Source organism: Streptomyces sp. B15 (genome assembly GCF_018070605.1).
Taxonomy (GTDB): domain Bacteria; phylum Actinomycetota; class Actinomycetes; order Streptomycetales; family Streptomycetaceae; genus Streptomyces; species Streptomyces smyrnaeus.
On the sequence record NZ_JAGPXJ010000041.1, the window covers coordinates 1 to 55,194 of the forward strand.

The 55,194-nt window shown below is 69.7% G+C and carries 53 protein-coding genes, 1 tRNA gene, 1 other RNA gene and 1 pseudogene (1 of these 56 only partly in view); 35 read left to right on the top strand and 21 right to left on the bottom strand.

The annotated features are described in order from the left end of the window. Positions 1-465 (bottom strand): NAD(P)-binding domain-containing protein (locus KBY19_RS19235; protein WP_210966274.1); only part of this gene is annotated, 465 nt, incomplete at its 3' end. Between the two features lie 165 nt (positions 466-630). On the opposite strand from KBY19_RS19235, the gene KBY19_RS19240 reads away from it, so the two are divergent. Then, positions 631-2,073 carry an NAD(P)-binding domain-containing protein gene (locus KBY19_RS19240; RefSeq protein ID WP_210966275.1) on the top strand — a complete coding sequence of 481 codons (1,443 nt, stop codon included), beginning with the start codon at positions 631-633 and terminating at the stop codon, positions 2,071-2,073. A gap of 132 nt (positions 2,074-2,205) precedes the next feature. Here the strand turns inward: KBY19_RS19240 and KBY19_RS19245 are convergent, their stop codons facing one another. Next, positions 2,206-3,234: a sodium:calcium antiporter gene (locus tag KBY19_RS19245; RefSeq protein WP_210966310.1), complete on the bottom strand. Its 1,029-nt coding sequence runs from the start codon at positions 3,232-3,234 to the stop codon at positions 2,206-2,208. A 580-nt stretch (positions 3,235-3,814) separates the two neighbouring features. Here KBY19_RS19245 and KBY19_RS19250 point away from each other — a divergent pair. After that, positions 3,815-4,744, top strand: a complete 930-nt coding sequence (locus tag KBY19_RS19250) for an ion transporter (protein WP_210966276.1) — start codon at positions 3,815-3,817, stop codon at positions 4,742-4,744. Between the two features lie 42 nt (positions 4,745-4,786). On the opposite strand, the gene KBY19_RS19255 is transcribed toward KBY19_RS19250, so the two are convergent. Continuing rightward, on the bottom strand, positions 4,787-5,725 hold the full coding sequence (locus KBY19_RS19255) for a M56 family metallopeptidase (RefSeq protein ID WP_210966277.1): 939 nt from the start codon (positions 5,723-5,725) through the stop codon (positions 4,787-4,789). 3 nt (positions 5,726-5,728) lie between these two features. Next, entirely contained in the window at positions 5,729-6,181 is a 453-nt protein-coding gene (locus KBY19_RS19260; protein WP_210966278.1) for a BlaI/MecI/CopY family transcriptional regulator, read from the bottom strand. A 148-nt stretch (positions 6,182-6,329) separates the two neighbouring features. On the opposite strand from KBY19_RS19260, the gene KBY19_RS19265 reads away from it, so the two are divergent. Beyond that, on the top strand, positions 6,330-7,115 hold the full coding sequence (locus tag KBY19_RS19265) for a hypothetical protein (RefSeq protein WP_210966279.1): 786 nt from the start codon (positions 6,330-6,332) through the stop codon (positions 7,113-7,115). 128 nt (positions 7,116-7,243) lie between these two features. On the opposite strand, the pseudogene KBY19_RS19270 reads toward KBY19_RS19265, so the two are convergent. From KBY19_RS19270 to KBY19_RS19280, 3 genes and pseudogenes are all read right to left on the bottom strand, one after another. After that, a pseudogene (locus KBY19_RS19270) lies at positions 7,244-7,962 on the bottom strand (LCP family protein); the annotation flags it as partial. Positions 7,963-8,318: 356 nt separating this feature from the next. Next, complete coding sequence (locus KBY19_RS19275) at positions 8,319-8,774, bottom strand: tellurite resistance TerB family protein (RefSeq protein WP_209209560.1); 456 nt, start codon at positions 8,772-8,774, stop codon at positions 8,319-8,321. 290 nt (positions 8,775-9,064) lie between these two features. Further along, positions 9,065-10,063 carry a sporulation protein gene (locus KBY19_RS19280; protein ID WP_210966280.1) on the bottom strand — a complete coding sequence of 333 codons (999 nt, stop codon included), beginning with the start codon at positions 10,061-10,063 and terminating at the stop codon, positions 9,065-9,067. Between the two features lie 174 nt (positions 10,064-10,237). Between KBY19_RS19280 and KBY19_RS19285 the strand changes: the two genes are divergently transcribed. Continuing rightward, a complete protein-coding gene (locus KBY19_RS19285; protein WP_209209562.1) occupies positions 10,238-10,483 on the top strand; it encodes a twin-arginine translocase TatA/TatE family subunit in 246 nt (81 codons plus the stop codon). A 37-nt stretch (positions 10,484-10,520) separates the two neighbouring features. Here KBY19_RS19285 and KBY19_RS19290 read toward each other — a convergent pair whose 3' ends face one another. The 5 genes from KBY19_RS19290 to KBY19_RS19310 all read right to left on the bottom strand — a co-directional run bounded on the left by KBY19_RS19290 (position 10,521) and on the right by KBY19_RS19310 (position 15,351). Continuing rightward, entirely contained in the window at positions 10,521-11,540 is a 1,020-nt protein-coding gene (locus KBY19_RS19290; RefSeq protein WP_210966281.1) for a hemolysin family protein, read from the bottom strand. After that, positions 11,537-12,889 (bottom strand): hemolysin family protein, encoded by a 1,353-nt coding sequence (locus KBY19_RS19295; protein WP_210966282.1) that lies wholly within the window; start codon positions 12,887-12,889, stop codon positions 11,537-11,539. The genes KBY19_RS19290 and KBY19_RS19295 overlap by 4 nt, the downstream gene beginning before the upstream one ends. Positions 12,890-13,091: 202 nt before the next feature. Beyond that, positions 13,092-13,673: a TerD family protein gene (locus KBY19_RS19300; RefSeq protein ID WP_210966283.1), complete on the bottom strand. Its 582-nt coding sequence runs from the start codon at positions 13,671-13,673 to the stop codon at positions 13,092-13,094. 96 nt (positions 13,674-13,769) lie between these two features. Continuing rightward, positions 13,770-14,345 (bottom strand): TerD family protein, encoded by a 576-nt coding sequence (locus KBY19_RS19305; RefSeq protein ID WP_210966284.1) that lies wholly within the window; start codon positions 14,343-14,345, stop codon positions 13,770-13,772. 166 nt (positions 14,346-14,511) lie between these two features. Further along, entirely contained in the window at positions 14,512-15,351 is an 840-nt protein-coding gene (locus KBY19_RS19310) for an acyltransferase family protein (RefSeq protein WP_247691174.1), read from the bottom strand. A gap of 20 nt (positions 15,352-15,371) precedes the next feature. Here KBY19_RS19310 and KBY19_RS19315 point away from each other — a divergent pair, with 20 nt between their 5' ends. After that, positions 15,372-15,638: an RICIN domain-containing protein gene (locus KBY19_RS19315; RefSeq protein WP_210966285.1), complete on the top strand. Its 267-nt coding sequence runs from the start codon at positions 15,372-15,374 to the stop codon at positions 15,636-15,638. Between the two features lie 69 nt (positions 15,639-15,707). Here KBY19_RS19315 and KBY19_RS19320 read toward each other — a convergent pair whose 3' ends face one another. Further along, complete coding sequence (locus tag KBY19_RS19320; RefSeq protein ID WP_180289930.1) at positions 15,708-16,139, bottom strand: DUF4913 domain-containing protein; 432 nt, start codon at positions 16,137-16,139, stop codon at positions 15,708-15,710. Between the two features lie 207 nt (positions 16,140-16,346). On the opposite strand from KBY19_RS19320, the gene KBY19_RS19325 reads away from it, so the two are divergent. The 4 genes from KBY19_RS19325 to KBY19_RS37795 all read left to right on the top strand — a co-directional run bounded on the left by KBY19_RS19325 (position 16,347) and on the right by KBY19_RS37795 (position 21,925). Further along, positions 16,347-17,393 (top strand): hypothetical protein, encoded by a 1,047-nt coding sequence (locus KBY19_RS19325; RefSeq protein ID WP_210966286.1) that lies wholly within the window; start codon positions 16,347-16,349, stop codon positions 17,391-17,393. A 1,309-nt stretch (positions 17,394-18,702) separates the two neighbouring features. Further along, entirely contained in the window at positions 18,703-18,861 is a 159-nt protein-coding gene (locus KBY19_RS19330) for a hypothetical protein (protein ID WP_185017745.1), read from the top strand. Between the two features lie 1,415 nt (positions 18,862-20,276). Next, entirely contained in the window at positions 20,277-21,434 is a 1,158-nt protein-coding gene (locus KBY19_RS36630) for an ImmA/IrrE family metallo-endopeptidase (RefSeq protein WP_210966287.1), read from the top strand. Beyond that, complete coding sequence (locus KBY19_RS37795) at positions 21,434-21,925, top strand: DUF4411 family protein (RefSeq protein WP_210966288.1); 492 nt, start codon at positions 21,434-21,436, stop codon at positions 21,923-21,925. The genes KBY19_RS36630 and KBY19_RS37795 overlap by 1 nt, the downstream gene beginning before the upstream one ends. A 36-nt stretch (positions 21,926-21,961) precedes the next feature. Here the strand turns inward: KBY19_RS37795 and KBY19_RS19345 are convergent, their stop codons facing one another. Genes KBY19_RS19345 through KBY19_RS19355 form a run of 3 tightly spaced genes read right to left on the bottom strand, consistent with a single transcriptional unit; the run spans position 21,962 to position 23,848 of the window. Continuing rightward, entirely contained in the window at positions 21,962-22,660 is a 699-nt protein-coding gene (locus KBY19_RS19345) for a YdcF family protein (protein ID WP_210966289.1), read from the bottom strand. Then, entirely contained in the window at positions 22,657-23,046 is a 390-nt protein-coding gene (locus KBY19_RS19350; protein WP_210966290.1) for a hypothetical protein, read from the bottom strand. Before KBY19_RS19350 ends, KBY19_RS19345 begins: the two co-directional genes overlap by 4 nt. Further along, the gene (locus KBY19_RS19355; RefSeq protein WP_210966291.1) at positions 23,036-23,848 is read right to left on the bottom strand and encodes a GntR family transcriptional regulator; all 813 of its coding nucleotides are present in this window, start codon (positions 23,846-23,848) and stop codon (positions 23,036-23,038) included. The genes KBY19_RS19350 and KBY19_RS19355 overlap by 11 nt, the downstream gene beginning before the upstream one ends. 418 nt (positions 23,849-24,266) lie before the next feature. On the opposite strand from KBY19_RS19355, the gene KBY19_RS19360 reads away from it, so the two are divergent. From KBY19_RS19360 to KBY19_RS19415, 12 genes are all read left to right on the top strand, one after another. Beyond that, positions 24,267-24,725 carry a pRL2-23 gene (locus KBY19_RS19360; protein WP_210966292.1) on the top strand — a complete coding sequence of 153 codons (459 nt, stop codon included), beginning with the start codon at positions 24,267-24,269 and terminating at the stop codon, positions 24,723-24,725. Between the two features lie 131 nt (positions 24,726-24,856). Further along, the gene (locus tag KBY19_RS19365; RefSeq protein ID WP_210966293.1) at positions 24,857-25,123 is read left to right on the top strand and encodes a DUF6284 family protein; all 267 of its coding nucleotides are present in this window, start codon (positions 24,857-24,859) and stop codon (positions 25,121-25,123) included. Then, on the top strand, positions 25,120-25,566 hold the full coding sequence (locus KBY19_RS19370) for a Pycsar system effector family protein (protein ID WP_210966294.1): 447 nt from the start codon (positions 25,120-25,122) through the stop codon (positions 25,564-25,566). The genes KBY19_RS19365 and KBY19_RS19370 overlap by 4 nt, the downstream gene beginning before the upstream one ends. 337 nt (positions 25,567-25,903) lie before the next feature. Beyond that, positions 25,904-27,844 carry an FtsK/SpoIIIE domain-containing protein gene (locus tag KBY19_RS37545; RefSeq protein WP_307843559.1) on the top strand — a complete coding sequence of 647 codons (1,941 nt, stop codon included), beginning with the start codon at positions 25,904-25,906 and terminating at the stop codon, positions 27,842-27,844. Further along, positions 27,844-28,302, top strand: a complete 459-nt coding sequence (locus KBY19_RS19380) for a hypothetical protein (RefSeq protein WP_210966295.1) — start codon at positions 27,844-27,846, stop codon at positions 28,300-28,302. The genes KBY19_RS37545 and KBY19_RS19380 overlap by 1 nt, the downstream gene beginning before the upstream one ends. After that, on the top strand, positions 28,299-29,339 hold the full coding sequence (locus KBY19_RS19385; protein WP_282107094.1) for a protein spdB: 1,041 nt from the start codon (positions 28,299-28,301) through the stop codon (positions 29,337-29,339). The genes KBY19_RS19380 and KBY19_RS19385 overlap by 4 nt, the downstream gene beginning before the upstream one ends. Continuing rightward, a complete protein-coding gene (locus KBY19_RS19390; RefSeq protein ID WP_210966296.1) occupies positions 29,339-29,539 on the top strand; it encodes a hypothetical protein in 201 nt (66 codons plus the stop codon). The genes KBY19_RS19385 and KBY19_RS19390 overlap by 1 nt, the downstream gene beginning before the upstream one ends. Before the next feature lie 374 nt (positions 29,540-29,913). Continuing rightward, complete coding sequence (locus KBY19_RS19395) at positions 29,914-30,528, top strand: hypothetical protein (protein WP_247691175.1); 615 nt, start codon at positions 29,914-29,916, stop codon at positions 30,526-30,528. After that, positions 30,525-31,361: a bifunctional DNA primase/polymerase gene (locus tag KBY19_RS19400; protein WP_210966298.1), complete on the top strand. Its 837-nt coding sequence runs from the start codon at positions 30,525-30,527 to the stop codon at positions 31,359-31,361. Before KBY19_RS19395 ends, KBY19_RS19400 begins: the two co-directional genes overlap by 4 nt. Positions 31,362-31,363: 2 nt before the next feature. Further along, positions 31,364-32,833 carry an ATP-binding protein gene (locus KBY19_RS19405; RefSeq protein ID WP_210966299.1) on the top strand — a complete coding sequence of 490 codons (1,470 nt, stop codon included), beginning with the start codon at positions 31,364-31,366 and terminating at the stop codon, positions 32,831-32,833. 477 nt (positions 32,834-33,310) lie between these two features. Next, positions 33,311-33,562 (top strand): helix-turn-helix domain-containing protein, encoded by a 252-nt coding sequence (locus KBY19_RS19410; RefSeq protein WP_210966300.1) that lies wholly within the window; start codon positions 33,311-33,313, stop codon positions 33,560-33,562. A gap of 9 nt (positions 33,563-33,571) precedes the next feature. Beyond that, positions 33,572-34,828: a tyrosine-type recombinase/integrase gene (locus KBY19_RS19415; RefSeq protein ID WP_210966301.1), complete on the top strand. Its 1,257-nt coding sequence runs from the start codon at positions 33,572-33,574 to the stop codon at positions 34,826-34,828. Between the two features lie 81 nt (positions 34,829-34,909). On the opposite strand, the gene KBY19_RS19420 is transcribed toward KBY19_RS19415, so the two are convergent. Continuing rightward, positions 34,910-34,994 (bottom strand) — tRNA-Ser (locus tag KBY19_RS19420). 119 nt (positions 34,995-35,113) lie between these two features. Here KBY19_RS19420 and ffs point away from each other — a divergent pair. From ffs to KBY19_RS19445, 5 genes are all read left to right on the top strand, one after another. Next, positions 35,114-35,210, top strand: an RNA gene (ffs, locus tag KBY19_RS19425) — signal recognition particle sRNA small type. Positions 35,211-35,406: 196 nt separating this feature from the next. After that, positions 35,407-37,788: a DNA polymerase III subunit gamma and tau gene (locus tag KBY19_RS19430; RefSeq protein ID WP_210966302.1), complete on the top strand. Its 2,382-nt coding sequence runs from the start codon at positions 35,407-35,409 to the stop codon at positions 37,786-37,788. Between the two features lie 239 nt (positions 37,789-38,027). Beyond that, a complete protein-coding gene (locus KBY19_RS19435) occupies positions 38,028-38,363 on the top strand; it encodes a YbaB/EbfC family nucleoid-associated protein (protein WP_099883169.1) in 336 nt (111 codons plus the stop codon). A 204-nt stretch (positions 38,364-38,567) separates the two neighbouring features. Then, complete coding sequence (gene recR, locus KBY19_RS19440) at positions 38,568-39,167, top strand: recombination mediator RecR (protein WP_099883170.1); 600 nt, start codon at positions 38,568-38,570, stop codon at positions 39,165-39,167. 99 nt (positions 39,168-39,266) lie between these two features. After that, on the top strand, positions 39,267-39,929 hold the full coding sequence (locus KBY19_RS19445; RefSeq protein ID WP_099883171.1) for a DUF5063 domain-containing protein: 663 nt from the start codon (positions 39,267-39,269) through the stop codon (positions 39,927-39,929). A gap of 47 nt (positions 39,930-39,976) precedes the next feature. On the opposite strand, the gene KBY19_RS19450 is transcribed toward KBY19_RS19445, so the two are convergent. Beyond that, a complete protein-coding gene (locus tag KBY19_RS19450) occupies positions 39,977-40,771 on the bottom strand; it encodes a VWA domain-containing protein (protein WP_099883172.1) in 795 nt (264 codons plus the stop codon). 322 nt (positions 40,772-41,093) lie between these two features. Here KBY19_RS19450 and KBY19_RS19455 point away from each other — a divergent pair, with 322 nt between their 5' ends. The 4 genes from KBY19_RS19455 to KBY19_RS19470 all read left to right on the top strand — a co-directional run bounded on the left by KBY19_RS19455 (position 41,094) and on the right by KBY19_RS19470 (position 45,742). After that, the gene (locus KBY19_RS19455; protein ID WP_099883173.1) at positions 41,094-42,374 is read left to right on the top strand and encodes an aspartate kinase; all 1,281 of its coding nucleotides are present in this window, start codon (positions 41,094-41,096) and stop codon (positions 42,372-42,374) included. Between the two features lie 509 nt (positions 42,375-42,883). Beyond that, complete coding sequence (locus KBY19_RS19460) at positions 42,884-43,459, top strand: SigE family RNA polymerase sigma factor (RefSeq protein ID WP_180289713.1); 576 nt, start codon at positions 42,884-42,886, stop codon at positions 43,457-43,459. After that, complete coding sequence (locus KBY19_RS19465; RefSeq protein ID WP_210966303.1) at positions 43,456-44,778, top strand: hypothetical protein; 1,323 nt, start codon at positions 43,456-43,458, stop codon at positions 44,776-44,778. Before KBY19_RS19460 ends, KBY19_RS19465 begins: the two co-directional genes overlap by 4 nt. 91 nt (positions 44,779-44,869) lie before the next feature. After that, a complete protein-coding gene (locus tag KBY19_RS19470; protein ID WP_099883175.1) occupies positions 44,870-45,742 on the top strand; it encodes an SURF1 family protein in 873 nt (290 codons plus the stop codon). Here KBY19_RS19470 and KBY19_RS19475 read toward each other — a convergent pair. Next, on the bottom strand, positions 45,633-47,507 hold the full coding sequence (locus tag KBY19_RS19475; protein ID WP_185017748.1) for a prolyl oligopeptidase family serine peptidase: 1,875 nt from the start codon (positions 47,505-47,507) through the stop codon (positions 45,633-45,635). The genes KBY19_RS19470 and KBY19_RS19475 overlap by 110 nt on opposite strands. 103 nt (positions 47,508-47,610) lie before the next feature. Between KBY19_RS19475 and cbiE the strand changes: the two genes are divergently transcribed. Further along, the gene (cbiE, locus tag KBY19_RS19480) at positions 47,611-48,885 is read left to right on the top strand and encodes a precorrin-6y C5,15-methyltransferase (decarboxylating) subunit CbiE (RefSeq protein WP_210966304.1); all 1,275 of its coding nucleotides are present in this window, start codon (positions 47,611-47,613) and stop codon (positions 48,883-48,885) included. Continuing rightward, positions 48,882-49,631, top strand: a complete 750-nt coding sequence (gene cobM / locus KBY19_RS19485; protein ID WP_099883177.1) for a precorrin-4 C(11)-methyltransferase — start codon at positions 48,882-48,884, stop codon at positions 49,629-49,631. Before cbiE ends, cobM begins: the two co-directional genes overlap by 4 nt. Positions 49,632-49,757: 126 nt before the next feature. Here cobM and KBY19_RS19490 read toward each other — a convergent pair whose 3' ends face one another. Continuing rightward, a complete protein-coding gene (locus tag KBY19_RS19490; protein WP_099883178.1) occupies positions 49,758-50,906 on the bottom strand; it encodes a cobalt-precorrin-5B (C(1))-methyltransferase in 1,149 nt (382 codons plus the stop codon). A 17-nt stretch (positions 50,907-50,923) separates the two neighbouring features. On the opposite strand from KBY19_RS19490, the gene KBY19_RS19495 reads away from it, so the two are divergent. Beyond that, a complete protein-coding gene (locus tag KBY19_RS19495) occupies positions 50,924-51,703 on the top strand; it encodes a cobalt-precorrin-6A reductase (protein WP_210966305.1) in 780 nt (259 codons plus the stop codon). Positions 51,704-51,956: 253 nt separating this feature from the next. Further along, on the top strand, positions 51,957-53,828 hold the full coding sequence (locus KBY19_RS19500; protein ID WP_307843560.1) for a serine/threonine-protein kinase: 1,872 nt from the start codon (positions 51,957-51,959) through the stop codon (positions 53,826-53,828). Positions 53,829-53,835: 7 nt separating this feature from the next. Here the strand turns inward: KBY19_RS19500 and KBY19_RS19505 are convergent, their stop codons facing one another. Further along, positions 53,836-54,225 (bottom strand): hypothetical protein, encoded by a 390-nt coding sequence (locus KBY19_RS19505; protein ID WP_210966307.1) that lies wholly within the window; start codon positions 54,223-54,225, stop codon positions 53,836-53,838. A 367-nt stretch (positions 54,226-54,592) separates the two neighbouring features. Between KBY19_RS19505 and KBY19_RS19510 the strand changes: the two genes are divergently transcribed. Beyond that, positions 54,593-55,194 carry the 5' portion of a helix-turn-helix transcriptional regulator gene (locus KBY19_RS19510; RefSeq protein WP_099883182.1) on the top strand. 283 nt of this gene lie beyond the right edge of the window, so the window shows 602 of its 885 coding nt (coding positions 1-602); it begins with the start codon at positions 54,593-54,595; the stop codon falls past the right edge of the window.

Genomic DNA, 55,194 nt, shown 5'->3' on the forward strand with positions numbered 1-55,194 from the left:
GTCGGCAACGTGCAGCAGTTCACCGGTGAAGCTGTCCTGGCCGGGAAGCCGGGGCCGGTGCGGATTGCCGAACGAGCCGCTGGCCGCGACGACGCCGGCCGCACGGAGCACGTCGTCCTGCCCGGTGCGCACCAGGAAGCCGCCGTCGCCGCTCACCGTGACGCTCTCCACGCGGGTGCCGAGCCGGATCTCGGCATCCAGCCCGGCGGCGACCCTCGTCAGGTAGTCGGTCACCTCGTCCCGGTGGGGGTAGTGGTCCCCCTCCCCGGGGAACGGCGTGCCGGGTATCGCGCTGAAGCGGGCCGGCGAGAAGAGCGTGAGGCTGTCGTAGTACCGGGGCCAGGCTCCGGCCGCCCGGTCGGATGCCTCCAGTACGAGAGGTCTGACCCCCTCCGCGAGCAGTGCCTGGGCTGCGGCCAGTCCGGACTGGCCTCCGCCGATCACCGCAACGTCTACATGCTCCATGAACGAACCCCCTGGATTCGACGAACGTCTATGTTGACGCACATCGAATCAGTTGCCATGCTGGCAGCACAAGACATAGACACGCATCGAAACAGGGGGCCGGGGTGGCCGCCGCCCCGCCTCCGTGTCGCCCCCACTCGCCCACACCCTGGAGGAATCCCCGTCATGACCAGCCAGCAGCTTCCTGTCGTGGTGATCGGAGCCGGCCCGGTCGGCCTGGCCGCCGCCGCGCACCTGATCGAGCAGGGCATCGAACCCCTCGTCCTGGAGGCCGGCCCGGTCGCCGGGGCGGCCGTACGCGAGTGGTCCCACGTCAGGCTGTTCTCACCCTGGGGCGAGGTGACCGACCCTGCGGCCGAGAAGCTGCTGGCCCCTACCGGCTGGACCAAGCCCGACGCGGCCGCCTATCCCTCGGGCGGTGACTGGGCGGAGCAGTACCTCCAGCCGCTCGCCGACGCCCTCGGGGAGCGAGTCCGCCTCGCCGCCACGGTCACCGGCGTCTCCCGCGCCGGACGCGACCGCGTCGTGGACGCCGACCGGGAGGCACAGCCCTACGTCGTCCACCTCCGGTACGCCGACGGACGCGAGGAACGCGTCACGGCCCGCGCGGTGATCGACGCCTCCGGCACCTGGAGCACCCCCGGTCCCGCAGGCGGCAGCGGCCTGCCCGCGCTCGGCGAGAAGACAGCGGCCGACCGCATCACCTACCGCGTCCCCGACCTCAACGACCCCGCCGTACGGGCCCGTTACGCGGGCAAGCGCACTGCCGTCATCGGCTCGGGCGCCTCCGCCTTCACGGCCCTCGCCTACCTGGCCGACCTCGCCAGGACGAACGAAGGCGTCGGCACCAAGGCGGTGTGGATCCTGCGCCGGGGCATCTCCGGCTCCACCTTCGGCGGCGGCGAAGCCGACCAACTCCCCGCCCGCGGCGCCCTCGGCCTCGCGGCGAGGGCCGCCGTTGACGGTGGTCACGCCGACGCGGTCACCGGGTTCCGCACCGACGCGATCGAGCAGGACGCCGACGGACGCCCGGTGCTGGTCTCCGAGAACGGGTGCCGCCTCGAACCGGTGGACGAGGTGATCGTGCTCACCGGCTTCCGCCCGGACCTGTCCTTCCTCTCCGAGCTCCGCCTCGGCCTGGACGAGCGCCTCCAGGCACCGGTCGCACTCGCCCCGCTGATCGACCCCAACGTCCACTCCTGTGGCACCGTCTACCCGCACGGCCACCGTGAGTTGTCCCACCCCGAGCAGGGCGTCTACCTGGTCGGCATGAAGTCCTACGGCCGCGCCCCCACCTTCCTGGCGAGGACCGGTTACGAGCAGGTCCGCTCCGTGGCCGCCGCCATCGCCGGCGACCTCGAATCGGCGGACCGCGTCGAACTCACCCTGCCGGAAACCGGCGTGTGCGGCGGCGCCGGACTCTTCGACACCGCCGAATCCGATCCGACCACCGAGGGCGGCTGCTGCGCCCCGACCCCCGAGCCGACCCAACTGGGCGCCCTGGCCCCTGCCCCGGCGCCCGCCCCTGCGCCCGCCCCGGCGCCCGCCCCGGCCCCGTCACGGGCGGCCGTCGCGGAAGCACCGTCAGGCGGATGCTGCAATTCATGACCGACGCCGGAACGTGGGAACCTTGGGGCTCTGCGTCCGGAAGGCCGGACGTGGGTGGCTGAAGACCCAACATGAGCCCAGTAGGAGAGCGCCCCGCTCAGTCAGCTTAGCCGCAACATCATTGGGAGGAATTCAAAAGGCAAGGGTCACAGTCGCAGAGGCATAAATGCCGATCAGCAAAATGCCGTCGAAGCCAAGTCGCCACCAGCCTCGTTGTTGCCGAACGAGTAGACCGCCGAGGAGAACGGTGGTCATCAGCAAGGCGCCTGCGGTGAGGAAGAGTTCGTCGGGGTTGGCGGCATGGTAGAGCGAACCGCCGCGGTAGATGACGTCACCGATGACCAGGTTGAGGGCGTCCAGGCAATTGCCGCCGATGACCGCTGCCACGGCAAGTGTGAGGGCGCCCCGGCGTACGGCGGCGATGGCTGTGACCGTTTCGGGCAGGGCGTTGACGACGCCCATCAGGACAGCACCGATGAACCCCTCCGTGAGCCCGGTACTGGTCACGAAGGTCTCGGCAGCACGCGCGATGGCCCAGCCGCCGCCGACGACGAGCAGGGCGATGACGGCGAACTCACCCCATAGGGTGCCGGTGCGGCGAGCGTCGGCGGCAGCGCTCTCGTCCGGCACGTCCGGGGCGGTGTCCTTGGTCCGCACAGCGACCCACATGGGTCGTGAAAGGGTGCTGATCAGCCGCAGCCCGCCGCCGTAGAAGGCGACCAGGACCACAGATGCCGGGTGTACGTTGAAAAGTGTGACGTCAGGGCTGAAAGCAGCCATGAGAGCGATGCCCAGCAGCCCGATCAGCAAGCAACCGAAGAGCAGGTTGGGTAGTGAGGCTGCGGCGTGTTCGAGATTCACCTTTCGGTATGTCGCATCGGCTGCGGCGATGGCAAGGGTCTGCGCCGCGATACCGCCGACTGCGTTGCTGTACGCGAGTTGTGGATGATTGTCGGCCGCGGTGACGCCGGTCATCACAATCCCGGACAGTGACGTCACCAGCCCGAAGAAGACCGCTCCGAAGATTGCCTCACCCTGCCCGGTCCGGTCGGCCAGTATGTCTCCGAGTGTTGCGAGCCGGATGCTGCCCAGCACGGTGAGTGTTCCTGTGACGAGGAAGAGCGCGATGCTCCAGCTCAGCGGCCACTGGGCCGTCACGATGTAGGACACCTCACGCTCCTCGCAGACAGATCTGATGCCATGTCGCTGTCCTGGTTACCCACCCTGCTCTTCAGGGATCGACCCACCACGAACGTGCTGGGAACTGTCACCTCTTTGGCTCTCGGGAAAGCGGGCCACCGAGGCTGTCGCCTGATGAGCTTCCACAAATTGCGGGGCTGGTTGATGGCGGCGGGAGTCGTGCCGAGCGACTGCAACGATGTCCGGCGCACGGCCGACAAGGTGGAGGGGTTGCTCTCGACGGACGCGACCTCAGCCGTATTCGGTCGGCACTCGTGTCGCGCACGCAGCTCCCGGCCAAGTGCGTGCTGTGAGTATGCGCCGGTGCGGTGTTCGACATGTCCGGCTCGGCGCCGCTTCGGCTGTGTCCAGGGGAAGTCGCGTCGGTGCTTGTTGACGGTGGCAGCTCTGGGGAGGCGGTTGTGCGGTGGTGGAGGGGCCCTGAGGAGGCCAAGCTCTCTTCTACACTGATGTAGACCGATTTGCTTCGTGCGGCTCGCCGGGGTCAGGACATCGGCTGAGGCGGAGCGGGACGAGTCTGCTGGGAGTTCAGAACAGAGTCATGGCGAGTCCGAGCGCTGTCCGCTGTAGCCGGCGAGCCCGTTGGGCAGCTCGTTGTCGCGCGCTCACGGAAGACCGTCGTTTCTCAGTGGCGGTCTTTGTGTTGATCGCAGCGAATGCGGTGGTGCTCGGCGCTGAGACGTATGCCGGAGTGGTGGACCGCTGGCACGGAGCGTTACGGGCGGTCGAGCACGGATTCCTCGCCCTCTTTACCGTGGAGATCCTGCTGCGTGCCGGGGCGCACATGGATCGGCCCAAGGGTTTCTTCCGGGATCCGTGGAATCTCTTCGATCTTGCGGTGGTGCTGTGCGGCTATCTCCCGATCGTGCGGGAGAACGCGACCATCCTCCGGCTGTTGCGACTGTCCCGTGTGTTGCGGGCCGCTCGTTTTCTGCCGCAGCTTCGCATCGTGCTGGTGGCGGTTGCCCGGAGCCTCCCCGGAACTGTGAGCTTCCTGTTGGTCGGTGCGTTGCTGCTGTACCTGTACGCGATGCTGGGCTGGGTCTTCTTCGCCGATGACGACCCCGAGCACTTCGGCTCACTCGGACGAGCTGTCCTCACGCTCTTCTTGCTGATGACGCTGGATGGGCTGGGAGACGCCGTTCGCGGCGGGCTGGAGGTGTCGCGCTGGTCGCTCGGCTATTACGCCTCGTTCGTTCTGCTGGGCTCGTTCGTCTTGGTCAATGTACTGGTCGGAGTGGTGATCAAGTCTCTTGACGAGGCGAGCGAGATGGAGGCCGAGGAGGGCGAAGCGCCCTCGGCGTCACCAACAGGTGGCCACCGCGTGGACATACCGCGGGCCGACGGGGCGGCCATGGCGGAGGTGGCGCGGTTGCGGGCGGATATCGCGGAGATGCGGCGTTCGCTGGACTCTTTGGAGAGCGGTCTGGCCCGGCTTTCGGCAACGGGAGGCAGCCAGGAGCGGGTGTAGAGCTGCAGGCGTTGCCCTGACGCTGGGCACGAACTGTGAAGGTCAGAGCGGTGTGGCTGCCTTGAGGATCAACGCCAGGGTGATGGCGGCGTTTGCGGACGACAGGGCGGAGGCTGCGGCGCCGGCCGCTGCCAGCCAGGTGGCGAACGCGGAGGCGGTGACGGGAGGTCGCCACAAGCGGGCGGTGGGCGCGGGGGCGAGCAGGGCCTGAACGCGGCGAGGCACCTGGCCTGCGGCCGCGAAGGTGAGAACACCACTCAGCGGGCCTGATGCTGCGATGAGTGCGGCCTTGCCCACAGCGCGGGCTGTCAGGCGCCGGTCGCCGACGTACTGTGCCGCCTCTTCGTCGGCCCATCGTTCGACGCCGAATTCGACCGCGGTTCGCAGCGGCCGCAGGAACGGGTGGGCGTTGGCGGACAGCTGCGCGAGCAGCAGGATGCGATGGTGACGGGCGGCCAGGTGCGCCCGCTCGTGAGCGAAGAGCGCGCGTCGTTCGGCGGGCTGCAGGGCGTCGAGCATGCCGGTGGATACGACGATCCGTTTCCGGCTGCGTCGGGTGCCGGGCAGAGCGAAGGCGTAGGGAGCCTTGTCGGGAAGGACCGCGACGGAGGAGTTCCGCACCCCCTCGAGCGCCAGTAAAGCCCTTCGGTGGACGCGCCGGTGGCGGACGAGGGTGCCGCCACACATGGCGAGGAGGGCGGCGAGCGCGGGAATGGAGGCTTGGCCCAGGACCTCGTCGTAGGGGACGGCCTGCCGTACTTCCGGGTCCGACCAGGCATCGGGCAGCGGGTTGCCGGGCAACTGCGCGGTGCCGACGACGACCAGGAGCACGAGGCACAAGGTGCTGCACGCCGCGAGGACCGCGCCGACCGCGGCCAGCAGGAGGGTCGCCGTACGCGGGTGCAGACGTCGCTCCGCGAGCCGGGCCACCGGCCAGGACGTCAGGGGCAGCACGAGGGGGAGGAGGACGAACAGGCCCACGGCTCAGTCGCGCTTCCTTCGGGCGCCGTCCGATCCAGGGCCGGTGCCGCTTCGCTGGGCGCCGTCCGCCGCAGACCTGTTATGGCTTTGGGTCAACAGGTCCCGCAGCAGTTGCTCGTCCTCGCCGGTCAGCCCGGAGACGAAGCGGGTCAGGACGGTTCCCCGGTCGTTCTCCTTGTCGAGGAGCTGGCGCATACGGTTCGCTGCGAGACCCGCCGCATCGGCGGAGGGTGTCCATGCGAAGGAGCGTCCGGCCTTCTCCCGCGTCACCGCGCCCTTGGCGAGCAGGCGGGAGAGGATGGTGATCACGGTGGTGTAGGCGAGGTCGCCACCCAGCCGGTCCCGCACCCATGCGGCGGTCACCGGTTCCTCCGCTTCGTGCAGCGCCGTGAGCACCATGGCTTCGAGCTGCCCCTGCCCGCGCCGTCGCCCCGGTTCCTGCCCTGCTCTGTCCATGGCTCCTCCCTCACTGGCCGGTGACCTACGTTAGCCAATCCGCCGCGTGAGCCGACCTCCATGCAGCCGTGGTTGTCATGCGACACCTCCAGTATCTTCTACATATTTGTAGAAGTTCGCTGTCGGTGTGCGCCTGGAGGGAAGAGTAGTGGGAGCTTTGCCGGTCGGTGACGGGAACGATCCGTCCTTCCGATCCTTCTCACCGCAAGATCTGCGGGAGGTCGAAGAACTGGTCGAGGAGGCCCTGCGCACCGAGCCGTTCCATGACGCTCTCCGCAACTCCCCGGCTGGGACGGCGGAGCGTCTGCGGCAGGCAGCGCGTGACTCCGCCGCCGACCTGGTGCATGTGGTCGCTGAGGAGTACCAGGCACTGAAGCGGGCCCGGGCGATGGTTCGCTCCGACGGGGAACCGTCCCAGCCGGCGTCGGGGCCGGCTCGTGAGCACGGCGGAGGACTGCTTGCTGCCTTCGCGGTCCTCGTTCCCTTGGTCTCCGGTGCGGCAGCTGCGATTTTCCTGCTGCTCGGATACCTGCTGATGCTCTTCGACTCCCAGCAGGATGTCGGCACATCTCTGGTGCTGACCGGCTGGTCGGGCGCCGGCATCGCAGCGGTTACGGGGGCTCTCGGTCTCGGCAGAGTCGTCGTCGCCGCGCGCAGCCATTCTCGGCCCAGCTCCCGGGACGGTTCGCGGCCGGACCAGATAGGGGAGCGCAGGGTGGAGGAGGCGCACGCCGCCTGGCGGACGGCGCTCTTGGAGCGCGCCGTGCTGCCCTGTCTCCGTTCTCGTCTGCTTGAGGAAGGCGGTGAGCACCCGGACCGATCGAACGCGCGGACGGCAGCTCCGCGCTCGTCACCCGGCTTCAGCCCTGGTTACGAAGCGCCTGATTTCGGCAGTTCTGAGTTCGGGGATTCGGCGGGTCCAAGTGCGGAGTGAACCGGTGGAGTCGTCCGGGAGGCGTGTCCGAGGGACTTGCTCTCGGCTGCGTGAGTGTGCGCGGAGCAGACGGGCAGGTGACCAGAGGGTCATTCCCTGCGCCGGCAGCGGCTCAAGCGCACGAGGGCTCACCCATAGGAGAGGTCGTCGCAGGGGTTGTCCGCTGCTGAGCGTCCCTTGTCCTTCTGCTCCTTGCCACCCGCTCCACCGTCGTCCATGGCGCGGTGAGGCTTGTAGTCGGCTCCCAGGGTCACGCGCAGGCCCTGACCTGTGCCCGGCTCTGTTGTCACGTCGGGGAAGAGTTTGGCCAGTTCGGCCGCTCGGGAACGCTCTCCCGGCCCATAGGTGATGACGGTTCCGGTGTGGTTCTGGGTGGCGGCATTCCCGCTGCCGGTCACCGAGAAGTGGTGCTCACGCAGCACATCGGCTGCGGCTGCAGGGAGCCGACGAAAGCCTGCTGGCGCTTGATGCGGCCTATATCGGATCCGTCCCCTATGCCGTGCCGGATACGTACGTAATCCAGCGCCCGCCGGCCGGAGACCGTCTGCTCGCCGGCGTGGAAGAGGAGCTTGCCGCGGGAGCGCCGGTTGGGGTTCAGGCCGTTCTGGTAGACGTCCTTGGGCACACAGACCGGCACGCCGCCGACGGCTTCGGTCACCGCCGAGAAGCCTTTGAAGTCGACGACGACGGTGTGGTCCACCCGCAGCCCGGTCAGGTTCTCGACCGTGTTCTGCGTGCAAGCGGGGTTGCCCTCCTTGGTCTGTCCGACCGAGAAGGCCGCGTTGAACATCGCGTTGTGCCGGGTGCGGGTCCAGTTGCCGTCGGGCAGTTTGCAGGGCGGAACCAAGCAGCACCTGACGTCCGAAGCACCAGGAGGGAAAGCAGTACGACGCCTGCTATCCGGCTCTTTTTGCGCACAGTGTGCTGTCGGTGAACCGCTTTCCCCTTCCCGTCGGGGGCGTCCCCGCTCCGCATGCTGTGTTTCGGCATGTGGGCTCCTGGCCGTGCGTGACCGGCGGTGGGAAGAGGCGGAAGCAAGGCAGAAGGCGGTACGCGGCCTGGCGCGCACCGCCCATCGGTCTCCTGCCGGCCGCCGCGATCGCCTTCGCCTTCCCGAGAGGCAGGGGAGCGGCGGTGGCAGCCGGGGCCGCTGTGTGTGTCCTTGCTGTGTGCGTCCTTGAGGTCAGGGGCGCGTCCTTGCGGTCAGAGGTCGAATTCGTGGGGCGGCAACCCGAGCGCGTAGCACGCTTCGCGGACGACGGCCTGTTCGTCCTTGTCGAAGTCGCCGTCGGCGCCGCCGATGACGATGCCGATCTGGATGACGGCGCGCGCCTCGGCAGCCTTCTTCTTGGCCTTGCCGACCTCCTGCATCACGCTGACCTTGCCGAAGTCGAAGTCGGCGGTCAGCTTGTCGCAGTTGGCCTCGAACCGGGCCTGCAGATCTTCCGCGGGGAAGTTCTGCAGTACCTCGTTGGTCGCGATGAGTTGGGCGACCTTGCGCCTCTCGTCCGGGTCGATGCTGCCGTCGGCCGCGGCGACCAGGGCGCACATCGCCATGCTCGCGTCCCGGAAGGCTCCGCTCTTGAGGTCGTTCTTCTTCGCCTCCAGCTGGCTCTGCATCGTCTGCGCCGATTCCTTGATGCGGTCCCAGAGGGCCATACGAACTCCGTTCTCCCTTGTCGGCCCCGGTCGCCTACAGGCACCGGGGAAGGGAACTCTACAGGCTGTAGAAATTACCAGACCGGGTTCGCGTTCTTCTTCCGAGGCATCGGGGTCCAGGGGCGGTCGAACCGTGCTCAGGGTGCCGAATGCAGAGGGGGACGGTGGGGCGGACGCATCGCGACGGTGGCCGGAAGGCAGAGCGCCTCGCCGACCACCGCTCACCCATCGACCGCCTCCGGTTGCGGGGGCGCCCTCCCGTGCAGGGGTGCGCCGAGTCCCGCCGGTGCTCAGTCCTCTTCTTCCTCCTCGTCATCGTCGTCGAAGACCTCGTCGATGACCTCGGCGGCCACAAAACCCCCGGCCGCGCCGACGGCGACACCGGCCGCCGCGCCGGCGACGACAGCACCGGTGCTCGGACCGGAGCGGTGGTGGCTGCCATGGGAGTCGTCGTGGTGGTGGAATCCATGGCCCTGGTGGGGCGGGTACGGGCCGGCGTGGTCTGCGGCGTAGCCGCCATGGTGCTCGACCATCCGCCGTACCCAGGAGTCGACTTCGGTGTTCCAGTCGAGGTGCTCGACGCGCTCGTGGCTGACGGTGAAGCGGTTGACGGTGTCGTGTCCCTCGGAGAAGAGGCCGCCGCGCTTGTCGGCCTCAAGGACGACCTCCATGTCGCCCGGGGTGGCGAGGAAGGTCACTTCCACCTCGTTGACGGCGTGTGCGTACTGGGGGGCCGGGGAGAGTTCGATCTCCTGGTAGAAGGGCAGCGTCTGTCCTGTGCCGTGGATGTGGCCGAGCTCCAGGTCTGCGGACTTGAAGCCGAATCCGAGCTGCCCCAGGGCTTCCAGTACGGCTTCCTGCGCGGGAAGCGGTGTCACGCGTAGGGAGTCCAGATCGCCCTTGTCCTTGGCTCCCGCCACGGCCAGCTCCGTACGGACGCCGAGAATCACGCCGAGGGCCTGGCCGTGCAGCTCCGTGATCGGTGTCTCCCACGGAAGAGTGACCGTGAACGGCACGCTGCGACGCTCGCCTTCGGTGAGGCGGAATCCGCCGCCGACGGTGAGGCGGTCGAAGGCGATCACGCCTTCGTGCTCCTCGCCACCGTGTTCCGCCTCGACCCGGGCGACGAGTTCGAGAGTGATCTGCTCGATCTCGCAGTCGGCGGAGCCTCCTTCGAGGTGCACCTGGCCGGAGAGCGGGCCGCCCGGCCGTACTGGTCCGTCGTCCAGGACCGTGTCCACCGAGGGGCCGCCCACCCCGAGAGCCCCGAGAAGCCGTTTGAACACCATCGCGGGCGTTCTCCTTCGTATGCCGTGCCAGCGTTTGTGTGCGTGCAGTCCCGCCCCTGTCACGAGGCGTACTTGCCGCAGGCCCTACGCTACGCCAGGCTTCTACAGCGTTGTAGTTTTCAAGTCGCCACCGCTGTCGACGTTTTGCGTCGCCCGGCCCAGGGAGTGGATCACATGTTCGGGTTGAGTGAACTGGCCCTGCTGCTCATCGTCGTTCTGGTGGTGGTCGGGGCGAAGAAGCTGCCGGAACTCGCCCGCTCGGCGGGCAAGGCGGCACGCATCCTCAAGAGCGAGAAGAAGGCGTTGAAGGACGACACACGGCAGCACGACGCGGCTGGAGACCGGGAGCGGCATGGGGCCGCACGCGTCGTCCCCGGCGAGGCCGTCGAGCGTGACACGACCCCACACGAGCGGCCCTGACACCCGACCGTCAACTTGTCCGGAAGACCTCGGCTGCTCAGGAGGCCGCGGGGTGCAGAAGACGGGCGAGTAGATCATCGAGGCTGACCATTCCGGTGAGCCGGCCGGACTCGTCCCGTACGAGGGCCAACGACGCACGCTTGTGCCGTAGTCGCTCGACGGCGTCGGCGACTGTGTCGCTTTCGGAGAGCTCAGGAATGGGCCTGGCCAGGTCGCGTGCCAGGGGCGGACGGTCGCCCGCCCGAGCGACCAGGGCGTCACGAGCGTGGAGGGAGCCCAGAACGGTCTCGCCGTCGCGGACGAGCAGACGTGTGCGGTCGCTGTCGGCTGCTGCTCGCAGGATGCCCTCCAGTCCTGCGTCGGCTGGTACGGAAGCGATGCGTGCGGCGGGAACCTGGAGGCCGGCGACCGGGCTCTGAGGCTCGGTCAGTGACCGGGTGATCAGCCCGGAATCCGTCCTGTTGATGAGCCCCAGCCGCTCGGACTCGGCCACGAGGTGGGCGAGTTGCTCCCGGTTGTGCACGGAGGCCAGCTCTTCGCGCGGCGTCACCCGGCACATGCGCACGAGGCCGTTGCTCATCTTGTTGAACAGCCAGATGAGGGGCCGCACCACTGTGACCAGGCCGCGGAAAGTGGGAGTGAGCAGCATCGCGGACCGCTCGGGATGGGCGATGGCCCAGGACTTGGGAGCCATCTCACCCGCCACCATGTGCAGAAAGACCACCACGGCCATGGCGATGGCGAAGGAGACGCCGTAGCTGATGCCACCGGGCAGCCCCAGCTTGTGCAGCAGGGGGTCGAGTGCGTGGGAGATGGCCGGTTTGGAGACCGAGCCCAGGCCCAGCGTGCACACGGTGATGCCCAGCTGCGCACCGGCGAGCATCAGCGAGAGCTCGCGCATGCCTGCCAGGGCAGCTTTGGCACCACGCCGGCCTTCGGATACGGCCTTCTCGACACGGTGCCGCTTGGCGGCGACGAGGGCGAACTCAGCGGCGACGAAGAAGCCGCTGCCGATCAGCAGCAGGAGCGTGACGAGCACGGCCACGGGGAAGCTCATGCGGAGTCCTCCTTGCCGGGGCGTGCGTCCGCCGGCGGTCGGCCCACGGTTCGTTCCAGCCGGACACGTTCCGGGACGTGCCGGTCGAGGGCCTTGACGTCGATGACCGCGAGGCTCTTGTCCGGCAACTCCAGGGTGATACGGTCACCGATGGTGGGGAACCGGCCGAGGCGGTCGATGACCAGCCCGGCGAGGGTGGAGTAGTCGCTGTCTTCCGGAAGCTCGACTCCTGTGGCATCAGCGACCTCGTCAAGGCGCAGGCCACCGTCGACCAGCCACCCGCCCGCGTCCGCGACAACGGAGGCTCTGACGGTGTCGCTCTCGTCGGCGATGTCGCCGACCAGTTCCTCCGCGATGTCCTCGTAGGTGACCAGCCCCGCTACGCCGCCGTGTTCGTCCAGCACGACAGCGAACTCGTCTCCCCGCTTGCGCATCTGGCCGACAGCCGCAGGGAGGGCCAGGGAGTCGGGAAGAAGCTGCGGGGAACGTGCCAGCGCACCGGCGGTTGTGTGCTCCAGTTGGTCGGCCGACAGCCGCATCAGCTCGCGGACCCCCACAACTCCGACGATGTCGTCGGGGTGGTCGCCGAGCACCGGATAGTTGGAGTGTCCGTGCTGGGCGATCAATGCCACCACTTCGGAAGTGTCGGCGTCCCGGCGTACGAATACGGCATCCGCCCGCGGTACGAGAACCTCGCTCAGGGACCGCTCCGAGAACTCCAGCGCGTGGTCCAGCAGCTCCGCCGTCTGTGCGGGCAGCTCTCCGTGCTGGTGCGACTCACCGATGAGGTGCCCGAGCTCCTCCAGAGTGGCGCCGTGGTGCAGCTCTTCGACCGGCTGAATCCCGACTCTGCGTAGCAGCGCGTTCGCCGCGCTGTCGAAGACACGTACGAGGGGACCGACAATCCTCAGGTAACTCAGCGTGGAGGCCGCCAGCGACTTGGCCAGCCGCTCGGGCACTGCAATGGCGAGGTTCTTCGGCGCCAGCTCACCCAGCACCATCTGCAGCACGGTGGCCAGAACGAAGGCGAGTACAACAGAGATACCCGTCACCGCTTCACCGGACAGGCCGAGGCCCTGCAGCGTGGGCTTGAGCAGTGCCGATACCGAGGGTTCGGCCAGGAAACCGACGACGAGACCGGTCACGGTGATGCCGAGCTGTGCCCCGGAGAGCATGAACGACAGGCGCTCCAGCACCTTCAGCGCCCTGGCAGCCCGCTTGTCGCCTGCCTGAGCCTCGCGAGAAAGAGTGAGCCGGTCAGCCGAGACGTAGGCGAACTCCTGCGCGACGAAATAACCGGTGCCGGCCGTCAGGACGAAGACGGCCAGCAGGCCCAGTGCAGCGTTCACCGGCCACCGTCCGGCCGGGCGGGATGGTCACGTGCGGGGAGGCGGAGAGACCGGGGTCTGTGTCCTGGATGGTCCGTCGGTGTGGCGGACAACGGGCTGGCTCCTCTGAGAAAAGGGATGTCCGGGGAACGACCGTGTCGGACACCGGGTTCCCAGGCGGCTCAAACGCGGGGCCGGCCGCGACTCACCAGCTCTGTGGACGTCACAGGTGACGGGCGATGGCGGGCAGCAGGTCCTGGAAGGTGCGTCCTTGTGCCGGCTCGCCGATGGCGGCCATCTGCCACCCTTCGCCCGACCGATGGACCTTCGCCATGATCTGCGCTGTGTGCGGCCCGCCTCCTGTGAGGGTGTAGCGCGCGAGCTCCTGGCCGGAGCTCTCGTCGATGAGGCGGCAGTAGGCGTTCTGCACTTCCTCGAAGGTCTGACCGGTGAAGGAGTTCACCGTGAAGATGATCTGGTCCACCCGGGACGGGACACGTTCGAGTGCCACACCGATGGACTCGTCGTCGCCCACGCCGGTGCCGCCGACCAGATTGTCACCGCTGTGCCGGACCGAGCCGTCGTCGCTGACCAGATGCTGGAAGAACACGACGTCGACCGGCTCACCGGCCGCGAACAGTACGGCAGAGGCGTCGAGATCGATCTCGCGGGCCCCGGTGAGCTTGGCAAGGAATCCTTTGCGCGGTGCGGCCTGCCAGCCCAGCCCCATTCGAACGTTGGCGAGCGAGCCGCCGCCGGACTTGGTCAGGCTGATCTGCTGGCCTTTGGACAGGTTCACGGACATCTCAGGGTCCTCGGTTCGAGTCGCAGTGGGTCACGGATCGGGGGAGCGCCCCGCGGCACAACCGCCGCCTCGGGGCAGCGGTCCGGTGCGGCGGTATCAGACGTTGACGCCGAAGTCGGCCGCGATCCCGGCCAGTCCGGACGCGTAGCCCTGGCCGACGGCGCGGAATTTCCACTCGGCGCCGTGCCGGTACAGCTCGCCGAAGACCATCGCCGTCTCCGTCGCGGCGTCCTCGGTCAGGTCGTAGCGGGCGATCTCCTGGTTGTCCGCCTGGTTGACGACCCGGATGAAGGCGTTGCGCACCTGCCCGAAGTTCTGCGAGCGCGCCTCGGCGTCGTGGATGGAGACGGGGAAGACGATCTTGGCGATCTCGGCGGGAACGGCAGCCAGGTTCACCTTGACGACTTCGTCGTCGCCCTCCCCCTCGCCGGTGAGGTTGTCTCCGGTGTGCTCGACGGAACCGTCCGGGCTCTTGAGGTTGTTGTAGAAGACGAAGTGCTGGTCGGAGACGACCTTGCCCGCCTCGTCGCACAGCAGGGCCGAGGCGTCGAGGTCGTAGTCGGTGCCTGTGGTGCTCCGCACGTCCCAGCCCAGGCCGACCAGAACCGCGCTCAGCCCCGGTGCCTCCTTGCTGAGCGAGACGTTGCCACCCTTGGCCAGGGAAACTCCCACGTTCTTCTCCATTCCGTGCCGATGGCGGATCCGGCGGCCTCGGCTTGAGGCCCCGACAAAAAAACTACAGCACTGTAGAAAGAGGTGTCCGGGCGATCGGGCAACCACGTTCCGAAGAGCGGGGGCACTTCAGTCGTCGGCATGCCGTGGACGGCGAGCGAACTGCTCAGCGCCCCGAGTGGTCCCGCTTCGGCCGCTTGCCGTGAGCCGCTCCTCCTGCCTGTCGGCCGTCCCGGAAGAACCAGGGCATGTCCGGTTCCATCAGGGGCCGGAACAGCTTGCGTACAGGAGGCGTGCACAGGAGCGTCATCATCGCTGCGACGAGCACCGTCAGGGCGACACGGCTCGCCGGGTGACCGACCCAGTCCAGGCTGTACCAGTCCAGCTCGCGGGAGAGCTTGATCGGATACACATGCAGCAGGTAGGCGTACAGCGTGCCCGCGCCCAGGGCGGTGAACCACATGTGCCGGCGAGGAACCCAGGCCAGGAAGCACGCGGTCAGCACCAGACCGCAGCCGAAGACGGCCAGCACCATCGTCGCGTCGACCCAGGCAGGAACCCCCATCTCCTCCGCGGACTTCTCCCGCAGGAACCAGTCGGAAGACATCCGGGGCACCGCCCAGTACGCCAGCAGCAGCGCACAGGCCGCCACCGGCACCGCGAGACGACGGGCCGTACGACGCTGTACGAGTTCGAAGTGCTCCGGCCGCAGTTGCAGCCCCAGGACGAAGAAGGGCAGGAACTGGGCGATGCGCATCAGGTCCAGGTCGTTGCCGATGCTCGGCGTGACACTCGCACCCACGGCGATCGCCAGGGCCACAGGCATCGGCCAGCGCAGGTTCTCCCACACCGGCGTGGTCAGTCGCCACACGAACAACGCGACGAGGAACCAGAGCGCGAACCCTGGCTCCTGGTAGTGGAACTCCCGCTGCGGGTCGTCGAGCCACCGCATGAACAGCGTGTAGACCGTCTGGAACGCCAGATACGGCACAAGGACGCCCGTCACGCGTCAAGACCGCGAAGGGCGTGGACATCCCAGGCAAGGGGAAGCGGAACGATACCGTCCACCAGGCGCCCTGCGACTCCACGAAGGACGACAACCAGCGCTGGCTGCTGGACCGTAAAGAGAAGGGCGGCGGGCCGGGCGGCTCGGACCTCTACCTGATCCGCAACCTCGAGAGCGGAAACCTCTGCCTCAACGCGCAGGCCGACGGCAAGGACCCGCACGCCGTGCTGACGATCATCGGCTGTGACGACGAGAACGACCACCAGGGGCGTTGCCGGAAGGCATGAACCCGCGTCACCACCGGCGCCCGGCCGCACGGAGCAGCCGACGCTTGCCCTGACGAACCGGACGGCCGCTCAGGCGCCGACGGCCACGAAGGGCGACTCCACCTGCGGGACCTCCTTCGGCCGGTGGTTGCCTGGCTTGCATCCGGCGAAGGGCCCCATGGGGTCGCGCAGGGTGGCCATCACGGGGCCCAGGAAGTCGCGGTGCCACGCGGCCGGGCCCGTCATGTCCTGCGCCGGGTTGGAAAGTTCCGCCCAGGCCAGCCACAGGCCGTGGAGCTGTGCGACCGCCTCCGGGTGCTCCCACCAGCGCGAGCACCAGAGCGCTGTGGAGGTGATCTCCCTGCCGTAGACGGGCAGCAGCACGTTGTGCGTCCACTCCACCAGCTGGAAGAGTGCGTCCTCGTAGTCGCGCCCGCCCAGATAGAGGATGAACTCGGGCTGGGGGGCGGGCGGTGCGCCCTCTTCCGTACCGGAGTTCTCTTCGGGCTCGGGATCGATCATCGTCTGTTCTCCTGCCGCTGTCGTCATGGAAGTCTCCACGCCACCACCACGTGCGCGCGGGGGGCCCGGTTCACTATCGGCCCCGCCCCCGGGCAGGGACACAGGGCCGCCACGCAGCCCTGTTCGGGCCCTCCGCCGGTCACCGCCCAGCCGCCGCGGCTTCCGCCGTACCGCTGTCCACGCCGCACCCGACCGAAGGACGCGACCATGTCCGAACCCACCGACCAGCTCGACCCCTACGAGCTGGCCCATGAGCTCGCCGTGGCCGACCAGCTCGCGGCCCAGCAGATCAGCGCCGACCGCGACGGGGCGCGCGCTATGGCCGCACGGGACCAGGCGGCGGCCAGGCGGCAGGGCCGCCCCGCCCCGCCGCGGGCCAGTACCGAACGCCGGCGCAGCGGCGCCGCGAGCCGGATGGTCCGCGCCGTGCGCGAGCTGCGGGTCATGCTGCGCGGCGCCGACGGCGAGGAGCACCGTCCCGGGCCGCCCGAGCAGGGGCACGAGCAGCAGCCGGGCCAGCACCTCGGGCAGCAGTACGACCCACGCTACGAACAGCAGGCGGCCCAGCAGCGGTACGCGCAACAGGCTGCGCACCAGCCCGACCGGCGGTCCGCATTCGAGCGGTACCAGCAACTCGGCGCGTTCGAGAAGCAACTGGTCGAGGTGGCCGCGCTTCAGATGATCACCCAGAACCCGCGGTACGCCGCGGCGTACGACCGCGGGGAGCTGCCCGTGATGGGGGCGATCGCGGGCGAGGCCCAGGCCCGGCACCTGAAGGCGGTCGAGGAGGCGGCGCGGCGCGCCGCCCCGGCGCAGGGCGCGCAGTCGGGCCTGGGACGGGAGACCGACCCCACCCTGTTCCGGGATGCCGCACCCGTACAGGCCCGTAACGCCGCACCTGCTCAGGCCCCTGGCGCCGCGCCCGTCCAGGGCCAGGAGGCCCGGAGCGCCGAAGCGTCGTCGGAGCGCTTCCGGCGACCCGCCCTGGCCGTCCGTGCCGACGAGGCGACGTTGAAGCGCGGCTCGGAGAGCGAGCCGAACGCGCGCCGCACCTCGTTGGCGAGCACGGACGCGCTCGTGGCCGGCCGACCCGGCACGCCGGGTTTCGACCAGAACGCCGTCTCGGCCGCCGCACGGGAGTCACGCGCGGCAGGACCGACGCCCAACGGCAACCCCCCACGCGGCCGGCCCCCGAAGCAGCCCTGGGAGGCGGCGGCCTCGCAGAAGCGGGCCCGGTCCATAGGGAAGAAGTGACAGCGTGCCGGCTCCGGCACCGGGCAGCACCGTGAACCACCGGGGTCCAACCCCCGTAGTAAGGAGGTGAACCTCTACAGAGGACGGAGAGCACACCATGACAACCCCTCCGGACCGACGCAGCCGGCGCCGTCGTGAGCCCGATCCCGAACGTGGTGAATCCCGATCGCCCTCACCCCCACCCGAGGAATACCAGTCGGAACCGTGGTACAACACCGTGTACAACGTGGCGCACCAAATCCGCGGATCCGAGCTTCTGACCTCCGCGATCGACCGTGCGGGACGGACGGGGCAGTGGGTGGTCGACAGGACGCCCGCCGTCGTGGACACGGCCGTCGACTCCCTGGAATCCGCCGGGCTGGCCCTGCAGGCCGTCGGCACCGCCCGAGACGATGCGGACCAGGGTTGGACTTCCACCTACAACTGGGGCGTCGCTTTCACTGGCGCCTCCGGAGCGCGGACGGTCTTCCTGGAGGGCCGCAGGGCGCTGCGGCCTCACCCCAACGATCCGCCGGACGTCTTCGCCGCCGCACTCGGTGCCGCAAGGGCCACCGGTGCTGGAATGTACGGCTTCGGCGCCGACCCTGCGACCAGGACGGCCGGTGCCGCGCTGCAAGGCGTGGCAATGGCCGGCGAGTACGCCAGGAATCGTTACACCGCCAATCAGGCCCGTGCGGCGGAGGCCGAGCGCGCGCGTCGCGCGGCGGAGCCGGCGCCGCAGATCGAACGCCCGAGCTTCGGTGATCCGTTCAACGCTTCTTACGAGCTGCCTGTGCGGGGACGCGCCAGCGGATCCGAGCGGGGCCGGGGCTCTGAGGACAGCGAGTTGCGCAGGCGGACTTCCAGCCGTGCGCCGGAGGAGCGGCGTTCCCGGCGGGAGTCAAGCCGGGCTCCCGAGGGCGAGCGGCGTTCCCGGCGGGAGTCAAGCCGGGCTCCTGAGGGCGAGCGGCGCAGGCGGGATTCGAGTGCGGCTCCGCAGGAGCGGCCCCGCGCGGTGCGGCCTCCCCGTGCGGAGCGCGACCGCCGTCCGCCGCCGAGTTGGAACGGTACTCTTCCGCAGTCTGCGGCTCCCCGGTCGATGAGTGGTTCCAGCAGTTCGTCCGAGGAACGTCGTTCCGGGCGTGAGTCCAGTCGTGCGCCGGGGGGTGAGCGGCGTTCCGGGCGTGAGTCCAGTCGTGCGCCGGAGGAGCGGCGTTCCCGGCGTGAGTCCAGCCGTGCGCCGGAGGGCGAGCGGCGTGAGCGGCGTTCCAGCCGGGCTCCCGAGGCGCGGCTGGCCCGCCCCGAGCCGGTCGCGAACCCGACCATGAGCATGCCCGTCCGCTCGCGGCAACCCGTCGGCGAGGGGCCGCCGCGGACCAGCGACAACCGCCCGGCCCTGCGCCGCTCCAACACGAGCGGTATGTCGGCCTACAACAACCAGGAAAACACCACGCGCAGGCGTGGCGGCGGCCAGGGCGGTGGCAGGTAGCGAGCGCCCCGCGGAGGTGGCCCGTTGCCTCCGCGCCGCCTGCCGGTACTCGGCGTTCGCCGGATGAGTGCCGCTGAGATCAGCTGACCCGGGCCGCTGGCCGCCTCCTCCAGAGGAGGCGGCCAGCGGCCCGGACGGCGTTCCGTGTCCGGCCCGTCGGCCCGAGTCGGACGCGTCCGTCCGGCGGAGAGAACCGTTCCTGTTGTGAACCGGCCGGTGACCTGCCCGTGGTGCTGGTGAGACTCTCAACCGGGAGGTCGCAGCAAGACGGAGAGCACACCATGACAACTCCACCGGAGCCGCGCGGGCGGACCACATCGACGTGGAGCTTGGGGTCTCTCGCTCGCCCTCACCGCCGCCGACCGACTTCGTGTCGGACCAGTGGAGGTGGAGGAACGCGGCGGCCGGCCTGTGGCACGAGGTCCGCGGCGCCGCGCTGTGAAGCAGCGCTGCCGGGATCGGGAACTGGCGGAGAACTCGCCCGTCACCGTGGACTCGGCCGTCGGACGCGCTGGAGAACGCGTCGCGCTGAGTCGGCCCCGCAGTTCGAGGTGGAGCCCGAACTCCCCCGCAGTCTGATGTCGGCGGAGCACCTGATGCGCAGGGCCGTAACACAGGTGAACGCCGCTTCTGAGGTGAGCAGCCCCCCGGCCGCCGTCACCAGGCCGCCCGTCGGGGCTCCGGGGCTGACGAACCCGACCATGCGCACGCCCGTACCGCTGCCGGTGCCCGCGCACGCTCCCGGGGACGAGGAGGCGGACCAGGCCCGGAGTGACGGACCCGGCCGTAAGTACTCCTCGGTCTGGCTTGCACCACGGCACCGTCCCGCTTGGTCTCCCGCTTGTCGCAGCGTCACGGCTGCTTGGGGCTGGGGATCGTGTTCGGGCTTACCCGGCAACTGCAACCACGAACTACGTAGGGCCCCACCGCCGAGGCGGTGGGGCCCTACGTTCAGCCCGGTGAGGCTGGGCGGAGGATACGAGATTCGAACTCGTGAGGGGTTGCCCCCAACACGCTTTCCAACTCTGCATGGTGGGGTCCATGCCTGTTCAGCCCGGTCCATGGGCCGGAAGTGAGGAGGCGCTCACGTACTGCTGAACGCCCCTGAACGACCACGGATGAGACTGCGGATGAGACTGCACGCGTCGTCGTCCCCTCCTCGACTGAACGTGTCGGAGCTCCGACGGGGATGCTGCCGTTGCAGCCCTTCGAGATGTTCCAGCCTGGCGTGCGGGAGTGTGCGGTACCAGGAATGTGACTCCCTGACGGGTGCCTTGGGCGGAAGAAGTTCGCGGAAGAGCGACTGTGTGGTACGCCCTCTGGGCGATCGTCTTCCCCTCCAGTAGAATGCGTGAGCTGATGGTTACAGATGGTAGTAACCCAGGCAGTGTTGCAGTGGGGGGAGGGGACGTCGAGTGTCTGTTCGAGTTCGAGTTGAACCGGAAGTATTGCTCTGGGCGGTAGAGCGCGCAGGATGGTCCGAAGACGTCATCGCTCGGCGCGCTCCGCGACTTGAGCAATGGCTTGCAGGGGGGACGCGTCCCACACTCAAGCAACTGGAAAAATTCGCTCACGCCACCCACACCCCAGTCGGCTTGCTATTTCTTTCAGAGCCGCCGACTGAGGAAGTGCCGATCCCCGACATGCGAACTATGGGGAACCATGCTGTTGAGCGTCCGTCGGCCGACCTCCTTGACACTATCTATGCCTGTCAGTCACGACAGGAATGGTATGAGGAATATGCGGCGACGAACGGTCTTCCCGAAGTCGATTTCGCAGGGACCGCTACAACGTCTTCTGACCCTGCAGGTGTAGCTTCTGAGATCCGGCGCAGGCTAAATTTTGAAGTCACGGACCGGGCCCCCTTCTCGTCCTGGGAAGACACATTGCGTCAATTGATTGACCGGATCGAGAGCATCGGGGTTCTGGTAATGGTCAACGGCATCGTCGGTTCCGATACGCATCGGAGATTAAAGCCAGAAGAATTTAGAGGCTTCGCCCTCGCTGATCGGACTGCCCCACTCATTTTTGTTAATGGGGCTGACACCAAAGCAGCTCAGATTTTTACGATGGCGCACGAATTGGCGCACATTTGGCTTGGAGAGAGCGCTCTTTCCGACGCAGCGATGGCTCGCGTTACTGGCAACGAAGCTGAGTTGTGGTGCAACCGGGTCGCTGCAGAGGTTCTGGTTCCCTTGGGGGCAATTCGGTCCGAATACCGAGGGGAAGCCTCCGTTGCTGAGCTTGAGCGTCTGGCGCGGATTTACCGCATAAGTACGCTGGTGGTCCTCAAGAGGTTGTACGACGCGCGGTATTTCAACTGGGATGAGTTTACGCAACTGTACGCGGTTGAGCATCAACGCATTGCGGAGATATTGCGTTCGCGGCGTAGGGCGGCCAGCGGAGGGAACTACTACTATACGCAGCCCATTCGGTTGAGTCGAAAATTTGCTCGCGCGGTAATTTCCGATACTTTCGAAGGGGGTACTGCTTTTCGTGATGCGTATAGGCTTCTAGGGACCAAGAAGCACGAGACATTCGAAAATCTCGCGTCAGAAATCGGGGTCGCTTGATGTTCCTAGTCGATTCCAATGTTCTCATAGAAGCGAAGAATCGGTATTACGCCTTCGATATCGCCCCTGGCTTCTGGTCTTGGCTGGACTATGCTTACTCCAATCTAATTGCCTGCAGTATTGAGCAAGTGCGGGAGGAGCTTACGTATAGTAGAGATGAATTGGCTAAGTGGTGTCAGGGGAACCCGGGGTTTTTTCGCCCTGTTGATGCAGCGGCCGTAGCACATTTCGGAGAGCTGACGAGGTGGGTGAATTCGCGTAGTTACACGCAGGGTGCGATAGCCGAATTCGTCAGCGATGCCGCCGATTTTTATCTCATTGCATATGCGAGAGCGCACAACCATACGGTTGTCACCCACGAGAAGCCGCGCCCTGAAGCGCGCAACCGAGTTTTGATACCAGATGCTTGTGTAGCTCTGGGAGTCGCGTACACGGACACTTTTTCTATGCTGCGAGATTCGAGGGCTAGGTTTAGTTTGACGCCTGCATAGATCTTCTGTAGCGGTAATCTGCTCCTTGTGGTGGCGTCAGTTGTCACCCGGCCTGCGGGCTGGCTTTTGCGTTGACTCGGGAGCTCTGCGCCGCACAAGGCGGCTGGTGAAGCCCTCCGCGCGCAACCGGTCGTACGCGGACATCACCTCTGCCGACACCTCCTGAGCCACCATGAATCCCTGCTCCGGGTAGATCAGCAACCGCTGGAGTGCGCCGACCAGCATGTCAATCACCAGGCGCGCATCCCCGATTGAGTCAACGTAATCCGAGAACGTCATGGGAGTGGATGCGCTCACGATCTCAACGCCTGGCCACAGTTTGCGGGCCGTGGCGTACGCGCGTCGTTCCTCGTAAGGCTTGCTGATCAGTAGCACCGACGAGACGTCGATGCCCTTCTCTTCGAGCAGGGCTCGGCTGAAGTGAATGTTCTCGCCGGTGTTGCGCGCGTTCGTCTCGACGAGTACGGCAGAGTCAGGGACGCCGAGTTCAAGGGCCCGCTCCCGGTAGTGCACAGCCTCTCCGCGCGGCATGCGTTCGCGAGTCGTGAGGCTGGTCGAGCCTGTGAAGACGATGAGAGATGCCATGCCGCGCTGGTAGAGATCGACCGTGGTGTCAGCGACGCCCAAGTCGTGGCTGCCCAGGCCGACCGCGACCGAGCACGGCCGCGGCTCGTGGTGCATCTGGTGGTAGTCCCAGATGGTCTGGGCGTCTTCCCACGCCTGTGCCGAGATCACTTGCCCTTCCCGTCTCCCGCGTGGCGCAGTGCCTCGGTGGCCTCGTCGTCCGGGAGCTCCCGGGCCCACGTCATGAACGTTGCTTGGACCTGTGCGAGGTCGGTCGTGCCGAGAGCTCCCGCGAGCTGTTCCCACGTCGCTCCGTGCCGCAGCCCTTCGAAGACCAGGCGCTGCTCTTGGTCGTCAAGGACGCGGCGGATCACGGTGCCGAGGGCGAGTGCGGCGACCACGTCCGTGGTGCCGGCGCCGCTGGTGTCCTGTCCGGTGGCACGCGAGGCGTGCCGTTCCCACCGGTCCGCCAGGAGCCACAGGTCACTGGTGGGGACGTCGCTGGGTGTCGTGATGACCGCTGTGTCGATCGGCTGCGGCTTTCCTTCACTTGGCACGTGGGCCTCCTTCGTCGGTTTTCTGGTCGCGGGCGGAGTCGGGCACCTTGAAGTCGTACGCCCAGGCGAAGCGGGAAGCGGCATGGACCCCGATGGCGAACTCCACCACCGTGCCGTCCGCCGTGTACGTGGTCCGGTGCAGCTCGACGACGGGTTCGCCGCTCGGGAGCTGGAGGAGCTTCATCTCCTCCAGAGTCGGAGTGCGGGCGAACAGCTCTTCCCGCATGTGATCGATCTCGTACCCCGCGTCGTAGAGCACCCGGTAGCCCCCGCCGCGCCCAGCCGGGCCTGGCGTCGGGTCCACGATGCGCGTCCCCTCGACGTGTTCCGGCCGGTAGTAGCTGGTCAGGCTGTGTGTCGGCTGTTCGCCTTCCTTCACGAGTCGCGCCCGCGCGTACACCTCGGACCCCGGCGGTAGGCCGTGGGCTTCCGCGACGGCCGGCGGCGCCTCGACGAGGCTGACCGTCTGCGTCTGCTCGCCACGGCGGTACGCGCGCCCGGATGCGACCCGGTCCGCGATGAACGCGACCTCATCCCCATCACGCCACTTGGCCTTGTCGTACCGCTCGATGCTCAGCCGCTTGAGCGGAGTCTGCGGCCGGACGATGGTGCCGTGCCCGCGCGACGAGGTCACCAGCCCTTCAGCCTCTAGCGCCTTGTAGGCAGCGTGAACCGTCGCCTTGGAGCCTTCGCCAGCCTCAACAAGGTCCCTGATGTGCGGTAGCTGCTGACCTGGGGTCCATTCGCCGTTCCTGATCCGCTCGGCTAGTCGGTCCGCCAGCTCTCGCCACTTGGGCGCCATGCAGAACTCCTCTCGACCAGACCCAGTGAAACATAGTCCTAGGACTGTTGACAGTCCTAGGACTGCTGGTGCATGGTCGTGTCAGTCGCGGCGCAGTCCTAGGACTGTAAAGCGGTCGCCCTTGGTGGCCTTCTTCGGGCTGCCTGGCGCCGTGCGCGATCAGGGGCCCGGGACAGAGCGGGCCGAGGGACCCCGGGCCCTTGTCATCCGGGAGGGCTTAGGCCGAAAGGCCACGTCTCCATATGCCTGGAACGGGAGCTCGTGTTCCCGAAGGAGACATCTGCACGACCAGACCAATCCGCAGCGCTTCGTGTGCTTCGGCCGGTTGCCTCCCCTGCCCGTCTCGTACGGGCGGGGCTGAGGGGAGCCGGAAGCTCAGAGCCGCTTCATCTGCCCGCACGACAGAGGAGTTACTGCCATGTGGACCAGCCTTATCGCCGTGATCGGCACCCTGGCCGGCGCGCTGCTGTCGGGTCTTCTGCAGCACCGTGCCGTGCACGCCGAACGCTCAGACGCCCGGGCCGAGGCGCTGTGGCGTGACCAGCTGGATGCCGTCACCGCGCTTGCGGTGGCTGTCTCGGATCACCGCCGCACGATGTGGGAGTCCCGCCAGGCCATGCTCACCGGCGCCGATGCGGCCCGGATAGAGGAGCTGCGCCAGGCCGCGCACGAGACCCGCAGCGCCATTACCGCCCCGGCGGTGCGTATTCAGCTCGTCATCCGCGACCGGGACACCCGGGCCGCGGCGGACGAGGCGGCGCTGGCGACCTACCGCATGCGCGATGCCGCTGACATGAGCGAGTTGACCGCCCTGCGCTCCGGGGCGCTGGTCGCGCACGACGCGTTCGTCGCCACCGCTGGTGCCGCTCTGGCCTGACGGTTGCCCGATCTGCCCGCGCTGCGGGCGGTGAGGGGAGCCGGATAGTCCGGACTTCAACGGCGCGGCCCCGGTGCTGGAACACCGGGGCCGCTTTCAGGGCCGTTTCACTGTGAAGGGAGCACGACCCAATGGACCACATCGTGACTGTTCAGGAGGCTGTTACGGCCTTCGCGTCCTGGCGTGAGCCGACCGAGGCCGAGCTGGACGCCATCACGGCCGAGATGCCGGCCATCACGGCCGACCTGGACTGGCTGGAGGCGGTCATCATCACGTTGGACCGCACCCCGACCGAGCTGGATGCCCGCCGCATCCGCCGGGCCCGGCGCCGGGCGCTGGACGCGCGCCGTGACCTGGCCAACCGGACCGCCGAGAGCTTCGCGGGAGGTGCGGCATGAGCGCCGTGAAGGACGCGAAGAGCGAGGTCAAGGCGGAGATCGCCCGCACCGACAGCAAGGCTTCTCTGCTGCTGGCCTTCAACGGCGTGGCGCTGGCCGGCGTGTGGTCGGTGGGTGCGCAGGCGGGGGTGCCGGTGGCGGCCCGGATCGTCGGTGCCGGGGCGCTGGGCCTGCTGCTCGCTTCGGTAACCCTGCTGCTCCTCGTGGTCCGTCCCCGCATCAGCCCGACCGCGGCGAAGGTCGGGTTCCCGCACTGGGCCAAGCTCACGGCCGAGGAACTGACCGTCGAACTGGCTGCGGACCGCACTGCGGACCACGTGGTGGCGCTCTCGCGGATCGTGGTGGTCAAGATGCGTGCTTTGCAGCGCGCGGTGAACCTCGCCCTGGCGACCGGCGCCCCGCTGGCCGCGGCCGCCCTGATGACGGCGCGAGGCGCGCTGTGAACCGAGCAGCCCCGACCAGCCGGACGCCGCAGACGGCTTCCTGAGCGTCTGGCACTTCTTCCGTGTGGGGCGAAGCCCCCGAAGGGCTGTCAGGCCGCGAGAGGCCCCGGAACAGCCCCGCGTGAGGGCATTTTGCGGCCTCGCGCGCACACGCGCGCGCGTAGAGCCCCCATCCCCGAATTCGGCTCAACCTGCAACTTCGCAGGTCAGAGGCGGTTGCAGGGGGTCAACCGTCTGCCGGGGTGCAACCGGTGGGCGCAACCAGTCATGCAGGGACGGGCCGGAGCCCCGCGCCAACGAAGTCTCCGGCCCTGATCCACGAACTTGGAGGAACCTCGTGGACTACACAGCAGCATGGGACAGGATCGGCGCCGCCACCAAAGCGGCCCGTCGATTCTCGACTGAGCGAATTAACCAGGCATCGGCGCTCGCGGATGCGGCGGCCCCGCTGTGCGCCCCGTTCGCGGCCCGCTGGGACACCGAGGCCGACCGGCGCCGCCAACTGCGCACCGAAGAGAACCTAAAGGCGCTTCTCAAGGCGCAGAAGGAACACAACTCGGCTCGGGTGCAGGCGTCATCGGCCCGGTCGCAGCGCGCGCTGGCGCGCAAGAACGAGAAAAACCCGCTCTCGTCGGCACGCCGGTCGGCCAAGCGGGCGGACAAGGCGGCGGCCAAGCACGCCCGGCACGCCAAGCAGGGCCTGGCGGCGGCCCGGAAGAACTACCCCGCCACGCTCACGTCCGTCGCGGCCAAGGCGCACGTCGCGCACGCCTCGGCGGCGGGGCTGTCCTCGTACGTGCTGTCCACACAGCAGGACTGGACGGTGTGGCCGACCTCGGTCTCGGCGGTGCTCATCGCGGCGAACGTCGGCGGTCTGCTGCTCGGGCGCAGGAAGGTCACCGCCTCGGTCACCGAGGAGGTGAGCGCGGAAGAGCGGCAGTTGATGGAGCGTCTTGACCCCTCGTACTGGGTCGAGCACGCCGACGCGCGCGGCCTGGGCGGGACGGTCACCACCCCGCCGGCTATCACCACGGCCGGGATCGAGTGCGAGATCCGGCTGGACGGGCAGTGGACGGTCAAGAAGCTGCGGACGGCTGCCGACTCGGTCCGCGCCCTGCTGGGCGCCCGCACCGAGCTGCCGATGCTGGTGGCTGCCGCTTCGCGGGGCGGTTGGGCGGTGATCCGGCTGCGGACCCGGTCGGCCGCGCCGGACGGTGCGATCCCCTTCCACCCCGGAGACGCGCTCGGGGTGGACATGGTCACCGGTGAAGAGGTCGATGTCCCGCTCGGGCTGCGGATGCTCATCGCGGGCATGTCCGGGGCGGGCAAGTCCACCGCTTCGCGTCCGCTGCTGTTCAAGGCGTCCGACGGGCCCGAGAACGTGCTGGTCATCATCGACCTGAAGAAGGTCGAGGGGCGTCTGTGGGACCACCGGGCTCGCGTCGCCCACGACCCTGCCGCCGTGGTCGAGCTGGTTGACGAGCTGGTGGCGGAGCTCGAAGAGCGCCTGGACGTGCTGCCCAAGGGACAGGCCACCCTCGTCCCCACCGCCGAGCGGCCCCGGATCACGCTCGTCGTGGACGAGGGCGCCGAGGTCATGAGTTCCTGCACGGCGGTTGAGACCGTGACCGGCTACACCGACAAGGGCAAGGCGATCGTTGAGAAGCGCGATGCCCTGGAAGGGCTCGACAGCATCGCGCGCATGGGGCGTGCGGCGTGCATCGACCTGTGGTGGATGACGCAGTCCCCGACCTACGGCGACGGCGTCCCCAGGCAGATCGCCAAGCAGCTCGGCACCCGCCTCGGACTGGCGGTCGAGTCCCCTACCGAGGCCCGCGTCGTGTTCGGGGAGTCGGCGCAGGACAAGGGATGGCGGGCCGATGAACTGCCCATGCCCGGCGTCGCGATGCTGCGGGACGGACAGCGCTCGCCCGACCCGGTCAAGGTGCGCTTCATGACCGACCAAGAGGTCGTCAACCTCCCCGACACCGCGATCTGGCAGCGCCCCGAGACCCCGGCGCCCCGCCCCTCGCTCAGCTTGGTCAAGGACGACGAGGTGCCGGCCCCCCGCTCCGAGGACCCCCAGCCCGCCGAGGCGACCAACCGTGACCGGGTGCTGAACGCCGTGCGTACCGGGGCCCGGTCCGCGGCTGCCGTGGTCACCGAAACCGGGATCAACAAGGGCACCGTCAGCAGGGAAATCAAGGCCCTGGTCACGGCCGGTGCCCTGGTCAAGGCCGACGACGGAACCCTCACCGCCCGAGAGGCGGCAGCCTGATGCACCAGCCCATGACGCCCCAGCAGGCGGAGAGCGAAGCCCGCAGGATCATCACCGAAGCGTTCGACGCTCCCGCCTGCACGTCCTACCGCGACACCTCCCCCGCAGAGCCGACCGGGGCCCAGCCAGTGGCGCAGCCCGAGACCCGCACCGTCCCGACCTGGGCGGTGGGCACGGCCGTCGCCTCAATCGGGCTGGGTGCCGGAGCGGTCGGCCTCGGCTGCGCGGTCTGGCTCGCCGCACAGGGCCTTGCCGCCATCACCCTGGCCGGTGTCCTCGCCGCGCTGGCGCCGTTCGTCGGTGTCGCCCTGGTCGTGCTCGCCGTCGGCGCCGTCCTCAACCGGGCCAAGCGCGGCAGTACGCCCCACGTCTACACCGGCACGGTCGTGAAGAACACCCAGGTCACGACACAGACGCGCGGGATGCTCTCCCGCTCCCGCACGGAGGTGCACTCATGAGGATCAACCTCAAGCGGCTGGCCACCGTGGCCCCGGCCGTCGCTATGACAGCCGTCTCCATGGTCCTGACTCTGGCCGTGGTCATGATGTGGCTCGCAGGGTCGATGCCCTGGCCCGTCGCCCTGGTCGTCGGCCTCGGCCTCGACGGCGGCTGGCTGGCCACCCTCGCCTACGAACGCCGCCTCGCGGCCCAGGGCGACCACTCCACACCCGTAACCGTCATCGGCTGGATCTTCGGCGCGGCGGCTACCAGCGTCCTGGTCGCCCACGCACTCGGGGAGACCGCCCAAGCGGCGTGGCTGGCCGTCGCCTGGCTGCCCCTCGCGGCCAAGGCGCTGTGGCTGGTGCACGGGCTGTGGGAGCGCACCGCACTCACCCCGGCAGCGCTCGACGCCATCCGCGACATTCAGCAGGACGCCCGCGACGAGGCCGCCGTCGCCCGGGCCCGGCTCCGCGCCGAGGCGGGCACCGAAGAGACCCGACTGACCGCCGTCACCGCCGCCGGGGCACGCGTCGCCGGAGCCCAGGCCGAAGCCGCCAAGGGCCTTGCCGGAGCGTGGAATCTGCTGGAGACGGCCCGCCAGAACGACGGCTGCGCCAAGGCACTCAACAGCGTGACCGAACGCACCACACCGCAGGCGGGACCGAGCTGGGAACTGCCGGTGTGGGGCCCGATGGAGCCGGTGACCCTGGAACGCGCCCAGGGAGACACCGAGGTGACACCCACCGCCCCGGACCCGCTGGAATCGGAGACGGCGTCACCCCAGCTCACGGGAGGGGAACAGCCGGTGTCCACCCCACAGGACGCCGCCGCCGAGGTGGACAGTGAAGAGGACACCGACGCCGGTCGCCTCTCGGCATTCGAGGCGAAGAACCGCATCCGTGTCGCCTGGGTGACGGGCAAATCCATCACCGAGGCAGCCGAAGCATCCACCCGCTCCCGCTCCTACGTCCACAAGGTGTACACCCAGCTCGACGCCGAACGCGGCCCCCAGCCCATCGCAGGACAGACCACCCTCCACATGGAGGCCGTGTGATGGCACTCGCCTACCTGCTGTGCGTCGCCATCAGTCTCGGCATCCTCGCGGCAGCCCTGCGACCCTGCCGCGCCCCGGCCCCGCAACCGGCGCCCCCGGCGGCGGCACCTGCCGCGCTGCCCTCGGCCGCCGAGGCGGACGTACGCATCATCCTCGCGGCCGCCGCACAGCTCGCAGCCCGCCTCACTCGCGCTGCCTGACCCGAACTGACCAGACACACCACGGCGGCGGCCCCCATTCCGCCAAGAACCCGGGGCCGCCGCCAATCCAGCACAACCCAATGAACTGGAGGCCACCCAGCATGACCCAACCCACCCACATCCGGCGAGCGCGCATCAGGCCGCGCCCGGGAGCTCCCGCATGGCCCCCCGCCTCCCGGGGCGGGATGCGTTTCTACCTGACCACGCACAAGAAGCACTGGCTGCGTGAGACCGCAGTGCCGTTGTTCTTGAAGTCGGAGCACCTGCGCAACTGCGTTAAGCCGCTTCGGGCTGGCGGTGCGTATGCGGTGGATTCCGGGGGTTTCAGTGAGCTTCAGCGGCATGGCCGCTGGACACGGACCCCGCGCCAGTATGTGGAGGATCTGCGTCGCATCTGGGAGCACGTGGGCCCTTACGAGTGGGCCGCCGGGCAGGACTGGATGTGCGAAGACCTCATCATCCACGGCGGCACAGCAGGACCCCTCACCTTCGTCGGCACGCACCTGAGCGTCGCGGAGCACCAGGCCCGCACCGTGCGCAACTTCCTGGACCTGCGATCCCTGGCCCCCGAACTGCGGATCATCCCCACCCTTCAGGGCGGCAGCGTTCCGGAGTACCACGCGTGCGCGGAGCTGTATGAGAGCTACGGCGTCAACCTGCGCCGTGAACCGGTCGTGGGCCTGGGGTCGGTGTGCCGTCTGCAGTCCACCCGGCAGGGCGCGGAGATCGTGACCGCGATGGCCGCACGTGGCTACCGGCTGCACGGCTTCGGCTTCAAGACCCTCGGCCTGGAACGCGTCGGCCACCTGCTCGCTTCCGCCGACTCGATGGCCTGGAGCACCCACGCCCGCAACCGGCCCCCGATGCCCGGCCACCCGCACAAGAACTGCGCCAACTGCATCGACTACGCCCTGAACTGGCGCACACGGATGCTCGCCAAGCTCCCCACCTGGCACCAGCCCACCCTCGAAAGGAGGACCGCCGCATGAACCCGGAACTCCTGAACGCCGCCCTGACCGCCGCCGGACACGGGCTGCCCGTCCTGCCGCTACGCAGGGGCAAGGTGCCCTTCGCAAACTGCCCGGCATGCGCACAGAACGCGTGCGGCGGTCGGCCGAACATGAAGACGCCCGGTCCCTGCGCCTGCCCGGCGCCCTGCCATGGCTGGGCCGCTGCCACCACCGACCCCCACACCATCGACTCACCTGCGTGGGCGCGGGCGTGGCGTGACGCGGCGGCGGTGGCCTACCACCCCGGCGGCGCCGGACTCACCGTCCTCGATCTCGACCACGCCGACGCGGTCGCCTGGGCCCGGGCCACGCTGCCGGTCACCCGGACCGTGGCCACCACGCGCGGAGAGCACTGGATCTACCGAGGCACCCTGCGGTCGGTGAACAACGTCCGGGATGGCGTGGACCTCAAGTCCACGATGTCCTACGCCCGGTGGCTCGGGCCCGGCACCGGCACCATGACCGCGCTGCCGGACGTGGTGCGCGGGCTGGTGGTGAAGGAACCCGCCCCGGTGCGCCCGGGGCCGCTCGCTGCCACCGTGCCCGCTCAGGGTGGGGAGTGCCGGCACCGCACGCCGGTCTTCCTTGAGCGCGGGATCGCCATGGCCGAGCAGCGCATCACGGAAGCGCGCAGCGCCATTCACGCGACCACGTACCGCACGTTTCTCGCGGTGCTCTCGACGCATGGCCGGTGCGGCTGCCTCACCGAGACGCACGTCAACCGGCTGTTCGCCGCCGCGCAGACCAAGGGCGAGACCGCCCGGCACTGCACCGAGGCGTGGAACAACGCCCGCACCGCCCTGGGGATGTGACCATGACCGACGAAGAGAAGACCCCGGCACGCGAGGTCATCACCGACTACGCGCAGGCCCACTTCCGCTACTTCCGCACCGCCGACGGGACCGTGTACGCGCAGAAGAACGGCCACCCCGTCGCCCGCCCCATCCGCTCCCAGGGCACCACCGGCAGCCACCGTCAGGAACTCATGGTCGGACTCTTCCGCGACGGATGCGGCGTGTTCAACGGGACTGCCCTGAAGGAGGCGCTGGATCTGATCGAAGCACTCGCGATGACCGAGGACGTTCAGCCCGTCCATATCCGCGTAGCGCCGGGATACGACGGCGCGACCTGGCTGGACCTGGGCCGCGCCGACGGGCAGTCCGTCCGCATCCATCCCACCGGCTGGGAGATCACCACGCCCGACCCGCGTGAGGTGTGCTGGCGCCGCACCCAGCTCACCGGAGAGCTGCCCCTGCCGACCAAGGACACCGACGGCAAGGGCATCGACCTCCTGTTGAGGCTGTGCAACTTCGCCGGGGCCGAGACCGAATGTCTGGCCATCGCGTGGCTGGTCGGCTGTCTCGGGCCGTCCGTGCCGGTGCCCGCGCCGTTCCTCACCGGGCCGCAGGGCGCGGGGAAGTCCACAGGGGGGCGGATGCTGGTACGGATCATCGAGGGCATGAGCGGTGACCTGCGCCGGGCGCCTAAGGACGAGGAGAACTTGATCGCGGCCGTGGCCGCAGGGTGGGTCACGGCGCTGGACAACCTCTCGTACATGACCCCCGACCTGTCGGACGCGATGTGCTGCATCGTCACCGGAGCGGAAAACGTCAAGCGCGCGCTGTTCACCGACGGGGACGTCTTCCGTGCCCGCTACCGCCGTCCCATGCTGCTGACAGGCATCGATGTCGGCGTTATTCGGCCCGACCTCGCGGACCGGCTCTTGCCGCTGCGGCTGGAACGGCCCAAGGTCCGGCGCACCGAGGCAGAGTTGTGGGCGGAGTACGAGGAGGCGCTGCCGGTGATTCTGGGGTCGCTGCTCGACCTCACGGTGAAGGTCCGGGCGGCCGAAGCCGAGACTCCCACCGACCTGCGCATGGCGGATTTCGCGCACCTGTGCGCCCAGCTCGACGCTGCGACCGGCTTCGGATCGCTGGCCGCCTACCGGAGGAGTCTGGACGACCTCAACGACGACGTGATCGAAGGGGATCTGCTCGCGCAGACCGTTCTCCAGCACGCCGAGAGCATGGAGGCAGGCGCGGATCAGCGGATGACCTCCACTGAGTGGCTGCACTGCCTCAGCCGCCTCTACAGCGGCGAAGAACTGCGTTCGCTGCCCAAGGGGTGGCCGACCACGGGCAAGGTCCTCTCCGACCGCCTCAAGCGCCTCCAGCCCACCCTCTCAGCCCGAGGCGTGCTCATCGACTCCGGCCGCACCAAAGAGGGCCGCTACCTCGAAATGACCCGCCAACCGACCCCGGCCGAGCAGCAGCCGGCGTTCTGACCGCTACGCGACAAGCAAGAAGAGCACCAGGCGCAACGCCCCGGGTGCTTTTCTTGCTGTTCGGCGCTTGCGCCGCCCAAAGGACGCGCCGCGAAGCGGCTCCTTCTTCACGCCTTGAGCCGCACCGCACCACAACAGAAACCCCACCTCTTTTTCCTAAGTGGGGAAGGCTGCGTCACCCGCGTCACCCAGAGCCCGGAATCGCCCTGTGAGCTGCCAGGACAAGGGTGACGCAGACAGGCGGCGGCTGCGTCATCGTGCGTCACCTGCGTCACCCGATGACGCAGCCCATGACGCACCGGTGACGCACACCCGAACCCCTGCGTCACCCAAACCAGCAGGTAAGAAGCGCAAATGACGCAGATGGCGCGGTGACGCAGAAATCCGCGCCTCGGACAGGCGCAGGCTCCTGAAAGCCCCGAAGTCGATTCCATTCGCGGGGCCCCGGCCCTGGAACTCCGCTCAGGAGGTTCACCCGTGACCACCACCACAGCCCCCGAGCCACAACACGAGTCGGACGCTGGCGTGTTCGACCCGACCCTCCTCGCGGTCACCGTCGAGGAAGCGGCCCGCCGTATCAGCGTTGGCCGCACCACCATGTACGCCCTCATCCGCGACGGAGCCATTCGGACCGTTCCCATCGGTCGTCTCCGTCGCGTTCCTGTGCAGGCCCTAAACGACTACCTCACCTCCCGCATGCAGTCGCAAGGCCAGTCCTTGGCCGCTTAAGGAGAATCAATGGAGAAGCGCGCCAAGCGCCCTGATGGAGCCTCGTCCATCTACTTCGGCAAGGACGGCTACTGGCACGGACGCGTGACCGTCGGAGTGCGCGACGACGGCAAGCCCGACCGGCGGCACGTCATGAGCAAGGACGAAGCCAAGGTCATCAAGAAGGTCCGTGAGCTGGAACAGCAGCGCGACGCGGGGAAGGTCCGGAAGCCAGGTCGGCCCTGGACCGTCAAGGCGTGGCTTCAGCACTGGGTGGAGGAGATTGCCAAGCCCTCCGTGAGGGAGAGCACGTACGCCGGGTACGAGGTCGCCGTCAGGGTGCACCTGGTTCCCGGTGTCGGTGCTCACCGGCTCGACAAGTTGGAGCCTGAGCACTTGGAGCGCTTCTACACGAAGATGCTGGCCAACGGCAGCAAGCCCGCCACCGCCCACCAGGCTCACCGCACGATCCGCACGGCCCTCAACCACGCAATGCGGCGCGGCCACGTCACCCGCAACGTGGCCTCACTCGCCGTCCCGCCTCGCGTCGAAGACGAAGAGGTCGAGCCGTACGACATCGAAGAGGTGCAGCGGCTCCTCACCGAAGCGGCCAAGCTCAGGAACAGCGCCCGCTGGTCCATCGCGCTGGCACTCGGGCTCCGGCAGGGGGAAGCGCTGGGGCTGCGCTGGTCGGACGTGGACCTGAAGGCGGGCGTTCTGCGGGTGCGGAAGAACCGCCTCCGGCCGAAATACCTGCACGGTTGCGGCGGGAAGTGCGGACGCAAGCCCGGCTACTGCAAGCAGCGCGTCAGGAAGAACGAGGACACAGCGAACACGAAGTCCCGTGCCGGCCGACGGGTCATCGGGGTGCCTGACGAACTGGTCCGTCTCCTGGAATTGCACCGGCAGGAACAGGAGCGGGAGCGCGCGCAGGCGGGGCAGGAGTGGCGGGAGACCGGGTTCGTCTTCACCTCGCCCTTTGGCGAGCCGCTGGTGCCGAGCACCGACTACGACGTGTGGAAGCAGTTGCTCACCGACGCGAAGGTGCGTGACGGACGTCTGCACGACGCCCGGCACACAGCGGCCACGGTGCTGCTCATCCTCGGCGTCCCTGAGCGCGTGGTCATGCAGATCATGGGCTGGTCGTCCACCGCGATGGCAGCCCGCTATCAGCACGTGACCGGCGGCATCCTGCGAGACGTCGCGAAGCAGGTCGGCGGACTCATCTGGGAGGTGGCGAAGAGCGACGACGGGGCGACGGAGGGAGGCCCCGAAAACCACCGTTGAGACTGTAGATGAGACTACGAACTACGTAGGGCCCCACCGCCGAGGCGGTGGGGCCCTACGTTCAGCCCGGTGAGAGCTGGGCGGAGGATACGAGATTCGAACTCGTGAGGGGTTGCCCCCAACACGCTTTCCAAGCGTGCGCCCTAGGCCACTAGGCGAATCCTCCGCCGCAAACTGTACAAGACCTTGGGGAGTGCTCGCGAACTCGTATCCGGGTCGGGGATCGGGGGGTGGTGGGGGCGGGGAGGGAGGTCGATGAGGGCGCGGGGGATCGGGTAGGCTGGCGACAGCCCCTCACGTGGCGCTAACTGACTGAACTCCCCCAGGGCCGGAAGGCAGCAAGGGTAGGTCGGCTCTGGCGGGTGCGTGAGGGGCGTTTGCGTGGGCGGGGTTCCGGCGGAACGGGTTCCGCGGGTCTCGGCGGGGGGTCGTGAGGCCGGTCACGGGTTGGTTCTGCGGCCCGGGGCCGAGCGTGGTCCGGGGCGCGGGTCCGGGCGTGGTCCTGGGGTGTGGGTCACTGCGGGTGAGCTACTTCGGGGGCGGGCCGCATGTCGGTGGTGGCCTATATCGTCGGGGGTGTGTCGTCCCTCGCTCTGTACCGCCGCTATCGCCCCGAGACCTTCGCCGAAGTCATCGGGCAACAGCATGTGACCGACCCGCTGCAGCAGGCCCTGCGCAACAACCGGGTCAACCACGCGTACCTCTTCAGCGGCCCGCGCGGCTGCGGGAAGACGACCAGCGCGCGCATCCTGGCCCGGTGCCTCAACTGCGAGCAGGGGCCTACGCCCACGCCCTGCGGGGAGTGCCAGTCGTGCCGTGATCTGGCGCGGAACGGGCCCGGTTCGATCGACGTCATCGAGATCGACGCCGCCTCGCACGGGGGTGTGGACGACGCCCGTGAGCTGCGGGAGAAGGCGTTCTTCGGCCCCGCCTCGAGCCGGTACAAGATCTATATCGTCGACGAGGCGCACATGGTGACCCCGGCCGGGTTCAACGCGCTGCTGAAGGTCGTCGAGGAACCGCCCGAGCATCTGAAGTTCATCTTCGCGACGACGGAGCCCGAGAAGGTCATCGGGACCATTCGCTCGCGTACGCACCACTACCCGTTCCGGCTCGTCCCTCCGGGCACGTTGCGTGACTATCTGTCCGAGGTGTGCGAGCGCGAGCAGATCCCCGTCGACGACGCGGTGCTGCCGCTGGCCGTACGGGCCGGGGCCGGCTCCGTACGGGACTCGATGTCGGTGATGGACCAGTTGCTCGCCGGGGCCGGTGAGGACGGTGTGACATATGCCATGGCGACCTCCCTGCTCGGCTACACCGACAGCGCGCTGCTCGACGACATCGTGGACGCCTTCGCCGCGGGCGACGGGGCGCGCGCTTTCGAGATCGTCGATCGCGTCATCGAGGGCGGGCACGATCCCCGCCGGTTCGTCACCGATCTGTTGGAGCGGTTGCGGGATCTGGTGATCCTGGCCGCCGTGCCGGACGCCGTCGAGAAGTCGCTGATCGACGCGCCGGGAGATGTGGTCGAACGGATGCAGGCCCAGGCGTCGGTCTTCGGCGCGGCGGAGTTGAGCCGTGCCGCCGACATCGTCAACACGGGGCTGACCGAGATGCGGGGGGCCACAGCGCCCCGGCTGCAGCTGGAGCTGATCTGCGCCCGTGTGCTGCTGCCCGCCACGTACGGGGACGAGCGCTCCGTGCAGGCCCGGCTGGACCGGTTGGAGCGGGGCGCCGCCGGTGCTGCGCTGGGTGGTCCCGGGGTCGGTGGCGTCGGTGGTGCCAGTGGGGGAGTCGGTGGTGGTACGCCCGGTGCCGCGGCTGCGGGGCCGCCGCCCGCGCCCGTGGCCGCGCCCGCACCTGCCTCGCCGCCTGCGTCCCCGGCTCCGGAACCGGACCCGGCTCCGGGCCCGGAGCCGGCTCCGGACGCGCCTTCGTCCGCCGGAGACGGCGGAGGCGTCGGCGCTGCTGCTGAATCGCCGCGACGGCCCGGTGCCTGGCCCGGTGGGACCGGCTCCGGCGGCGGGAGCGGTACGGGGGACGCCGGGCGGCGTCCCGGCGCCTGGCCGGGGACGGCCGGGCCGTCGGGCGGTGGCACCGCCTCGACCGCCACCCCAACCCCCCCTGCCCCCGCCCCTACTCCCGCAGCACCGACACCGGCACCGGCAACGACACCTGCACCGGCTCCATCCGCACCTCCGGCGAACGGAGCACCCGCGTCAGCCCCCGCGAGTGGCGGCGGTGACCCCGCGCAGGTGCGTCAGATGTGGCCGCAGATCCTGGAGGCCGTCAAGAACCGGCGGCGTTTCACGTGGATCCTGCTCAGCCAGAACGCGCAGATCGTCGGCTTCGACGGCAAGACGCTCCAGATCGGGTTTCCCAACGCGGGCGCGCGCGACAGCTTCGCCAACGGTGGCAGTGACGAGGTGCTGCGGCAGGCTCTCAGCGACGCGCTGGGAGTGCAGTGGCAGGTCGAGGCCATCGTCGACCCGTCGGGTGGCGGCGGTGGCGGGGGCAACGGCGGTGGTGCCGGGGGCCCTAGCGGGCCGGGCTCCGGGTACGGCGCGGGGTCCGGGTCCGGTGCCGGTGCTGTGGGAGGTGGCGCGGCAGGTGCGCGGAGTGTGATGACGGCGCCTGCTCCCGCCCAGGCCCCCCCCCAGCAGTGGTCCGCGCCCGCGCCCGAGGCGCCCCCCACTCCGCCGGGGGCGCCCGGTGGCAGCGGCCAGCGCGCGGCAGCCGAACCCGCGCCGGTTCCCTCCCAGGCACAGGCCTCGGCATCGGCGCAGGCACCGGTACACGAAGCCACTCGCTCGGCACCCCCGCCCCCGCACTTCGGGCCGGAGGACGACATGCCCGCCGAGGACGACCCCGACCTCGACGAATCGGCTGCCCTCTCCGGTCACGACCTCATCGTCCGCGAGCTCGGGGCGACGGTGATCGAGGAGTTCCAGCACGACTGACGCCCCTCAGCACGACCGATCCGGCCGACGGGCGATCCGGCCGACGGGCGATCCGGCCGACGGGCGTGCGGCCGTCCCCGCCGTCCCCGCCGCGCCCGGGGCGCCGCGCGGGCGGAGGGAAAGCCCGGTCCGTGGCGTCGGACCCGGAAGGCGCGGTCTGTCGGGGAGGGGCGGCCGGGCCAGGGCCGAGCACGTAGGCTCGGGGCGGTGAAGAGGCGTCTAGTGAGCCAGGAGCAATCGTGATTCCCGGTGGTGGGCAGCCTGACATGCAGCAGTTGCTGCAGCAGGCGCAGAAGATGCAGCAGGATCTGGCCGCGGCGCAGCAGGAGCTGGCCGAGGCATCCGTCGAGGGCACGGCGGGCGGTGGTCTGGTGAAGGCGACCGTCAATGGTTCCGGTGAGCTCCAGGGGCTGGTCATCGACCCGAAGGCCGTGGACCCGGAGGACACCGAGACCCTCGCGGACATGGTGCTCGCGGCGGTCCGCGACGCGAACAGCGCGGCTGCCGCGCTGCAGCAGGAGAAGCTCGGCCCGCTCGCGCAGGGCATGGGCGGCATGCCCGGCCTGCCGTTCTGACGACGGTTTCAGCCGCTCGCGTTCCCGGCCCGCTCCCGGGGCCCGGAAAAGGGCACGGGCCGGGAGCGGGCGGTGTCGGCCGGTGTCGGGCGAGGACCGGCAAGGGGTCGGCAAGGGTCGACGAGGGCTGGTCAGCGGCTAGTGGTGGCTCGTAAGGACCACTAACGTACTCAGAGACGAACGAAGAGCAGGCGGGAGCCATCCGTGTACGAAGGCGTGGTCCAGGACCTCATCGACGAGTTGGGCAGGCTGCCCGGCGTCGGTCCCAAGAGCGCGCAGCGGATCGCTTTCCACATCCTGCAGGCCGAGCCCGCCGACGTACGCAGGCTCGCCAGTGCGCTGACCGAGGTCAAGGACAAGGTCAGGTTCTGCGCGGTGTGCGGCAATGTCGCGCAGGAGGAGCAGTGCCGGGTCTGCCTGGATCCGCGCCGTGACCCGTCGGTCATCTGCGTGGTCGAGGAGCCCAAGGACGTCGTGGCGATCGAGCGGACCCGTGAGTTCCGGGGCCGCTACCACGTGCTGGGTGGGGCGATCAGCCCCATCGAGGGCGTCGGTCCCGACGATCTGCGGATAAGGGAACTGCTCTCCCGCCTGGCCGACGGGACGGTCACCGAGCTGATCCTCGCCACGGACCCCAACCTCGAGGGCGAGGCGACGGCCACGTATCTCGCGCGGATGGTCTCCGCGATGGGGCTGAAGGTGACGCGGCTGGCGAGCGGGCTTCCCGTCGGGGGAGACCTGGAGTACGCGGACGAGGTCACTCTGGGGCGGGCCTTCGAGGGAAGACGGCTCCTTGATGTGTGAGCCGGTGTGAGCCCGCGATGTGTGAGCCCATGATGTGTGAGCCCGTGCGAGCCTGTGCGAGCCGAGGGCCACAAGAGCCCACAGGGGAGAGGTTGCCCGATGTCTGATGCGACGCTGAACTCCATCAAGAACAGTCCCGACGACTTCGCGGTCCAGATCAGCGACCAGATCGAGAGCTTCATCGTCTCGGTCACGGAGGTCGCCAAGGGCGACGACCCGGACAGTGCCGTCCCCTACCTCCTGCTGGAGGTCTCGCAGCTTCTCCTCGCGGGCGGCCGGCTGGGCGCGCACGAGGACATCGTTCCGGATGAACGGTATGAACCGGACGTCGGCCCGGAGCCGGACGTCGACGAGCTGCGTGAGCGGCTCGCGGCGCTGCTGGACCCGGTCGACGTCTACTCGGAGGTCTTCGACCCGTACGTGCCGCGTTCTGCGCCCGTCGCGTGCCGGATCTCCGACGACCTCTCGGACGTCCTCACCGACCTGCGGCACGGCATGGCCCACTACCGCGCGGGCAGGGTGAGCGAGGCCCTGTGGTGGTGGCAGTTCTCCTACCTCTCCAACTGGGGCCCGACCGCCTCCGCGGCGCTGCGCGCCCTCCAGTCGCTGGTGGCGCACGTCCGGCTGGACAAGCCCCTGGAAGAGCTCGACGGCCTCGACACCGACAGCGACGCCGGGGACGAGGACGGCTCCCTGGAGGCCGAGGCCGGCGCCGTCATGGCCGCCGAGATCGCCGAACCGCTGGGCCTCAAGAACGCCTGAGAGGACGCCGCAGCAGTGCCGCCCGAGCAGCGCCGCCCGGAAGGCACCTACTCCAGGAGTCCCGCTCGGCGTGCGGCCTCCAACCAGGAGGGGAACTCGCTCACCACGCTGCGGTAGAGGGCGTCGTCGGACAGGTCGCGCGGTGCGAGGCCCGCCGGGAAGAAGCCGGCGTTGTCCACCACGCGCTTGGCCGGGACCGGGAGTTCGTCGAGCTTGCGCAGGAAGTCGAACTGCTTGCTGTCCGGGTCGCCGAATCCGACGAACTGCCAGAACAGCGGAAGCCGCGCGGCCGTGCACAGCACGTGCTCGGCGGCGGTGCGGGAGGTCGGGCCGCCGTCCGTCTGGAAGATCACCAGGCCCGGGTCGGTGGCGCCCGAAGCGGTGTAGTGGTCGATGACCGCCTGCATGGCGAGGTGGTAGTTGGTCCTGCCCATGTGCCCGAGGCTTTCGTGCAGTGCGCCGACGCGGTTCTGGTAGGCGTCCAGGCTGACCTCGGCCGTGCCGTCCACCTCGGTGGAGAAGAAGACCACGGGGACGACACCGTCGTCGTCGAGGTTCGCGGACAGCCCCAGTGTCTGCTCCGCGAGGTGCTGCACCGTGCCGTCCTTGTAGTACGGGCGCATGCTCCCCGAGCGGTCCAGGACCAGATAGACCGCGGCCCGCTGGTCCCCCAGCCCGGCGCTCTCCAGGGAGTGGCGGGCGGTCTTGTAGAGGCTCACCAGGCCGGGCGCCAGGGAGGCGACCTTCTGCAGATCGACGGCGGGACCCTGCTTTGATGAGCGGTGCCCCGGCGACGCCCATGAGCGTTGTCCCGGCGTGCGTTTCACGTAGTCGATGGCCATTCCGGCAGACTACGGACTCCTGGGCCGTGCGGGTGACTCCCGTCACACTGCTTCCGTCGCACCGTTCCAGCACCGTTCCAGCGCTGTCCCTGTACCGCTGGGTGGACGCGTCGGACGCGACGACCGTGTCGGCCGAGCCGTGCCGCATCGTGAACAGGCTCACGTTTCCGTGTCATTTCGCCCCGGGTGGGCAGGGGCCTTCGCGGACGGGACCCGGTTCCGTCCGGTCGTTAGACTGAGCCGACCAGTGGATCCCATCCTTCCGGGCAGCGTCGCACGGAGCGCCGGGGTCCCGGGAAATGATTTCGAGGAGCGAGCACACGTGGGCCTTGTCGTGCAGAAGTACGGCGGCTCCTCCGTTGCCGATGCCGAGGGCATCAAGCGCGTTGCCAAGCGAATCGTCGAAGCCAAGAAGAACGGCAACCAGGTTGTCGTCGTGGTCTCGGCGATGGGTGACACGACGGACGAGCTGATCGATCTTGCCTCAGAGGTGTCTCCGGTCGCCTCCGGCCGTGAGTTCGACATGCTGCTGACCGCAGGAGAGCGGATCTCCATGGCCCTGCTGGCGATGGCGATCAAATCCCTCGGCCACGAGGCGCAGTCGTTCACCGGCAGCCAGGCGGGTCTGATCACCGACTCCGCGCACAACAAGGCGCGGATCATCGACGTCACCCCCGGCCGGATCCAGGACTCGGTCGACGAGGGCAACATCGCGATCGTCGCCGGCTTCCAGGGCGTCTCCCAGGACAGCAAGGACATCACCACCCTGGGCCGGGGTGGTTCCGACACCACGGCCGTCGCGCTGGCCGCGGCGCTGGGCGCCGAGGTCTGCGAGATCTACACCGACGTCGATGGTGTCTTCACCGCCGACCCGCGGGTGGTGAAGAAGGCGCGGAAGATCGACCGGATCTCCTTCGAGGACATGCTGGAACTGGCGTCGTCCGGCTCCAAGGTGCTGCTGCACCGCTGTGTCGAGTACGCGCGCCGCTACAACATCCCGATCCACGTGCGGTCGTCCTTCTCCGGCCTGAAGGGTACGTGGGTCACGAACGAGCAGCCGGACGGGCAAGGGGAAGAGTCGATGGAGCAGGCGATCATCTCGGGTGTGGCACACGACACGTCCGAGGCCAAGGTCACGGTCGTGGGGGTGCCGGACAAGCCGGGCGAGGCCGCGGCGCTCTTCCGTGCCGTCGCGGAGGCCGAGATCAACCTCGACATGGTGGTCCAGAACGTCTCCGCAGCTTCCACGGGCCTGACCGACATCTCCTTCACGCTCCCCAAGGCCGAGGGCAAGAAGGCCATCGCCGCGCTGGAGAAGGTGCAGGGCACCGTCGGCTTCGACTCGCTGCGCTACGACGACCAGATCGCGAAGATCTCCCTCGTCGGTGCGGGGATGAAGACCAACCCGGGTGTCACGGCGACCTTCTTCGAGGCGCTGTCCAACGCCGGGGTCAACATCGAGCTGATCTCCACCTCGGAGATCCGCATCTCGGTCGTCACCCGCGAGGAGGCCGTGGGCGACGCGGTCCGCGCCGTCCACTCGGCCTTCGGGCTGGACAGCGAGTCGGACGAGGCCGTGGTCTACGGGGGCACCGGCCGTTAGGGCTCGCCCCACGGACCTGTGCCCTTGCCCAACGCCCGACGCCCGTCGCCTGCCGCCCGACGGCCCTGCGGGTGCGGGCTGCGGGGCTTACGGGCTGCGGGTCAGCACCCGTGGTTGATCGGCGGTTCCCCGCGACTCTTCGGATCGCGTCTGCGGGACCCACTGGCCACAGCGGTGCTCACTGACGGACAATGGCGCTCCCCGCCCCTGCAACCGGCAGGCAGGCGGGGAGCGTCTTTGTGCCTCCAGAGCCTGACGCGCAGGGGGAGCGCGGTCGACGGCCTGGGCGGCGACACGGGGTTCTGGCGGCCCGCGGCCGGGAGGTGCCCCGAATGGAGACTGAGAGATGTGTGTATGACGGCATGTGGTGTGTTTTCGCGCACAGTGCCTGTCGCGTACAACCCTGACGGGGGGAAACGTGTCAAACAGGCGTGGCAGAGGTACTCGGAATCGCAACGGCCCCTGGTCGTCCCGGCCCCGGCGGTGGAAAGCTCCCGGTGGCCGGAGGCATGCCTGTGATCGCGCCGTGGCCCGCCGCGCGCCCCTCGCGTCCGCTCACACAGCATGGGGACGCTGACGAGGCGATGGCACATGGCACCACAGTCGACCACCTGACCGAGACCTACCGCGCCCACTACAAGTCCCTGCTCGGGCTCGCGGCGCTCCTGCTCGACGACACCGCCTCGTGCGAGGACGTCGTCCAGGAGGCGTTCATCCGCGTCCACTCGGCGCGCAAGCGTGTGCGCGATCCCGAGAAGACCCTCGCCTACCTCAGGCAGACGGTCGTGAACCTCTCCCGCTCCGCACTGCGCCGCCGCATCCTCGGGCTGAAGTTGCTCTCCAAGCCGATGCCCGACATGGCGAGCGCCGAGGAGGGGGCCTACGAACAGCTCGAACGGGATCAGTTGATACAGGCGATGCGCGGCTTGCAGCGGCGCCAGCGCGAAGTGCTGGTGCTGCGGTACTTCGCCGATATGACCGAGGCTCAGGTGGCCGAGGTGCTCGGACTCTCCCTCGGCTCCGTGAAGGCGTACGGGTCGCGCGGTATCGCCGCGCTGCGCACCGCCATGGAGACGACGTCATGAGTGAGGGAATGGGGCTCCCCGGCGGGGAGGAGCCGCGTGAGCGGCGTATGCCGCGCGACGAGACGCCTGACGGAACGCCTGACGGGACGCGCGACGGGACAGACGAGACAACTGAGAGCGCCGAGAACGCCGAGCGGGCCGAGAGCGCCGAGCCGGACGGCCGCGCCGCGGGCGACCGGTCGACGGAAGAGCGCCCGGTGAGCGGTGCGGCGGACGGCCCCGAGGAGGGCGGCTCCGGCGGCGACGACTCCGCGCCGGAGGAGATGTCGCTGGACCTCTTCGACGAGTCCGCGCTCACCTCGGAGGAGGAGACCCTCCGGGAGCTCCTGCACAGCAGCGTCCGCGGCATCGAGCCGCCGGCCGACAGCCTGGACCGTACGCTCGACCATCTGCACCGGGCGGTGCCCGCGCGCCGCGCGCACCGTCGTCAGGCGATGGTCGGCGGAGTGGCGGCGACGCTCGTGGCCGTCGTCGGCGTCCCCGCGCTCTTTTACGGCGGTGTCGTGCCCGGTGTCGGTGGCGACGACCAACCGGTGACGGCCGCCAGCACCCATGGGCAGACCCGCGGCCCCGACGCCGGTTCCGGTGGGAGCGGCGGCAAGGACGAGGACAAGCACACCGGGGGCAAGGACAAGGACAAGGGCAAAGGTGACAAGGGCGGCGGGAGCGCCCATCCGGCGCCCTCCGGCGGGCCCGGTGACAGCGCCGACCCCAACGAGAGCCTCAGCGCCAGCGCGCCCACCTGCGGCAGCGATCAGCTCGGTGCCGGTTCGGCGCAGTCGGGGGTGCCCGACAGCAGCGGCACGGTCTACGGCAGTTTCCGCGTCGCCAATGTCTCCGGCAACGCGTGCACGGTCGAGGGCGAGGGCATCGTGGGCGCCTCGGTGCAGGGCAGCGGCGGCGGACAGGTGGTGGTCGTCGACCACGCCCCCGGCGACCCGGCCCCGGGCCTCGGTGACCCGGCTGCCTCGCGGGACGAGGTGGTGCTGCGGCCCGGTCAGGCGTACGTGGTGAAGTTCGCCTTCGTGCCCAGCGGCTGCAGCTCGCCCACACCGCAGGGCGGCCGGTACGACGGCGAGACCTCCGGTCCCAGCGCCGGGGCCGGTGAGGGTTCGGCGGACGGCGGCGGCGACAGCGCCGGCGGCGGCACCGGGACGCCCGGCGAGAGCAACGGCGGCAGCGGCGACCCGGGCGGGGGTGACGCCGAGGTCGTGGTCTCGCACACTCCCGAGAGCGGCGCCCCCGTGGCGGGCACCCGGGTGCCCGGCGCCTGCGGCAGCGGAACGATCTACCGCACCGGCGTCATCCCCCAGGGCTGACCCCCTCCGCACCGGGCGCGAGGGGGTGCGCCGCGTCGGCTGAGGGGTGCCCGTTGGCGGCGGTGTCCCCGGCTGGTCGTACTGTGGGGGCGTGTACCGGTTTTTGGTGACCCCGCGATGGTGGGCGATCAACATCTTCGCCGTGTTGGCGATCCCGGTCTGCGTGCTGATGGGCAGCTGGCAGCTCAGCCGTTTCGACGACCGGGTCGACCGTCACCAGGAGCAGCAGGAGCAGTCGACTGCTCAGTCCCAGGCCGAGGCGCGGCCGTTGCGGGAGCTGTTGCCGCTGACCCAGGAGACGGTGGGCCGCACGGCCGAGGTGACGGGCCGCTTCGACACGGCGCATCCGCTTCTCGTGCCCGGCCGTACGGTCAAGGACGAGCGGGGCTTCTACGTGCTGTCCCTGCTGCGGACCGACGCCACCGACGGCGACAAGGCCGTCCCGGTCGTACGCGGCTGGCTGCCCGGCAAAGCGGATCCGGACCGGGTGCCGGCGCCGCCGAAGGGCGAGGTCACCGTCAAGGGTGTGCTGCAGGCGTCGGAGTCGCACACCGACGCCGGTTCGGGAGCGACCGGCGGGCTGCCGGACGGGCAACTCGGATTCATCAGTGCCGCGGCGCTCGTCAACGTCGTCCCGTACGGCGTGGAGGACGCCTGGCTGACCGAGCAGCGCACGCAGGCGCCGCTGAGGCCGGTGCCGCCGGTCGCGCCCGACAACACCGGCCTCGACATGAAGGCCTTCCAGAACCTGGGATACACGGCGCAGTGGTTCGTGTTCGCCGGATTCGTGGTCTTCATGTGGTTCCGCTTCTTCCGCCGCGAGGCGGAGCTGGCCAAGGACGCCGCCCTGGGCCTTATTCCGGACGAGCAGCCGGAGAGCCGGCCGGACGGTCCGGAAGCGGGTGCCGGCCCTCCCGGTCCGTCTTCGGAAGATGCCGCAACGCGAAGTCGATCTCCAGCCTGATCTGCTTGATCCGCTCCTCGACGACGAGCGAGCCGTGCCCCGCGTCGTAGCGGTACACCTCGTGCGGGTGGCCGCGCGCCTCCAGTCTGGCGACATAGTTCTCGACCTGCCGGATGGGGCACCGGGGGTCGTTGACGCCCGCCGAGATGTAGACGGGCGCGCGCACCTTGTCGACGTACGTCAGCGGTGACGACGCCTCGAAGCGCTCGGGGACCTCCTCCGGGGTGCCGCCGAGCAGCGTGCGGTCCATGGACTTCAGCGCCTCCATCTCGTCGTGGTAGGCGGTGACGTAGTCGGCGACCGGCACGGCGGCCAGCCCGAGCGCCCACACCTCCGGCTGGGTGCCGACACCGAGGAGGGTGAGGTAGCCGCCCCAGGAGCCGCCGGCCAGGACGAGCCGGTCCGGGTCGGCGAGGCCGGAGTCGACGGCCCAGGCGCGAACGGCGTCGATGTCCTCCAGCTCGATCAGTCCGACGCGGTGCTTGAGCGCGTCGGTCCAGGCGCGGCCGTATCCGGTGGAGCCGCGGTAGTTGACCCGTACGACGGCGAAGCCGTGGTCGACCCAGGCGGCGGGCTGACCGGCGAAGGAGTCGCTGTCGTGGTGGGTGGGGCCGCCGTGCACCTCGAAGACGGTGGGGAAGGGGCCCTCCCCGGCGGGCTTCTGCACCAGCGCGTGCACGGTTCCGCCGGGGCCCTCGACCCAGGCGTCCTCGACGGGCACCGAGCGCGGTGCCTTCATCCCGGGAGGGTCGAGCACGGTCGAGCCGGTGGTGGACCGTACCTGCGGCGGTTCGGCGGCGGACGACCACAGGAACTCCACCGTGCCGTCGGGCCGTGCCGTGGCGCCCATGACGGAGCCGGCGGGCGCGTCGATGCGGGTGCGTTCGCCGCTCGCCAGGTCGTGGCGGAAGAGCTCGTCGCGGGCCTGGTGGCTGTGTGCGATCAGCAGTGCGGAGGCGTCCGGATACCACTCGGCGGCGACATCGCCCGGCAGGTCCAGGTCCAGCTCGGTGGTGGTGCCCGCGAGCGGGTCCCAGATCATCGGCTCCCACCGGCCGCGCCGCTGGTGGCCGATCAGCAGCCGCGGGTCGCCGTCGACGGGGGCGAAGCCGAGCACGGTCAGGCCGAGCTCCTTGGTGCCGCCCTCGCTGTCGTCCAACTCCGCGACTGTCGACCCGTCGGGGCGTACGACGCGCAGCGCCGAGTGCATGGCGTCACCGTGTTCGGTGTGCTCGATCACCAGCAGCGTGCTGTCGTGGGAGAGATCGCCCACACCGGCCGACTCGCTGTGCCGGTAGATCTCGACGGGCGGTTTGGGCGCGCCGGAGCCGGGGCGCAGCACATGGACGGTGGAGCCGTCCTCGTCCGTGGAGCGGCCGACCACCACGGTGCCGTCCCTGCCGATCGCCAGCCCCGCAGGGTAGGCGGGGTCCAGGCCCTCGACGGCGCGGACGTCGGGGCCGCCCTCGAAGGGCTGGCGCATCCAGACACCGAACTCGTCGCCGTCGGTGTCGGAGAACCACCAGATCCACTCGCCGTCCGGAGACAGGGTGCCGTCCGTGGTGCCGTTCGGCCGGTCGGTGACCTGCCGCTGTTCGCCGGTCGTCCGGTCCCAGGCGTACAGCTCGAACGTGCCCGTCGCGTTCGATACGAACAGCGACCGGGCGGGTGCGTCCTCGGCCCACTCGGGCAGTGAGACGCGCGGCGCCCTGAACCGCTTCTCCCAGTCGGGCATGGCGTGGTCGGGCAGTGCGTTCTGATCCATGCGCCCATTGTGGACCGGGACCGGTGGTCGGGGCGCGGGGTCCCGAACAGTACAGTTCGAGCCGTCCGTGTTCGAGAGCCGCCCGTGCTGTGAGGTGCCCGTGATGTCCCCGTCCGCCGCCGGCCCGCCCCAGGCGGCGGCGCCGGTGACCGTCGTCGGCATCGGGGCCGACGGCTGGCCGGGCCTGACCGAGCCGGCGCGGGAGGCGCTGCGCGCGGCCGAGGTGATCATCGGCGGCGGCCGGCAGCTGGACCTGCTGCCGGGGCGGGAGTGCGCCGGGCAGCGGGTGGCGTGGCCCTCCCCGCTGCGGCCCGCCGTCCCCGGGCTGCTCGCGGCGCATGCGGGGCGCCGGATCGCGGTGCTGGCCAGCGGCGACCCGTACTTCTACGGGATCGGCCGCACCCTGACCGACGTGGTGCCGCATCTCCCGCTCCGGGTGCTGCCGCACCCCTCGTCGGTCAGCCACGCCTGCGCGCGGCTCGGCTGGGCGCTGGAGGAGTGCGAGGTCGTCAGCGTCGTCGGCCGGCCGCTCGCCCGGATCGCCGCCGCGCTGCACCACGGGCGGCGGCTGCTGGTGCTCGGCGCGGGGGCCGGCACCCCCGGCGAGGTCGCGGCGCTGCTGCGCGAGCGCGGCTTCGGCCCGAGCCGGGTACGGGTGCTGGAGCAGCTCGGCGGCGCGCACGAACGCAGCTACGAGGGGACGGCGGACGGCTGGCCGCACCCGCCGGGCGACCCCCTCAACATCGTCGCCGTCGAATGCGCGGCGGCGGCCGACGGGCTGCGGCTCGGTGCCGTGCCCGGGCTGCCGGACGCCGCCTACGAGCACGACGGGCAGCTCACCAAGCGCCATGTACGGGCCGCGACGCTCGCGGCGCTGGCGCCCGCGCCCGGCGAACTGCTGTGGGACGTGGGCGGCGGCGCGGGCTCCATCGCGGTGGAGTGGCTGCGCACGCACCCGGCCTGCCGGGCGCTCACGGTGGAGCGCGACCCGGAGCGGGCCGCACGGATCGTCCGCAACGCGGACCGGCTGGGGGCTCCGGGGCTGCGGGTGGTGACCGGCACGGCGCCGGACGCGCTGGCCGGACTGCCCACGCCCGACGCCGTGTTCGTCGGCGGCGGGCTGACCGCGCCCGGTCTGCTGGACGCCTGCTGGGCGGCGTTGCCGCTGGGCGGCAGGCTGGTCGCCAACACCGTCACTCTGGAATCGGAGGCGCTGTTGGTGGAGTGGTACCGGCGGCACGGCGGCGAGCTGGTGCGGCTCTCGGTGGCGCACGGGGTGCCGGTGGGCGGCTTCACGGGCTGGCGGCAGGCCATGCCGGTGACGCAGTGGGCGGTGTGCAAGGGCACCGACTCGGCAGAGGGAGGGGACGAGAGATGACGGTGTACTTCATCGGTGCCGGTCCCGGCGCCGCCGATCTGATCACGGTGCGCGGTGCCCGGACGCTCGCCGCCTGCCAGGTGTGCCTGTACGCGGGCAGCCTGGTACCCCGCGAACTGCTCGCCGAGTGCCCGCCCGAAGCGCGGCTGGTCGACACGGCCCAGCTCGACCTGGACGCCATCACGGAGGAGTTGGTGCGTGCCCACGGCGAGGGGCTGGACGTGGCGCGGCTGCACTCCGGCGACCCGTCCGTCTTCAGCGCCGTCGCCGAACAGATGCGGCGCCTGGACGCGGCGGGGGTGCCGTACGAGGTGGTACCGGGCGTGCCCGCGTTCGCGGCGGCGGCTGCCGCGCTGAAGCGGGAACTGACGGTGCCCACCGTCGGCCAGACCGTCGTACTGACCCGGATCGCCCGCCAGGCCACCCCCATGCCGGAGGGCGAGGACCTTGCCACCCTGGGGCGCAGCGGCGCGCTCCTCGTACTGCACCTGGCGGTGCGGTACGTGGACGAGCTCGTCGCGGAGCTCGTTCCCTCCTACGGTGCCGACTGTCCGGCGGCGGTCGTGGCCTTCGCCAGCCGCCCGGACGAGACGGTGCTGCGGGGCACGCTGGAGGACATCGCCGAGCAGGTGAAGGCCGCCGGTATCAGCAAGACCGCCGTCATCCTGGTGGGCCGCACGCTGGGGGCTTCGCACTTCCGGGACAGCCACCTGTACTCGGCGGAGCGCGAGCGGCACGTCTGCTGATCCCTCGCTTGCGGGCCGCGCCCCGAAGGGGCGCGGGGAACGGCGCGACCGGGCACAACGGAGCCGCAGCCCGCGGACGGCAGACAGGGGCAGCCCCTGCACAGTCCCTGCCCGGAAGCGCAGCGCTCAGCGCACCGTGCTGCGGCCCACAATGGTTCCCGCGCGGTCGATGCAGAGGACATCAACGGCGACGGGTGCCCCGCGCAGCACCGCGAGGGCTTCGTCGCGGGCGGTCTCGGCCACCAGGTCGCCGAGCGGGATCTCAGCGGCGGCACACAACTGGAGTGCCGCCAGCCCCGTGTTGGCGCCCGTGACCCGCTCGGCGAGCTCTTCGTCGGCGCCTCCCGCGCGGGCGAGGGAGGCGAGGAAGCCCTTGTCGACCTGGGAGCGCTTGGAGTGCAGATCCATGTGCCCGGCCGCCAGCTTCGACAGTTTGGCGAAGCCGCCGCAGATGGTGAGCCGTTCCACGGGGTGGCGGCGTACGTACTTCAGGACGGCGCCGGCGAAGTCCCCCATGTCCAGCAGCGCGTCCTCCGGCAGTCCGTACTCGGCGACGACCGTGCGCTCCGAGGTCGAGCCCGTGCACCCGGCCACATGGGTACGCCCTGCCGCACGCGCCACATCCACTCCGCGCCGGATCGAGTCGATCCAGGCGGAGCACGAGTAGGGGACGACGATGCCGGTCGTGCCCAGGATCGACAGTCCGCCGACGATGCCCAGCCGCGGGTTCCAGGTGGAGCGGGCGATCTCCTCGCCGTTGTCGACGGAGAGCGTGATCTCCACATCGCCGCTGCCGCCGTACTGTTCCGCGACGCGGGCGACGTGCTCGCGCATCATCTGGCGCGGCACCGGATTGACGGCGGGCTCGCCCACCTCCAGGGGCAGTCCGGCACGGGTGACGGTACCCACGCCGGACCCGGCCCGGAAGACGACGCCCGCGCCCGGCGCGAGGGGGCGCACGGTGGCGCGTACGAGGGCGCCGTGGGTGACGTCGGGGTCGTCGCCCGCGTCCTTGACCACGGCGGCGGTGGCGTACCCGGGCTGCGACTCCTCGTAGGCGAGGGCGAAGGCGGGGGTCTGTCCCTTGGGCAGGGTGATCGTCACCGGGTCGGGGAAGTCGCCGGTCAGCAGCGCGGTGTAGGCGGCGGTCGTCGCCGCCGTCGCACAGGCTCCGGTCGTCCAGCCGGGCCGCAGCCCGGTGTGCTTGAGTTGGGCGTCGCGCCCGCCTGCGGCCTCGCGCCCGCCCTTGGCCCCGCCCCCTGCCGCGTCACTCATGGAAGGAACCGAACGCCGTGCACGTGCTGATTCTCGGCGGTACGACGGAGGGCCGCCGCCTGGCCGAGCTGCTGGACGGCAACGGCGCCCCGGGCCTGCGGGTCACCAGCTCGCTGGCCGGACGGGTGGCCGGTCCGCGGCTGCCGGTCGGCGAGGTGCGGGTGGGCGGCTTCGGGGGTGTGGCGGGGCTGACGGAATGGCTGCGTACACACCATGTGGACGTACTCATCGACGCCACCCATCCCTTCGCCGAGACGATCAGTTTCCACGCCGCCGAGGCCGCGGCCGGAGCCCATGTTCCCCTGCTCGCCCTCCGCCGCCCCGGCTGGGTGCCGAAAGCGGGGGACAAATGGCACATGGTGGACTCTTTGCCGGAGGCTGCGCGGTTGTTGCCTCGTCTGGGACGGCGGATCTTCCTGACGACGGGGCGGATGGGGCTGGCCGCCTTCGCGGGGCCGGAGAGCGACGGCCTGTGGTTCCTCACCCGCTCCGTCGACCCCCCGGAACCGAGCACGCCGACCCCCGCCCGTACGGAGCTCCTCCTGGACCGGGGCCCGTTCTCGCTGGAGGGCGAACGTGAGCTGCTGCGCGGCCACCGCATCGACGTACTGGTCACCAAGGACAGCGGCGGTGCGGCCACCGCGCCCAAGCTGACGGCGGCACGGGAGGCGGGCCTCCCCGTCGTGGTCGTCCGCCGTCCGCCGGTCCCGGCAGGGGTCCGGGTGGTGACGAGCCCCGAGGAGGCGGTGGAGGCTGCGGCTGCGGGGGAGGTGGCGGAGGTCGTCCGTCGCCGCTAGGCCGGATTGTTATGCGGCGCCAAAGGTGCGTTGCGGTATGAAATCGGACTGTGGGTCCCATATACGGCTTGATCGGGATACGCTTCATCTTTGCCGGACGGTCGACATCTGAGGACGGCTGCCCTGGACCATCTGCGCCCTGCGTGATTTGTAGAGTTCCGACAATGCTGGTATGGGGCGCTGCTCCAACTCGCTTCCCTGTCACGGAAGTTCGGATATCATCGCTCCGCTCAGCAGCCGGAGGGGGTGGCGGGTGCGACCGTTGGAGACCTCCGACCCGCGCAGGGTCGGGCCGTACAGGATGCTCGCCGAACTCGGCAGCGGCGGCATGGGGCGGGTGCTGCTGGGCGACACGCCCGGCGGCCGGCTGGTCGCGCTCAAGCGCGTACGCGCGCAGTTCGTGGAGGACGACGGTTTCCGCGCCCGGTTCACCCGCGAGGTGGCGGCCTCCCGCAGGGTGTCCGGCGATTACACGGCGGCCGTGGTCGACGACGGCGCGGACGAGCCGGTGCCGTGGCTGGCCTCGGAGTTCGTGGCGGGACCTTCGCTGCACGCGGCGGTGGAGGCCGTCGGCGGGCTGCCCGAGGAGGCGGTGCTGTGGCTGGCCGCCGACCTCGCCTCTGCACTGCTCGACATCCACAGGGCCGGACTGGTGCACCGCGATCTGAAGCCCTCCAACGTGCTGCTCGCGGAGCGGCACGCCAAGGTCATCGACTTCGGCATCGCGCGGGCCACCGACAGCGACGACGGCACCTGGGTCACGCATACCGGCTGGGTGGTCGGCGCCCCCGGCTTCATGTCGCCGGAGCAGGTCGAGCCCAACGGCCGCACCCTGACGTCGGCCAGCGATGTGTTCTCGCTGGGCGCCACACTGGTCATGGCGTGCACCGGTGAGGGCCCGTTCAGCGGGACCTCGGCCCCGCAGATGATGTACAACGTCGTGCACACCGAACCCGACCTCGGCCGAATTCCGGACCGGTTGCGCGGATTCATCCAGCCGTGCCTCGCCAAGGAGCCGGCCGACCGGCCGAATCCGGCCCAGCTCCGCGAGCGGGCCCACAATCTGCTCTCACAGGCCACGCGGCCCGAGCAGGTCTGGCCGCGCGAGGTGCATCAGCTGATCACGGCCCAGCGGGACGATGTGCTCCGGTTCCGTATGGCGGCGGACGAACGACACGTCCCTCCCGACTCCGAGGAGCCCACCGTCGTCGTACCGCCCCGTACGGAGGGTGGCGCGGCATGGGCCCGGCGGGTGTTCGGCTGGGCACGTGACTTCAGCCGCGAGGCCGCCCGGACGGTACGGAGCGCATCGCCGGGAGGCGCGGGTGCGGCGCGCGGGCGCGGGGCCGCCCGCGGGACGGGCGACCCTTCGGCCACCACCGTGGACCCGAATCCGCCCGACCGCCCTTCCCTGCGGGCCCGCCTGACAGCTGCCGTCTCAGGACCGAGGGCCCGCCGCGCGCTTCGACGGTCGCGGGACACCGCCATCGTCGTACTCGGCGTACTCGCGGGCCTGATCGCCGCCACCAAGGCCAACAGCGGCGATCTCGTCCCCATGTCCCAGCAGTCCTTCCACACCGGCCTGCTGGCGATGGACGCCCCCGACATCCCCGCCGGGCTGCTTCACCCCAGTTATCTGGGCGCGGTGGCCGGTGCCTGGCTCGGTGGGCTGGCCGGTGTCGTGGCGTGGATCGTCGCCGGTCTGCGGTCCGCGCTCACCGGCTTTCTCGTCCTCGTGGCCCTGAGTGTGAGCGGCTTTCTCCTCGGCTGGCTCGGGGACGACGGCGGACTGGACATCGCTGTGATCTCCCTGGGCCAACTCGAAGAGGGCGGCGCCTGGGTCGGCGCGCTGGCGGGTCTCGCGCCGTTGGCCGTCGCCAGTGCCATGTCCAAGAGGGGCGGCGTGGCCCACTCCAGCGAACAGGGCTGCGGCGTCGTGGCTGCCCTCGTGGTCGCCACCGCGTTCACCGCGGGCCTGGGCGCCGTCTGCGGTTACCACGGGTGGATGGGTCTCACCATCGGCGACTCCACCACGGTCGGACTCTTCACCGCCGTCGGCGCGGCCTTCGGCGGCAGCGTCGCCTACCGCATCGTCGCCGCTGCGCGCGCACGACGGTCCGGATAGCGGGAGTTCACCGGTCCGTCGGCCCTGGTCCGTCCTCTTGGCCGCGGGACTTCGGGACGCAGGTGATCTCGGCCTCGCCGGAGTTGTCCGGCAGCCGGGCGCCCCTGCTGTCGGCGACGCGGAGTACGTTGCTGAGGGCGGCGGCGGTCTCCGTGGCGGCCCGCGTCGTCTCGTCGTCGGCGCGCGCCTTCTCATCGTCGCCGTAGACGAAAAGGAAGCGCTTCAACGCCCGGTCGCCGTCCGCCAGCTGGGCCTCCTCCAGTTCGTCGGCGTAGCAGGAGACGGTGGAGTCCAGGTCGCCGCTGAGATAGCAGGGTTTGCCGAACTCCGTTGTCCACGGCAGCAGTCGAAGCCCCGGGGCCGGCATCGGCGTCTGCTCCCGGTCGTAGATCCACATACGGATTGCCTCCAGCCCTCGGTGGCAGACACAACCGCACGCCTCATACGTCACCGGCACACCCGGGGGCGCCTGCCTCGGCGTGGCATGACGGCACTCCGCGTGCCTGCCGAGGCCGCATGCCGCAGATCGGTAACTCGTCACGGAACCCATTTCCTTTCCGTTCGCGCCCCTTCTGTGAGCGCTCTGTGAGAAAGCACCTACAGAGTGGCACCGGTCCGGCTACGGTTGGAATGGAGTTGAGGAGTTTGCGCGGACAACTTTCCGTGCCAATTCCTGCTGCTCGGCGGTGGTATTCACGCTTCACCGCAATGTTCTGCAAATTCGCAGAACGTTTCACGCGCTGGCGGAGGAAGGAAGCGCGCGGATGATCACAGACATCGAGTCGGCAACGCCCGCCCTGTGCCGTTTGCAGCTCGGCAGCGAGCTGCGGCAACTGCGGCAGGCCGCGGGCCTGAACGGACGCCAGGTCGTCCGGAAGCTCCTGTGGAGCTCGTCCAAGCTCACCCGTCTGGAGACGGGCGACAACGCGTCGGTGGAGCCGTCGGATGTGATAGCTCTCTGCGAGATTTATGGGGCCTCGAAGGAGAAGCGTGCCCTTTTGCAGGGGTACGCGGCGGTGACCAAGACGCGGCGGGACTGGTGGCAGTCGCCGGAGTATCGGCCGGTGATCCGGCCAGGTTTCAAGGCATACCTGGGTCTTGAGGCCACGGCCAGCACCTACCTGAACTATGCCTCGGAGTTCGTGCCTGGCCTGCTGCAGACTGAGGAGTACGTGCGGGTGATCCTCGAACGCGCCCATCAGGGGATGAGCTCCGAAGAGGTGGACAGTTTGGTTGCGGTTCGGATGAACCGGCAGGAGGCGCTGTTCCGGAAAGAACGTCCGCTCAAGTTCACGGCCATCCTCAATGAGGCTGTGCTGCGCCGCGCTGTTGGCGGGTCCAAGGTGATGCGTGACCAGCTAGGTCA

Coding starts and splice junctions, on each gene's coding strand:
- KBY19_RS19465 (WP_210966303.1), top strand. CDS start 43,456: ATGAGTGAGGGAATGGGGCTCCCCGGCGGGGAGGAGCCGCGTGAGCGG.
- KBY19_RS19260 (WP_210966278.1), bottom strand. CDS start 6,181: ATGGACAGAGCAGGGCAGGAACCGGGGCGACGGCGCGGGCAGGGGCAG.
- cbiE (WP_210966304.1), top strand. CDS start 47,611: ATGTCCCCGTCCGCCGCCGGCCCGCCCCAGGCGGCGGCGCCGGTGACC.
- KBY19_RS19320 (WP_180289930.1), bottom strand. CDS start 16,139: ATGATCGATCCCGAGCCCGAAGAGAACTCCGGTACGGAAGAGGGCGCA.
- KBY19_RS19475 (WP_185017748.1), bottom strand. CDS start 47,507: ATGGATCAGAACGCACTGCCCGACCACGCCATGCCCGACTGGGAGAAG.
- KBY19_RS19390 (WP_210966296.1), top strand. CDS start 29,339: ATGGCACTCGCCTACCTGCTGTGCGTCGCCATCAGTCTCGGCATCCTC.
- cobM (WP_099883177.1), top strand. CDS start 48,882: ATGACGGTGTACTTCATCGGTGCCGGTCCCGGCGCCGCCGATCTGATC.
- KBY19_RS19415 (WP_210966301.1), top strand. CDS start 33,572: ATGGAGAAGCGCGCCAAGCGCCCTGATGGAGCCTCGTCCATCTACTTC.
- KBY19_RS19385 (WP_282107094.1), top strand. CDS start 28,299: ATGAGGATCAACCTCAAGCGGCTGGCCACCGTGGCCCCGGCCGTCGCT.
- KBY19_RS19280 (WP_210966280.1), bottom strand. CDS start 10,063: ATGGTGTTCAAACGGCTTCTCGGGGCTCTCGGGGTGGGCGGCCCCTCG.
- KBY19_RS19505 (WP_210966307.1), bottom strand. CDS start 54,225: ATGTGGATCTACGACCGGGAGCAGACGCCGATGCCGGCCCCGGGGCTT.
- KBY19_RS37795 (WP_210966288.1), top strand. CDS start 21,434: ATGTTCCTAGTCGATTCCAATGTTCTCATAGAAGCGAAGAATCGGTAT.
- KBY19_RS19285 (WP_209209562.1), top strand. CDS start 10,238: ATGTTCGGGTTGAGTGAACTGGCCCTGCTGCTCATCGTCGTTCTGGTG.
- KBY19_RS19450 (WP_099883172.1), bottom strand. CDS start 40,771: ATGGCCATCGACTACGTGAAACGCACGCCGGGACAACGCTCATGGGCG.
- KBY19_RS19445 (WP_099883171.1), top strand. CDS start 39,267: ATGTCTGATGCGACGCTGAACTCCATCAAGAACAGTCCCGACGACTTC.
- KBY19_RS19400 (WP_210966298.1), top strand. CDS start 30,525: ATGAACCCGGAACTCCTGAACGCCGCCCTGACCGCCGCCGGACACGGG.
- KBY19_RS19380 (WP_210966295.1), top strand. CDS start 27,844: ATGCACCAGCCCATGACGCCCCAGCAGGCGGAGAGCGAAGCCCGCAGG.
- KBY19_RS19360 (WP_210966292.1), top strand. CDS start 24,267: ATGTGGACCAGCCTTATCGCCGTGATCGGCACCCTGGCCGGCGCGCTG.
- KBY19_RS19365 (WP_210966293.1), top strand. CDS start 24,857: ATGGACCACATCGTGACTGTTCAGGAGGCTGTTACGGCCTTCGCGTCC.
- KBY19_RS19405 (WP_210966299.1), top strand. CDS start 31,364: ATGACCGACGAAGAGAAGACCCCGGCACGCGAGGTCATCACCGACTAC.
- KBY19_RS19300 (WP_210966283.1), bottom strand. CDS start 13,673: ATGTCCGTGAACCTGTCCAAAGGCCAGCAGATCAGCCTGACCAAGTCC.
- KBY19_RS19355 (WP_210966291.1), bottom strand. CDS start 23,848: ATGGCGCCCAAGTGGCGAGAGCTGGCGGACCGACTAGCCGAGCGGATC.
- KBY19_RS19330 (WP_185017745.1), top strand. CDS start 18,703: ATGCCCGTCCGCTCGCGGCAACCCGTCGGCGAGGGGCCGCCGCGGACC.
- KBY19_RS19325 (WP_210966286.1), top strand. CDS start 16,347: ATGTCCGAACCCACCGACCAGCTCGACCCCTACGAGCTGGCCCATGAG.
- KBY19_RS19250 (WP_210966276.1), top strand. CDS start 3,815: ATGGCGAGTCCGAGCGCTGTCCGCTGTAGCCGGCGAGCCCGTTGGGCA.
- KBY19_RS19290 (WP_210966281.1), bottom strand. CDS start 11,540: ATGAGCTTCCCCGTGGCCGTGCTCGTCACGCTCCTGCTGCTGATCGGC.
- KBY19_RS19460 (WP_180289713.1), top strand. CDS start 42,884: ATGCCTGTGATCGCGCCGTGGCCCGCCGCGCGCCCCTCGCGTCCGCTC.
- KBY19_RS19240 (WP_210966275.1), top strand. CDS start 631: ATGACCAGCCAGCAGCTTCCTGTCGTGGTGATCGGAGCCGGCCCGGTC.
- KBY19_RS19490 (WP_099883178.1), bottom strand. CDS start 50,906: ATGAGTGACGCGGCAGGGGGCGGGGCCAAGGGCGGGCGCGAGGCCGCA.
- KBY19_RS19370 (WP_210966294.1), top strand. CDS start 25,120: ATGAGCGCCGTGAAGGACGCGAAGAGCGAGGTCAAGGCGGAGATCGCC.
- KBY19_RS19275 (WP_209209560.1), bottom strand. CDS start 8,774: ATGGCCCTCTGGGACCGCATCAAGGAATCGGCGCAGACGATGCAGAGC.